The following is a 43,370-nucleotide window of genomic DNA, read 5'->3' as shown; positions in this document are numbered from 1 at the left end:
GGTGGGGAAGGGGTGGACGTGGTGGTGAGGGCGGCTGGGTGTGGTGATGGGGCGGCTGGGTGTGGTGATGGGGCGGCTGCCGGGGCGAAGGACGATCCGACAGCCGCGGCGAATTTGTTCGACGATTGGACGAAATGCGGAATCTCATCGATGAGATTACAAAAATGGCGGAAACACGCCGAAACACACCGTTGACGGAATGCACTCGGCGTGTATAGTAGAGCTTGGCTCAGCGAAGAGATCTTCAACGAACCGAAGATAACTGAACGCCGCGGTTTGGGACTTGGCCGATGTGGGAAGTCGCGAACCAACGCACAGTGACAAACCCAACATCCCTTTACAACGGATCGTGAGACACGTACCTGTCTCTGAAAGGATAAACATCATGGCAGAAGTCGTTTTCGACCATGTTACTCGTATCTACCCGGGCAACGACAAGCCCTCCGTGGATGATCTGAATCTGGATATCAAGGACGGCGAGTTCCTGGTGCTGGTTGGCCCGTCTGGCTGCGGCAAGTCCACCACCCTGCGCATGCTCGCTGGCCTGGAAGAGGTCAACAAGGGCCGCATCCTCATCGGTGGCAAGGACGTCACCACGATGCAGCCGAAGGACCGCGACATCGCTATGGTGTTCCAGAACTACGCTCTGTACCCGCACATGACCGTGGCCGACAACATGGGCTTCGCCCTGAAGATCGCCGGCACTCCGAAGGACGAGATCCGCAAGCGCGTCGAGAAGGCCGCCGAGATCCTCGACCTGACCGAGTACCTCGACCGCAAGCCGAAGGCTCTGTCTGGTGGCCAGCGTCAGCGTGTCGCCATGGGCCGTGCAATCGTCCGTGAGCCGAAGGTCTTCCTCATGGATGAGCCGCTGTCCAACCTCGACGCGAAGCTCCGTGTCCAGACCCGTACCCAGATTGCTGCTCTGCAGCGTCAGCTGGGCGTCACCACCCTGTACGTGACCCACGATCAGACCGAGGCTCTGACGATGGGCGACCGCATCGCCGTCATCAAGCTCGGCATCCTGCAGCAGGTCGGCGCCCCGACCGAGCTGTACGATCGCCCGGCCAACGTCTTCGTCGCCGGCTTCATCGGCTCCCCGTCGATGAACCTGAACACCCACCCGGTGGTCAACGGCAAGGCGAAGATCGGCGAGGACACCGTGGATCTGCCGGCCGAGGCCGTCAACAAGCTGACCGCTGAGGACGGCGGCAAGATCGTCGTCGGCTTCCGTCCGGAGGATGCCTCCCTGGCCACCCCGGATGACCCGAACGCCTTCTCCCTGAAGGTTGTCAACGTCGAGGATCTTGGTTCTGACGGCTACATCTACGGCAACATCATCACCGATGGTTCCGCCGCGGAGGCCTCTCAGGTCATGTCCGACCAGAACAAGCTCACCACGATTCGTGTGAACCCGCGTGCGCTGCCGAAGGTCGGCGAGACCGTCAAGATCAAGATCGACCCGTCCAAGATGCACCTGTTCGCTCCGTCGACCGAGCTGCGTCTGAACTAGTAGATACTTGGTACGGAGAGATAACCGTACCAACCATTAAACGAGGCATTCTCTTCCTCTCTTAGGCCTCGTTGGAAAGGCCCCGCGTAGTAGCGGGGCCTTTCTTGTACCTGGGCCGCCCGCAAGCCGTTCCGCCTGTACAAGTACGATGGAGTGCTATGGAAGTTAACGATTTGTCCCAACTGGACCCGCGCGCCCTCAAGGCCACATCCGTCAAAGCCGAGGATGCGTCCGCCGAAACGCCCGAGCCGCAGGCGCTGAAGATCACCGCCGCCAGCTCGAACCCGAAGATGTTCACCCTGCCGTGGGAGAAACCGCTCGCCACCTGGCCGGCCGAACTGCTCGCCAACCTGCCGCGAGGCATCTCCCGCCACGTCGTGCGTTTCGTGCACGTGGGCGACGAGGTGTACGCGATGAAGGAGATCACCCGTCAGGTGGCCGAGCGCGAGTACGAGCTGCTGCGCCGCCTGCAGAAGCTTGACCTGCCCACCGTCCAGCCGATCGCGGTGGTCACCGGCCGCCACACGCACGACGGCGAGCCGCTCGAGGCGATCCTCGTCACCAAGCATCTCAAGTTCTCGCTGCCGTACCGCGCGCTGTTCGCCCGCAACCTGCGCCCCGACACCGCCGAGCGTCTGATCGACGCGCTGGCCGTGCTCATGGTCCGCCTGCACCTTGCCGGCTTCTACTGGGGCGACGTCTCGCTGTCGAACGTCCTGTTCCTGCGCGATGCCGACGCGTTCTCCGCGTTCCTGGTCGACGCCGAAACCGGCGACCTGCACGTCAACCTGACCGAAGGCCAGCGCGAGTACGATATCGACCTCGCCCGCACGAATATTATCGGCGAACTCATGGATCTGTCGTCCGGCCGGCTGCTGCCGAGCGACGTCGACGAGATCGAGGTTGGCAACCGGCTCGCGGACCGCTACCACTCGCTGTGGAGCGCGCTCACGGACACCGACAAGTTCAACCCGGACGAGATGTGGAAGATCGAGAAGCGCGTCAACAAGCTCAACGAGCTCGGCTTCGACGTGGACGAGCTGGAGATGAAGACCGCGGAGGACGGCAAGCGCGTGCTCGTGCGGCCGCGCGTGGTCGACGCCGGCTATGCGTCGCGCAAGCTGCTGCGTCTGACCGGCCTCGACGTGCAGGAGAACCAGGCTCGCCGCCTGCTCAACGATCTGGATGCGTACCGCGCGTCGACGTGGCGTGAGGGTGAGGAGCTGGAGATCGTGGCGACGGATTGGATGCGTGAGGTGTACGAGCCGACCGTGCGCATGATCCCGCGCGAGTACCGTTCGCAGATCGAACCGGCGCAGTTCTTCCACGAGGTGCTCGACCACCGCTGGTTCCTGGCGGAGAAGGCCGGCCACGACGTGCCGATGGCCGAGGCCGTGAAGAGCTACATCGAGAACGTGCTGCCGCAGTACAAGCTCGACAAGAAGGACGTGGACGCGCTGAACGCGGAGGCCGATTCCGGCGTGGTGGACGACGAATACACGTACAACGAGAACCGCGGCGGCTACGACGACGACGGCTACAACCCGGACGACGACCCGGACGCGGCGGTGTGGGCTCACTGAGTTGTTGGACGCGAAGACCAGTGGACTTCGCGTAGGCGAGCCCTGAGGGAAGTTCGGTGAGCCTCACGCAAGCGGACCTGAGTCCGTGAATGCGTGTCATTTCGACCGATCGAAGCGAGCGGAGAAATCTTCCGATCCTTGGTGATGTGGAAGGTCTCTCCGCTCGTTTGCGTTTGACCAGATGCGCGAATGGGCGCGAGGACGCGTGAAGGAGCGCGGTGAGACGCGACACGCGGTCGTGTCGCGATGCGTGTCGCGGGGATGCGTTACGCGATGCCTACGTTCGCAATGGTTGGAGCGCTATTATGCAATTGCAGCAAGTACTGCAAATGACAACATTTGCAGATCGGCGGAGAAGAGGGGTATACTTCGCCGTAAGGCCATAGGTGGGCCTTGGAGACGCTAGAGCAGGCACAATGCTCAACGGAGAAGGTGCTGTAGGGAGCAGATATGACGAAGTGGAAAGCTCACAGGATGTGGCGATCAATTCTGCAAACGATTGCAAAAAGCTGGCGTAACTTCGATGGGAAGCCAGTGCAATCATTGGCAGTACCTGTGTCATCACCCCATGCCGCAACGTACTTTGCGTCCACCGTTGCGGATCCCGTATCAACAGGCGATCCTGCCCGCCGCGCTGCGGCATCCTCCCTATCGTCAACGATCCCGTCCGTCGCCACATCCCGTAACGGCTTCTCCCGCACCCGCACCCGCACCACAGCCACCCTGCGCACCGCGGCCATCCGCGCCGTCGCGCTCCTCGTCGCCCTCGCCACCCTCCTCGCCGGTGCCATCGTCACCACCGACACCGCCTACGCCGCCAACACCTACGACCTGAGCGGCGACCAGCAAAACTGGGTCGACAAAAACTCCACCTCCCTCATGATCGGCGGCAAGCCTTACACCACCGGCATGAAGGTCAACTACGGCGACACCGTCAAGTTCGAGCTGCACTGGAGCGTGCCGAACAACTCCGAAGGCGTCAGCGGCGGCATCAAGCAAGGCGACACGTTCACCTACGACCTGCCCAAGGGCATCACCTTCAAAAGCGGCGAAACCTACCCGATCTACGACGAAAGCGGCGTGCAAAAGGGCACGTTCACCATCAACGGCAGCAAGATCGTCGCCACCTACACCAGCTCCGACACCACCACCGGCAACGTCAAGGCCTACGTCACCGCGGAAGGCACCATCCGCCAGTCAACCGACACCGACACCGAAGGCGGCAAAACCTCATTCGAATTCCCCGGCTTCGGCACGGTCGACGTCGACGTCAACCCGGTCCATTCGGTCAAAGCCATCAAAAACGGCGCCGTCTCGACCGACGACCCGACCGTCTTCTACTACGTGGTCGACGTGACCTCCACCGGCACCAACACCAACGTCAACCTCAAAGACACGATGGGCAACCTGCTCACCCTGCTCAACGACGCCGACCATCCGATCGAGATCTACAAGAACGCCCAGCTCACCGAAAAATACGACGGCGGCTGGAAGGCGTCCGATATCGGCGCCCACGGGTTCACCGTGAACATCGACCAGATGGCCGACGGCGAGACGGTGCGGCTCAAGTACTACGTGAAGATCGACCGCCCATCAGTGATCGACGCGACCAAGAAAGGCGAAGCCGAACTCATCAACAACAGGGTCGTCTATCACAGCGACGAGGACCTGACCGACAAGGAAACCAACAAGAAGCTCGAGATCAGCACCAACTGGTACGTGAACAAGGGCGGCACCACGAAAGTGGATCCGACCACCGGCAAGTCCGTGATCGAATGGAAGGTCATCATCGGCGGCGGCGGGGACACCGCCGGCAAGGTGACGGTCAAGGACATTCTCGGTGACGGACTCAAGAAGCCGGACCCGAACAGCACCGTCACGATCCAAGGCATTGAAAACGACTGGAACAATCCGGCGACCACCAAGACCGTGACGTGGCAGGAGCTCGAAAACGGCACCGCCGTGCTGCCGACGTATCCCGGCGGCAAGGCGTACCCGGTCTACCAGATCGTCTACCAGACCGAACTGGCGACTGAACCCGGCGTCGGCAAAAGCGAAAAGTACGGCAACAGCTTCGAAGTGACGCCTGAGGAAGGCAAACCGAGCAGCGGCGGCGGCACCGTAACCGTGACCCGCAACAGCGTCGATCTGGCGAAGCAGTACGTCGACACCGCCGCTGACGGCAAAACCATGAGCTGGCTGACCACGTTCACCGCGCTCGAAAAGCTGCCGGCCAACCAAGTGCTCACCGACACCCTCGACAAGCAGCAGGACGGCACCATCGCCGGCGACTTCCAGAAGATCAAGCTCGGCTCGATCAAGCTGTACACCGATGCGGAACAAAAGCAGCCGTACGCGTCCTCGAACTACAAGATCGTCCTCGCCAAGGACCGCAAGTCGTTCACGATCACGTTCAAGAACGCACTGGACAAGGGCACGAAGATCTACATCGCGTACCAATCCGTGATGAACGCCGGCGTCAGCGCCAGCGAAACGTTCTACAACACCGCCAACTTCGCGGGCAAGGACGTGACCGCCAGCCACACCAACCAAGTCGACAACCTCACCAAGAGCAACAACTACCAGTATTACGACCCGACCGCCGGCACCGACAACCAGCCCGGCGGCAACAGCGGCAGATTCCGCTGGCTGCTCACCGTGCACGACATCGCATCCGGCACGAAGTCGGTGAGCATCACCGATACGCTGCCTACGAACAATCCCGGCAACGATTCCGGCAAGAAGACCGTCAGGCACATCTACATCTCCGGTTCGGCGCGCGCGGTCGACCCGTCCGGCGTGCAGGTCGACGGCATGACGGCGACCGACAACGGCGACGGTACGGTCACGTTCACGATCACGCCGGGCACGCCCGCGTTCAAGGCCGCGCAGACGACCACCGGACTGCGCATCATCTACGACACGACGTTCGACGGCCTGATCGGCGTGCCGGAATGGGACCGCTACACCAACAGCGCGAAGATCACCATCGACGGCAAGGAACAGCGGCCGGACACCGCGACCGAATACGGCACCCCGCCGAAGATCCTGGTCAAGAACGGCACGTATTCGGCAGCGACCGCGCCGTACATCAACTATTCGATCAGCGTGAACCCGACCGCGGCCCAGCTGAACAAGGGCGAGACGCTCACTCTGACCGACACGCTGGGCGAGGCGCTCGCGTTGCGCATGGACAGCATGCGCATCGTCGACACGAAGACCAAGGCCGACGTGGCCGGCGCGTCGTATGCGTACGATCCGACGACTCGCACGACGACGTTCAAGATACCGGACGGCCGCGCGATCACGATCGAATACAAGGCGAGTGTGCTGCTCAAACCGGGGGAGTCGTTCACCGGCGACCTCGGCGCCAACAAGGTGGTGCTCAAGGGCAGCGGCGTGGGCGAGACGACGTCCACGCACACGCAGACTGGCGTGGTGCAGAAGGCGCTCGGCGGCATCTCGTCCGAGAACAACGCGCTGCAGATCTACAAGTACGCGGACGGCGACACCGGCAAGCCGCTGAACGGCGCGGTGTTCAAAGTGGAACAGCTGTCGATCAACGCCGATTCGCAGGCGAGCGGCAAGACGTGGACGTACGACGCGTCCAAGTCCACGACGGTCACCTCGAACCTGACCTCCGCCGCGAACGGCTACACCCCGACGGTGGCGCTCAACCCGGACATCGTGTATCGCGTTACCGAAACGAGAGAGCCGGAGGGCGGCTACCAGGAGATCGACACGAACAATCCGCCGGCGTGGTACGTCGTGTTCCCCGGCAACGATCACATCAAGGACGGTACGTACGACGGGTTCTACGACGGTGTGACGATCGACGGTCACTCGCTGATCAAGTCGATGACGACGATCGCGTCGACCGACAAGGACGGCAACGTCACGAGCAAGCCGATCGTGCTGCAGACGTACATGCTGCCGGTCAGCAACCAGGGCCAGGTCAAGAGGAACTTCACGCTGTTCAAAACCGACGAGGGCGGCACGCCGCTCGCCGGCGCCGAGTTCGAGCTGACGAAGGACGGCGACGCGAGCTTTAAGACGCAAGAGTGGAAGGCCGACGGCAAGACGTCGCACACGTTCGAGAACCTCACGCCCGGCACGTACACGCTCACCGAAACGAAGGCCCCGGACGGCTACGAGACGGCCAAGCCGGTCACGATCGTCGTGACCGACGCCGGCAAGGTGATCGTCGACGGCAAGGACGCGGCGACCGGCGAACCGGATGCGGACGGCAACAAGCAGAACGTCGTGATTGTGGCCGATGCCAGCAAGACCACGAAGATCCGCGCCACGAAGATCTGGGACGACGGCGACGGCCGTGATGGTGGCCGCGGAACCGTCACGTTCCAGCTGTGGAAGAAGATCGGCGACGGCGAGGCGACGCATATGACCACGCGGGACGAGGTGATCCGCCCGAGCGCGGTCGGCGACGACCTGACCGTCGAGTGGGGCAACCTGCCCGTGATGGAGCAGGGCAAGGCCGTGACCTACGAGGTGCGCGAGCAGTACCAGAAGGCCGAAGGCGACGCCGACAAGACCGAGTACGAGCTTGGCACGCCGGCCGACTGCACCGACACCGACGCAGACAATGTCACGCACTACTGCGTCACCAACAAGCACACGCCCGCCGTCACGCAGATCACGGTCGGCAAGTTCTGGGACGACGTTAACGATGCCGACAAGCTCCGCCCCGGCGACGTGAAGGTCCAGCTGTACGCCAACGGCAAGGCCACCGGCAAGACGGTCACGCTCAACAAGCAGAACGGCTGGAAGGCCACGTTCGAGAACCTCCTCAAGTACGAGAACGGCAATCCGATCTCCTACACGGTGAAGGAAGACGACGTGCCGAGAGGCTACACCGTGGCCGTCACCGGCAGCGCGAGCACAGGCTTCGTCGTGACCAACACGCACCACCCCGAATCCAAGGAGATCTACATCTCCAAGCGTGACTTCGGCGGCGCGGAGATCGCCGGTGCGTCGATGCGCATCACCGGCACGCTCGCCGACGGCACGACCGCGGGGCCGATCATCTGGACGACCGAAGCCGGCAAGTCGCAGCCGGCCGAACTCAAGCCCGGCAAATACACGCTGGAGGAAGTCACGGCTCCGAACGGCTACCGCATGGCCGATCCGATCAAGTTCACCGTCACGCAAGACGAGGCGACCGGCAAGCTCACCGTCACCCGCGACGACGGCAAACCGCTCGACGGCAACACGATCGTCATGACCGACGAATACCAGACCCGCCGCGTCACCGTCTCCAAGCACAGCCTGACCGACGGCGTCGGCGAAATCGTGGGCGCGAAGCTCACGATCACCGGCACCACGCTCGCCGGCGAGGACTATTCCTTCTCGTGGACGACCGACGGCACGAACAAGCTCATCACGCTCAACCCCGGCACGTACACGCTGCACGAAAGCGAAGCCCCGGCCGGCTACCGTCCCGCGAGCGACATCGTGTTCAACGTCAACCTCGACGGCACGGTCACGATCAACGGCGAGAAACAGGACAACAACACGGTCGTCATGATCGACGAGCCGGATGAGACGAACGTGACCGTCTCCAAGGTCGCCGTCTCCGGCACCGCCGAACTGCCGGGCGCCGAATTCAAGCTCACCGGCACCACGTTCGAAAACGACGGCGTCGAAGAGACGTGGACGTCGAGCGCGGACGGCCCGAAGTCGTTCCAGCTGCCGAACGGCACGTACAAGCTGGAGGAGACGAAGGCCCCGGCCGGCTACGATCTGATCGCCGAGCCGATCGAATTCACCGTGCACAACGGCAAGGTGATCATCGACGGCGTGGCCCAGTCCGGCAACGTGATCCGCGTCGAGGATGCGGTCAAGCAGTACGTGAGCATGTCCGTGCGCAAGCGCTGGGAGGACCGTCACGATCAGGATGGCAAGCGCGGATGGCTGACCGTGTACGCGCTGCTGTACCGCAACGGCAAGAAGATGGCCGATATCGATACGACGAACGCCGACCAGTACCGGGTTAAGTTGAATGACGGCAACCACTGGGCGCACGACTGGACCGATCTGCCCGCGAAGGACGATCAGGACAACCGGTACGTCTACACCGTGGACGAGGAGCTCGTGCCCAACGATGATGCGCACAAGGGCGACGTCGACGAGTACCACAACTCGATCAGCAAGAAGCCCGGTCTGAACGGGTACGAGTTCACGATGACCAACATCCACCAGCCTGACTCGACCAGCATCGAGATCGCCAAGCACTGGGACGACGGCGACGATCAGGACGGCCTGCGGCCGGACGGCATCGGCATCATCGTGTACGGCGACGCAACCTGCAAGGTGCCGGACGAGAACAACACCGAGAAGGAGCAGACCTGCTCCGACCAGCTCATCACCACCACGCTCAAGCCGAACGGCAACGGCGAATGGAAGTGGACGCTGGAGAACCTGCCGAAGAACAACGCGGACGGGCATCCGTACACGTATCGCGTGGTCGAGGACCCGATCAAGGGATACAACGGCTACGACGAGAACGGCGAATGCACGGCGGCCGAGACGGACGGTACGACTGACGCCGACGGCAAGAAGGTCTGCGCTCCGGTGATCGAGGCCATTGCGGCTGGTGGGAAAGGCAACGAGAGCGGCAAGTTCGAGCTGTTCACGATCACCAACAAGCACACGACCGCAACCGTGGCCGTCACGGTGAACAAGCGCTGGGAAGACCAGCAGGACTTCAACGGCCAGCGGCCGGATTCGGTGACGCTGTGGCTGCTGTCGAGCGTCTGGACCGGTTCCAACGGCTGGCCCGTGCCGCAGTATAACGCGAGCGAGAACGACACGTGCGCGTCGACCAACAAGGATATCTGGGGACGCAGCTGCATCGTGCTGACCAAGGACGACGCGAAGAAGATCGCGGCGTCTGATGGCTCGGCTGGTACTGCCGCGGATTCCGACACGACGGATGGTTCCGGTTCGTCCCAGACGACAACCGACCCGGACGTGTGGACGTACACGTTCAAGAACCTGCCGAAGTTCTACAAGGGCCAGCTGATCCGCTACAGCGTGACCGAGCAGCGCGTGCCCAACTACCAGGCCACAATCACCGACACCACCGGCCAGGCATTGGCGGAGGAACAGGCTCAAATCGCAGATTCCGCATCGTCTCAGTCGAGCGATTCTTCCACCTCGTCGTCCCAGTCGAGCGATTCCTCCACCCTGTCTCGGTCGAGCGGCTCTCCCATTTTGTCATCTCGACCGAGCGAAGCGAGCGGAGAGATCTCTACCGAAGATTTCTCGACTCCGCTGCGCTCCGCTCGAAATGACATGGAAGAAGCTGCGTCTGTCCAAAATGACATGGAAGAGGATGCGTCCGTCTCGAATGGTACGGAGGCAAACGCTACCGATACCGGTACTGCCGAGACGTCAACGCCCACGACCCCGACCGTCAATGCGTACGATCTGACGGTCACGAACACGAACCAGCCGGACACGACCAGCATCAACGTGCAAAAGGCGTGGAACGACTACGGCAATGCGGAAAGCAAGCGGCCGACCGACGACAACAACCAGCCGGTCATTTACGTGCAGCTGTACCAGTGCCAATTCGGCGCCGCGGACACGGTCGCCGGCGACTCGACGACCGACTGCAAGACCGGCAGTCCAACGACCAGAACCGGGCTGTCGACCGACAACATGATCGCGCTCGGCGCCCCGGTCGCGCTGAACGAAACCAACGCATGGTCGCACACGTTCAACGACTACACGGACAAGAACGGCGTGACGCATAAGCTGAGCGCACGCAAGACCTACGTCGTGCGCGAGGTCACGAAGAACTCGGACAAATCGTTCAGCCTCGTCTCCTCGCTGCCCGGCTACCAATCGCCGATCATCACCGGCGATCAGGACACCGGCTACACGATCACCAACACGATCATCCCGACCCTGCCGAACACCGGCGGCAACGGCATCGTCCACACCATGCTGATCGGCTTCGCGATGATCGTCCTCAGCGGCGCGTTCTTCGCCCGCCAGTACGTCAGCGGCACCAAGCACTCCAAGAAGGGAGGCTCCCGATGATTCGGAACGCTCACAAGATTTCTGGTCCTCGGCCCTCTCGGCTGAGGGGGCTGGCAGCGAAGCTGACTGGGGGAGCGTCAAAGCTACTCGCCCTATTGCTAGGAACGGCAATGGCGCTCAGCACCGCTGTAGCTGCGCCCTCCACCGCGCTCGCGGACGACTCCGCATCCACCTCCACCACCCAGTCCACCGCCAAAGACCCGACCAAAGCCCAGTCCGACGTGACCGTCATCGCGTTCCAGCAGTCCTGGAACACGATCGCCGCCGAATGCAAGGCCACCTACGGTCCCGAAGGCGTCGGCTACATCCAGATCTCCCCGCCGGAGGAATCCGTGCAGGGCACCCAGTGGTGGACGGTCTACCAGCCGATCAGCTATTCGCTCAACTCGCGCTTCGGCACCGAAGACGAGCTGAAAAACATGATCCAGACCTGTAATGCGCAGGGCGTGCAGATCATCGCCGACGTGGTCCTCAACCACACGTCCGGTCACGATGTCGCATGGGTCGACGACCAGTACGGCGTGGCCGGCAGCGCGTACAACGGCACGTACGGCCGCTATCCGAACATCGGCGACGGCGTCTACCAGTACGAGGAAAGCGGCAACAACCACCAGTACGGCCTCGCGTCCGGCGACTTCCACTCGTGCCGCACGAACATCGCCGACTACACGAACGTGACCGAAGTGCAGGAATGCCGACTGTCGACCATGTGGGATCTCAACACCGGTTCCATCCACGTGCAGAACGTGCAGTCCGACTACCTCGCCAAACTGTGGAACCTCGGCGTGCGCGGCTTCCGCATCGACTCCGCGAAGCACATGAACGTCAACGATTTGAAGGCGCTCAAGGCGCGTCTCGCGGCGAAGATCAACGTCAAGGCGTCCGACATCCCGTTCCAGCAGGAGGTCATCTACCACGACGGCGAAGCCAAGGAGCTTGCGCCGACCAACTACACGGTCAACGGCGACGTGACCGAGTTCTCGTACGCGTACCAGCTGCGGCAGGATTTCAACAGTGACCTGACCAAGCTGCAGTACATCAGCAACGGTCTGCTGCCGAGCGACAAGGCCACCGTGTTCGTGGCGAACTGGGATAGCGCCCGCGGTTCGGAGACGCTCAACTACGCGTCCGGTTCCAAGTACGAGCTTGCGAACGCTTTCATGCTTGCATACGATTACGGCAAGCCGAAGATCCTCTCGGACTACTACTTCACGTCCGACAACAGCGACGCCGGTCCGAACGGCACCACCGACACGCGCGTGCCGGACGTCGACTTCGACACCGCATGCACGGCGGCGGGCAACGGGACCTCTGTGGCCGCGTCGTCCCTGGCCGGCCGTCAGCAGGGTGACTGGCTGTGCCAGCAGCGTTGGACGTCGATCCGCGGCATGATCGGCTTCCACAACGCGGTCGCCGGCACGTCCGTCGCGAACTGGCAGAACCCCGGCACGAACAACATCGGCTTCTCGCGCTACGACGCGGAAGCCAAGCGCGACAAGGGTTTCCTCGCGATCAACAACACGCTGCAGGAGCATGAGGAAACGTACCGGACGAGCCTGCCCGACGGCACGTACTGCAACGTGTACACGTCGAACGCCACGTGCGACAAGATCGAAGTCAAGGACGGCCAATTCACCACGACGATCGGCAAGCGGTCAGCCGTGGCGATCTACGACGGCATGACCGCCGACAAGTGGGTCGGCTACGGCGACAAGGGCGCGGTCGACTCCGGCTACGACGATCAGCCGAGCACCGGCCGCATCGGCGACACGTCGCTGACGATCTACTACAAGCCGAGCACCGACTGGGGTGACAACGTATACATCCAGTACGCCGCCGGCAACGCGCTGCTCAACGATGAACCGGTTCAGATGACCAAGTCGTCGCAAACGTTGTCCGGCGAGTCCGGCGACTGCTCGGGCGCGGACGGCTGGTACCAGATCACCATCCCGAACATCAACACGCAGCGCGTGCGCTACCGGTTCACCAACAGCAAGACCGGCGGCAACGATGCGGCGTGGGACTACCAGGACGGCATCAGCAAACTGTACGAAACGGCCGTGGGCACCGCGATCATCGCGGTGAACAACCACGACGCGACGATCGGCATGCCGTTCGCCTGCGTGGCGCCGAGCAAGACCACGTTCACCGTGCACTTCGCGCCGAACAGCGACGCGCAGAAGAACGCGACCGGCGTGGTCGTGTGGGGCAAGGACGTGTCCGGCAAAGAACTCGCCGAAAAGTTCTATCCGTTCGGCGCGACCGATGACGACGACGGCAAGCGCATGGAAGTCACGCTCAACGGCGACTACACGACGCTGAACTACCGCATCGTCGGCTCCGCGAACGATATCAAGACGCCGGTCGACGGCACGAACGCGACGTATACGGCGAGCGTGCTCGGCAGCAGCGACGGCAACGACATCGACGGCAACGCCATCGTCAAGGTGCGCGGCTCGATCGAATCGTGGGTCGAGGGCGCGGACGGCGTGAACGGCAGCGCATACGACTCGTCGTACGAGTCCCGTCATCCGACATCCAACCCGCAGCCGAACGACGTGAAGAATCCGAAGCGGCTCGCCATCACCGTGCACTACATGCGCGCGGACGGCAACTACCAGCAGTTCGACCTCGATTCGGACACATGGCAGGGCTGGGATCTGTGGACGTGGTCGCAGGAGTCGGCCTCCGGTGCGGCGCGCAGCTTCACCTCGCACGACGACTACGGCATGGTCGCGAAGTACACGCTTGACGCGACCACGACGGGCAACCGTTCGCCGAAGTTCATCCTGCGGCAGGGCGGCGACTCGTGGTCCGGCAAGGACCCGGGCTTCGGCGACCCCGACCGGTACCGGGACAAGGATCGACTCATCCCCGAATCGGCCATCCATGTTCCGGCCGGCAACAACGAAACCGGCACCGCGGAAATCTGGCTCGTCAGCGGCGACCCGACCGTGTACACGCAGCGGCCGGGCGTGGTCGGCGTGACGTTCGAGACCGGATTCAACTGGGTCGTCAGCCCGCAAGCCGTGCGGATCGGCGGCAAGGTGACGCCGGTCGCCGAGAACCAGACCCCGAAGCGCGACGGCTACTTCTTCCGCGAATGGACGACCGACGCGGCCGGTCAGCATCCGTACGACTTCAGCACGCCGGTCACCGGCCGACTCAAGCTGTGGGCGCAGTACGACAAGGGCAACCTCGTCACGTTCGACACGGGCATCAACTGGAACGTGTCGTCGCAGACCGTCAGGAGCGGCGAGACCGTGTCTGCTATTGCCGAGATCCAGGTGCCTCGCCGGGACGGGTATCGTCTGGTCGGCTGGAGCACCAGCTCCGATCGCAAGGTCGCCGACTTCACGATCGGTACGACTCCGGTGAACCGCGATCTCACGCTGTACGCGGTGTGGGAGAAGCTCTCGTACACCGTGACGTTCGATACGGGCGACGGCGGACCTGCGGTGGACTCTCAGTCCGTTGCGTACGGCGACAAGGTCGCGGAACCTGATCCGGCTCCGACGATGAACGGCAAGCAGTTCCTCGGCTGGACGACGAGCGCGGACGGCAGCACGCCGTACAACTTCGCCGCTCCGGTGACCGGGCCGCTCACGCTGTACGCGAAGTGGGGCGAGGCCGGTGTGACGTATCATCTGGTCACGTTCCGCATGAACGTGGGCGAAGATGAGTCCGCTTCGGTCAAGTCGGACATCCTGCAGTGGGTCGCGGAAGACGATGCGATTGCTGCGCCTGATCCTGCGCCGACGCGCGAGGGGTACCGTCTTGACGGGTGGACGAAGGATGCGATGGGCAAGCAGCCGTTCGACTTCACGAATGCGGTGATGGGTAAGGACGACCTCACGCTGTACGCCAAGTGGGTGCAGGTGTGGACGGTGTCGTTCGACCTCGCCTACGAGTGCACGGCTGCGGGCGACGGCTGCGAGGCTCCGGCTCCGCTGACCGTAGACAACGGGTCTGCGGTGGCGAAGTCGGCCAAGCCGGCCGATCCGGTGCGCGACGGTTACACCTTCGAAGGCTGGTACACCGATGCCGATCTGACCGAGCCGTTCGTGTTCAAGGGCGAGTCCGGATCGGATGGCTCCGACAAGCCGACGGTGGTGGAGGGCGACCTCACGCTGTACGCCAAGTGGGAGAAGGCCGGCAAGGTGTGGACGATCAAGTTCGACTTGAACGGCGGCAAGGCTCCTACGGTGGGCGACGGCGTGACGGCCGAGGACATCGCCACGTTGAAGCCGCAGCAGGTGTACGACGGCGAGAAGCTCGTCAAGCCGACGGTCAACCCGGTGCGTGACAACTGCACCTTCCAAGGCTGGACCACCGTGCGCGACGACGCCCTCGCCTCGGTCAAGGACGAAGCCTTTACCGGCGGCAGCGCCTTCGGCTTCCAGTGGAACGAGGAGACCAAGCGGTTCGAGAGCATCATCCCGATCGACCGCAACGGCACCCTCTACGCCCTCTGGTCCGAGAACTCGGCCACTAAGTAGCGGAGTCTGCCCCATCCCGATAGGCAGCGGCATACCTCTGGGCGATACCCCTTCTCCGGGTGTTCCTTTCCCGGCGCGCCTGCTCCCGGGCTTACGCCCGTTTCCCGTCCTCCATTCGGCCGTATGCCCGGGAGGTGAGCCCTTCCTCCCGGGCATATGGCCGGTAAAGGCCGCAAAACCGGCCGTATGCCCGGGGGGTATGCCGGATTCCCGGGCATACGGTCGGCAATGACTGTAAAACCGGCTGTATGCCCGGGAAGCGCGTCTGCGGGCGCCCGCTGCTCCTTCGAAGCGTGCGTTTCTCCCGGGCTTGCTGCCGGTTTGAGGGTTGAAAACGGCTGTATGCCCGGGGAAGAGGTGGTTATGTTTCCGCTCGCGGCGTGTGTTCCGTTCCTTCCCGGGCATACGGCCAGTAACAGCCACACAACCGGCTGTAAGCCCGGGAGCTGGTGCGTTTCTCCCGGACATATGGCTGGTAAAGGCCGCGAAACCGGCCGTATGCCCGGGAGGGTGTGCCGGGTTCCCGGGCTTACGGCCGGTTTCGACTCCTAAAACGGCCGTATGCCCGGGGAGTGCGTCTGAGGGTGCCCATGTTTCCCTCGAAGCGTGCGTTTCTCCCGGGCTTGCTGCCGGTTTGAGGGTTGAAAACGGCCGTATGCCCGGGGATGGGTGGTTGTGTTCCCCGTGGTGGGTGTCCCGTTCCTTTCCCCCGGGCATACGGCCAGTACGGACCGTAAAACCGGGCGTATGCCCTGGAGTCGGGATTATCTTCCCGGGCATATGGCCGGTAAAGGCTGCAAAACCGGCCGTATGCCCGGGAGGGTGTGCCGGGTTCCCGGGCTTACTGCCGGTTTCGACTCCTAAAACGGCAGTAAGCCCGGGGCGGGGAGAAGCCCCGGTTTCTGGGCATACGGCCGGTCTGAAGATGCAAAAAACGGCCGTGACCCGACATCAGGTGCCGGGTCACGACCGTTTTGTATGTTGCCTTAAACCAGGGTCACGCCTGTGCGGCGGCGGCCTCTCGGCGGGCGCGGGCGACCGCGTACAGGCTGATGCCTGCGGCGACCGATGCGTTGAGCGACTCGACCATGTTCGAGATCGGGATGCCGGCGATCGAATCGCACGCCTCGCGCACGAGACGGCTCAGGCCGCTGCCTTCCGAGCCGAGCACCACCACGAGCGGATCGGTTTCGAAACCGGTTTCGCCCACCATCGCGTCACCGCCGCCGTCAAGGCCGACCACGTAGTAGCCGCGTTCCTTGAGGCCGTCGATCGCCTTGTTCAGGTTCACCACGCGCGCCACCGGCATGTGCGCGGCCGCGCCGGCCGACACCTTCCACGCCGCCGCCGTCACCGAAGCGGAACGACGTTCCGGCAGAATCACGCCGTTCGCGCCGAACGCGGCGGCCGAACGGATCACCGCGCCGAGGTTCTGCGGGTCGGTCACGCCGTCCAGCGCGATGAACAGCGGACGCGCGTTGATGCGCGCGGTGGCTGAATTCGCGGCCTCCATCGCGCGCGACTTGCGTTCCGCCTGCTCGACCAGATCGGCCAGCGCGGAATACTGGTACGGCTGCACCTTGAGCACCACGCCCTGATGGTTCGAGGAGTGCGCGATGCGGTCCATCTCGAGGCGGTCGGCCTCCAGCAGATGCAGGCCGTTCGCACCGGCCAGCTTCACGATCTCGCGCGTGCGGTCGTCATGCTCGATGCGCGCGGCGATGTACAGCTGCGAGCTCGGCACGCCCACGCGCAGCGCCTCGAGCACCGCGTTGCGGCCGATGACCAGATCGTCGGAATCCGACGTGAACTTGGCCGCGCGACGGCGTGCAGCCAGTCGCGGATCGGCCATCTGACGGCGCTGCGCGATCTTCTTCTCGCGATACGCCTTGTGATACACGCGGTCCTCGGCCTTGGGAGTCGGCCCGTGACCGCGCAATGCATTGCGATGCTTTCCACCCGACCCCTTGGTCGGTCCTTTCTTAATAACCATAGGTGTCATTCTCCCAGCACCCCGCGCCAAACGCGGTGTGCCGGCATATGCGGGCGTAATAGGATGTTTCCCGTGAAACAATCGATGACGCGACGCAATATCTTCGGACTGCCCCTGCTGTTCTGGGGCCTGTGGCTGGCTCTGCTGATCCTGTGGATGGGGCGCTTCGTCATCTCGTTCATGTCGATGTATCTCGTCAAAGACCTGCACGTCGACGCCGGCGTCGCCGGCACGATCGTCTCCATGTACGGATTCGGCGGCATCTTCGGCTGCCTGTTCGGCGGTTCGCTGTCCGACCGGTTCGGCCGTCAGTCGATGATCATCAGCGGCGAGATCGGCGCGGCGATCATGCTGATCATTCTGTCGTTCATCGACGATCCGTTCGTGATGGGCGCGATGCTGCTCGTCTACGGCGCGATCTCGTCCATCCCGACCCCGGCCATCGCCGCGTACATCGCCGACGTCGTGCCGATGCGTGCGCAGAAACGTGCGTACACGCTGCAAACGTGGGCGGTCAATTTCGGATTCGCGATCGGCCCGATCATCGCGAACCAGCTCGTCAAGATCTCATATACGCTGATGTTCTACGCGGAGGCCGTCATCCTCGTCGTTGCGACGGCCATGCTCATCGTCTTCTTCCACGAAGCCCGCAAACTCGCCGGTCACGACGCGGCTGCCGCCGTCATTCCAAGCACAGGCGAAACGGCGTCTCCTGTCATTTCGAGCGAAGGCGAAGCCGAAGTCGAGAAATCTTCTCCAAGTCCGGCCGCGTCAGCCTCGGAAGATCTCTCCGCTCCGCTTCGCTCCGGTCGAGATGACAGGGGAGAGGGGCGATCCGATCAATCCGCAGAGCAGCCCGTCTCGATGCTCGACAACTATCGTCGTGCGCTCACCGACTGGCCGTTCATGTCGATGGTCGTGTTCATGTTCTGCTATACGATCGCGTACTTCCAGCTCACCAGCGGCCTGCCGATCGCGCTCACGCAGCTCGGCATGGGCACGGACCAGTATTCTGTGCTGCTCACGATCAACGGCGGCATGCTGTGCCTGCTGCAGATCCCGTCGCTCGCCGTGTTCAACCGCATGAGCAACACGCGCGTGCTCGTCCTCGGCATGCTCATGACCGCGGTCGGTTACGCGTTCCAGATCGGCGCGACCACATGGCACGGCTTCGCGATCGCCGCCGTGCTGTGGACGCTCGGCGAGCTCGGCACATTCCCGATCGCCGCGACCACCGTCGCGAACCTCGCCCCGGCGAACGCGCGCGGCACGTATCAGGGCCTGTACAACCTCGTCTGGTCACTGTCGAACGGCGCCGCGCCGCTGGTCGGCGGCTGGATGATCTCCCGCTTCGGCAGCCGCACGCTGTGGATCTGCTGCACGGTCATGTTCCTGCTCGTCGCCGCCGGGTTCGCCGCGACCAAGGGCGCTCGCGAACGCGCCGTGGCCCGCAACCTGCGCGAAGCCGACCTCATCGGGTGAGTGGCTCGTTCTGTTCCGCGGTTGCTTCCATCCGATGTCGTAGCCGCGCGCGTCTAGTAGTGGTCTTTCGCGGACAGAATACACAGTCGGTCGCCGTCGACCGTGTAGATCAGCCGGTTTGCCGCGTCGATGCGACGTGACCAGGCGTTGTCGAATATCCACTTAAGCGGTTCCGGCTTGCCGATGCCTGCGAACGGGTCGCGCTGCATGTCTCTGATGAGTGTGTTGATGCGTTTAAGCGTTCGTTTGTCCTGTGACTGCCAGTACAGGTAGTCGTTCCACGCGTCGTCCGTCCAGCACGGCAGCATCATTCATCCTCCGGTTCAATGAGGTCGTGCTGCGCGCCGCCGCCCTGCGCGAGTTGCGCGATGCCGCGCGCGACCTTGCTGCGCAGATACGGGTTTTGCGCCACTCGCGCCGATTCCATAAGCGAATCGTAGTCGTTGACGCTCATGACGATCACGTTGTCTTCGGGGTTGACGTTGGTGACCAGCAGCATGTCGGCGTCTTCGTTGACCTTGCGCATGTATGACTTGAGATTGTTGCGGAACGCGCTGTACGACACTGCCTGCACCATGTTGATCTCCATTCGCGGCGGCGATAGTGATTGTACAGGATATTGTACTATGTAATGTGGTGCGGGGTTGGGCGGCGCGATGCTGCGGGGCGCGTGAATCGGTACGGTTGTGGCGGTCATGGTCGTCGCTCCTTCGTCGATACGGCTGCGGGCCGGTTTCGGCCGCGCGATGTCCGATGACCATATCCGATGCCGACTTCCCCTCGCAAGCCAAACCGGGGTATGTGGTCGAAAGGTATCGGGTTATCCACACCCGGCGTGTCTGTCCACATTTGTTGTGGATAACCGACTGTTCGGCCTCGCTCAATTTGTGGATAAGTCCGGCGGATTGTGTCGGAGTCTATGCCAACGCTCGATCGATGAGTTCGTTGATGGCTTCCTCTCGCGTGAGGTGATGCGTCTGCGCGTAAACGAGGAGCTTCTGTTCACGGGTGAGTCCAGATTGCGCGAGGCTTTGGCCGAGTGCCTGCCGCGTGTATTCGCTCGGTGTGATGTGCTTGATGTTGGCGGCGGCTTCCACAAGCGTCCACAGCTCGTCCGGAACGCGGATGGTGTGGGCCTTCATATCGACGCGACTTGGCGGGAACGGATCCGATTCGCGGGTGAGCGTGCAATCCGGGAACCCGTCCTCGGCCTCCTGTGCCCAGCGTTCGACCATTTCGTCGGTGATGGGTGTGCCGTCTTCGGCCAGATACTGCTTCATGCTTGGCTCCATTCCTTGAAGAATCCTTTGGTCAGATAGTTGGCGTGAATGATGAGCGGCGCCTTGTCCGCGGTCTTGACATACACGAGTTCGATCGCGCGGCGCTGCTGGTCGAATCCGACGGCCGCCCAGCGCGGCGGATCGGCGTCGTGATCCCGTGCGCGGATGCGGGCCGGACCGATGCGCGTGACGAATGCCGACTCGATCTGCGCGCTCGTCAACCCGTGTGCGGTCAACGCGTGCGGGTGGATGTCGATATCGGGTTCCTGATGATCATCGTACCATGCCGTATGACGATTGTCATACATTGGGAATGGGCTGTCGGTCATTGATCGTCCTTTCGCGTCGGTGCGGAATGGACGATGACTGTACGTATCGACTGGTTCGCGCGCAAGCCAAACCGGGGTATGTGGTCGAAAGGTCTGGGGTTATCCACACCCGGCGTGTCTGTCCACATGTGTTGTGGATAACCGGGTGGCGTCTTTTGTGGCGATTGTGGATAAGTCTGATGATCGCACCGGCGATGCTGCGATGCCGCCGTACTGCCATGCGCGGCATCCGTGGAATGGGTGATCGTTAACGCGGGTGTGCGGGCGGCGGGGTAAGGTGGCGCGATATGAGTGAAGATACTGCTGTGAACGGCGTCAATAACGACGCCGCGACGAATACCGATAATGTCGTCAGCGGCACCGCGGTGAATATCAATGATGCCGCCGCCGTCAACGACGCGATCGCCGCGTTTCCCAAACTGCGTGCCCGCACGCTGCGTTTCGGCTGCGGCGCGCCGCGTTCCGCACAGGTGATCGGCGACGGTACCCGCGCCCTGTTCCTGCGTTCGGACGGTCCCGAAGACCTCGTGACCGCGCTGTGGCTGAGCGTGATCGACCCCGACGGCACGCACCACGAGATCAAGCTCGCCGACCCGCGCGACCTGCTCGCCGATGCGGATGCCGAAGATGTGCCGGCCGAGGAGAAGGCCCGCCGCGAGCGCGCCCGCGAAGGCGGCATGGGCATCGTGAGTTACTCGGTCGATGCTGCCGGCCGCCGCGTGGTCTTCACGATCAACGGCCGCCTGTTCCTCACCGAAATCCTCGACGGCAACGCGCCCGCCGACACTTCCGATAGCGCCCCGACCGCCCGCACACGCCAGCTCGCCGCACCCCAGCTCGACACCGACGACCAGTGGATCTACGGCCCGGTCCTCAACCCGCGCATCAGCCCGGACGGCAAGCACGTGCTGTACACGACTGGCGAGCATCTCATCCTCATCGACATCGCCGACTGGGACGACGCGCAGGCCGTCGCCGATCAGCCGGCCGGCGAACTCAACGACGGCGTGTTCGTCGCCGCGGACGATGCGGAAGCCGCGCTGCTGGAAGGTACGATCGCCGCGGACGATGATGAACTGGCGACCGGTGACCGGATCGGCTCGATCTGGAGTGTGTGCGACAACGATCGCAGCGATGACAACGATGGCGGCCACGTCGCCGAAAACACGTGGAAGATCGGCCTCGCCGAGTTCGTCGCCGGCGAGGAAATGGACCGCTACGACGGCTTCTGGTGGGGGCCGGACTCGCGTCACATCCTCTTCGAGTCGTTCGACATGTCGCCCGAACCGATGTGGTACATCAGCGACCCGGCCAACCCCGACCATCCCGCGGACGGCCGTCACTACCCGCGCGCCCTCACGCGCAACGCCGACACGCATCTGACCGTCGCCGAGCTGTCCTTCGATGACAACGGTCGCTACTGCGGCATCACCGGCGCATCCGTCAAATGGGATCGCAAGACGTACGAATACATCGCTGCCGTCAACTGGAGCAAGGGCCATGATCTGATCGTGCTCGTGCAGGATCGCTGCCAGCGCAACGATCAGGTGCTCGCGGTCACGGTCGATGGCGCGCAGTCCGGTGCGACGCGCGTGCTCGAAACGCACCACAACGACCAGTGGATCGACCTCGTGCACGGTACGCCAACGTTCGCGCCGGACGGTCGACTGATCTGCCCGCTCAACGATATGGACACGGACACGAACCGGCTGACGGTCGACGGCCGCCCGTTCACGCCGGCCGGCTGGAACGTGCGCGATCTGCTCGACGCGACCGATACGGACGTACTCGTACGCGTGCAGCGCGAGCCTGATCTCGCGCCCGACGTGCCGGCCGCATGGGCCGGCGGCGACGCGACCGAGACTGCCGACGAACGGCTGGTCGGCGGTCACGATGCCCGCAGTTTCGACGTGGTGAGCATTGCATACGATGGCACGATCACGCCGGTCACCACCGCCCCCGGCGCATGGACGGCCTCGCGCGGACCGCGCGGCATCGTCGTGTCCGGTCACGACATGACCCATCTCAAATCGCAGATGTGGCACGAGACGATCGACCCGCAAACCGGCGACCAGCAGCCCGCCGGCCCGAGCGCAACCCGACCGCGCCGCTTCGAGATCGCGAACCATGCCGCCGAACCGGGCTTCACCGCGAACGTCACGTTCACGCGGCTCGGCGAACACCGCCTGTACACGGCCATCATCGCGCCGAGCGCCAGCAGCCCGTACGCGCACGCCGAGCAGCTGCCGGTGCTCATGAAACCGTACGGCGGACCGGGATTCCAGCAGGTCATCGCGAACCAGTATATGTACTGGGAAGCGCAGTGGTGGGCCGATCAGGGATTCCTCGTGGTGACGGCGGACGGCCGCGGTACGACCGGTCGCGGGCCGAAGTGGGACCGCGAGATCTTCGAGAACATGAAGGACGTGACGCTGGCCGATCAGGTCGAGGCCGTGCACGCGCTGCCTGACGCGATCGCCGCGCTCAACGCCGACGAATCGCTGCGCGCCGGCAACGACACCGGCGACAGCGCCGCCCGCCCGGCCACCCCCGCGCCCGACCTTGACAAGGTATGCATGATCGGCTGGTCGTACGGCGGCTTCCTCTCCGCGCTCGCCGTGCTCGATGCGCCCGACGTGTTCAAGGCCGGTTGCGCCGGCGCCCCGCCGACCGACTGGACGCTGTACGACACGCATTACACCGAGCGCTATCTCGGCCTCAACCCCGAGGTGTACGCGCGCAACGGCATCGTGCAGGATGCGCCGAAACTGCATCGCGCGCTCATGCTCATCCACGGGTTCGCCGATGACAACGTCACCATCGCGCACAGCCTGCGACTGAGCCAGGCGCTCATGGCGGCCGGCCGGCCGCACACGTACCTGCCGCTCACGGGCATCACGCACATGACCAACGACGAGACGGTGGCCGAGAACCTGCTCACCCTCCAGCGCGACTTCCTGCGCGACGCCCTCGACCTGCGCTAAGCCGTGAGCCTTCTAGCGGAAAACGGACGCTGGGCCGCCCCCTAGCGACCGTTTTCCGCGAGAAAAGGGCCGCTCCTAGCGGGAAACGCCCTCTGCGGGGCGATTATGCGGTCGTTTTCCGCCAGAAACCTCCAGATCCTGGCGGAAAACGACCTCGCACCGTGCAAAGAGAGAGCGTGGCACCCGCGGAACTGCACCCGGGGCATGGTGCGCCGTCCCGCACCCGCCACTATGTGAGAGACCCGCGGCCGCATAGCGGTCGATGTGTGTTCGCCGAACGGATATCTGGACAGCGGCGCGTTTTATAGTGGGGCTGATGCCAGCGGCCGTGGTGTGAAAAGAGGATGTACGTGCACACGATTTTGAGGATCTTCACCCGCGACTTCCTGCGGATCGTCCGCAACCCCGTCGCCCTCGTGGTCACGCTCGGTGTGGCCATCATCCCGTCGCTGTACGCATGGTTCAACATCCTCGCCAACTGGGACCCGTACTCGTCCACCGGCAACCTGCAGGTCGCCGTCGCCAACGACGATACCGGCGCGACCAACGACCTCGTCGGCAGTCTCAACGCCGGCAAGCAGGTCGTCGCGCAGCTCAAGAAGAACAGCAGCCTCGGCTGGCGGTTCGTCAGCGAGGAACAGGCCATCCAAGGCGTGCAGTCCGGCGAATACTACGCGGCGATCGTCCTGCCGAAAGACTTCAGCGAGAACCTTGTCGGTTCGGTCACCGGTTCGAAGAACAAGCCGCAGATCAAGTACTACGTCAACGAAAAGAAGAACGCGATCGCGCCGAAGATCACCGACACCGGCGCGACCACGATCGACTCGCAGATCAACGCGACGTTCGTTTCGACCGTGGCCGAAACGCTCGCGGAGACGATCACGAAAGCCGGCAACACGATCGGCGACGCGGCGAACGACACGCAGAACGACACGATCGGCGACCTCAACACCGTGCTCGCCGACCTCGACGACGTGCAGCGGTCGTTGACCGACCTGCAGTCGACCATCGACCAGTCGGCCGGCACGATCGACAGCGCGAAACAGAACGTCGCCGATCTCAAATCGACGATCGCCGCGGCCAAGCTCGCGTCCGGCAACGCGGGCGGCCTGCTCGCGCAGGCACAGTCCGGCACGCAGGACTTCTCCACGCAGCTCGTCGGCAAACTCGACGACGGCTCCGCGCAACTGTCCGCGCTCGCCGTCGCCGCGAACCAGTCGGCCGGCACGATCACCGGCACGTTCAACCAGGCGCAGGATTCGGTCGACACCGTCACCGACGCGATCAACAAGCCGCTCGACAGCGTCGCCGCAACGATCGACCGGATCGAAACCGCGCTCAACGATGCCGGACTGCCGCAAGACACCACCGATAAGGTCGGCCAGCGCATCTGGAAACAGGTCGACTCGATCGACCAGACCATAACCCAGCAGCAACAGCAGGTCGCCACGTTCCACCAGGACACCACGCAGTTCATCACGAGCGGCAAGGACGCGACCGGTAACCTCTCCGGCGCACTCACCGACACCGCGAGCGGCGGCATCGCCACGCTGGGCACCGCGCGAAGCAGCCTCACCGGCACGATCCTGCCGAACATCACCGCCTCGCTGAACAGTTTCTCCGCGCTCAACGGCACCCTGAACGGCACGCTCACCTCGCTCGACTCGACGCTCGACCAGACCGGCGGGCTGCTCGACCAGCTCGCCACCACGCTCGCGCAGACCAAGACCACGCTCGGCACCACGAAAGACTCGCTCGCACAGGTCTCCGCCGACATCACCACCGTGCGCACCGACATCGCCGCGCTCGACAGTTCGGCCGCCTACCAGAAGATTCGCGACGCGCTCAACCTCGACAGCAAGGGGTTCGGCGAGTTCATGGGCACGCCGGTCACGCTGCACACGAACGTCGTGTATCCGGTCGACAACTACGGATCGTCGGTCACGCCGTTCTACACGAACCTCGCGCTGTGGGTGGGCGGCTTCGTGCTCATCGCGATCTACAAGCTCGAGGTCGACCGCGAATCGCTCAAGCACGTGACCGCCACGCAGGCGTATCTCGGCCGTTGGCTGCTGCTCGTGACGGTCGGCTTCATGCAGTCGGTCATCGCGTGCGTCGGCGACCTCGTGCTCGGCATCCAGTGCGATCATCCGCTGCTGTTCATTCTCGCGGGCGTGTTCTGCTCGTTCGTGTACATCAACATCATCTACGCGCTGGCCGTCGCGTTCCGGCATATCGGCAAGGCGGTCGCGGTCATCCTCGTCATCATGCAGATCCCGGGCGCGTCCGGCCTGTACCCGATCGAGCTTATGCCCGACTTCTTCCGCGAGCTGCACCCGTGGTTGCCGTTCACGTACGGCATCAACGCGATGCGCGGGCCGATCGCGGGCCTGTACGGCGGGCAGTACTGGTCGGACATGCTGCATCTGGCGTACTATCTGCCGGCCGCGCTGTTCGTCGGCCTCGTCGTGCGGCGGTACGCGATGAACCTGAACGCGCTGTTCGACCGGCGGCTGGGCGACACGGACCTGATGATCACCGAGCACAATTCGATGGTCAACGAGCGCGTGAGCCTGACCCGCGTGTTCCGCGCGGTGTCCGACAGCGCGGACATGCGTGCGGTCATCAAGCGGCGCGCGCACCGGTTCTTCGCGATGTATCCGCGCATGATCGTCGCCGGCCTCGCGTTGCTGACCGTGCTGCCGGTCGTGTTCCTCGTGCTGCTGTTCGTGCTGCCCGCGAAGATACAGATGCTGACCGCGTGGATCGCATCGATCATCGTGATCGACGCGTACCTGATCGTGGTGGAATACACGCGCGAAAGCTACGCGCGCCAGCTTGGCGTGAGCGCGATGAGCGCGGACGAGTTCCGCGACGTGATGCTCAACGGGTACGTGTGGCGGCGCACGCACGGGCGGCATGAGGCGCGGCGCGCGGGCGGCTTGGCTGCTGCGGCTGCCGTTCCGGGATTGCTCGGCGGATTGGCGGCCGGCGCCGCGCGTGACGATCACACGGACGCCGCGGACGATCTGGAATACGGTTCCAGCCCGGACATCAACGAGATCACGCAGGAGCTGCCGATTCTCGGCGGCCGCCATCGGCGTAGGCATGCTGCCGATCCGACTCCGACCGACTCGGCCACTCCTGTCATTTCGACCGAGCGTAGCGAGCGGAGAAATCTTTCCGGTGAATCGGCGACGGAAGATTTCTCGACTCCGCTGCGCTCCGCTCGAAATGACAATGGTGTGGATCGCTCCGCTCGAAATGACAATGGTGGGGGAACCGGTTCTGCCGGCAACGGCAATCACACGACGGAAGGAGACGCGCGATGAGGAACATCTGGCGAATCTTCGTGCGCGACGTACGCCAGTCCACGCGCAACGTGATCGCGGTCATCGTCGCGATGGGCCTGGTCATCATGCCGTCGCTGTACGCGTGGTACAACATCGCCGCCAGCTGGGATCCGTACGGCAACACGAAGGCGCTGAAAGTCGCCGTTGCGAACGTCGACAAAGGCTACAAGTCCGAGCTCATGCCGGTCACCATCAACGTGGGTGAAACCGTGACGAACGCGTTGCGCGCCAACCACCAGCTCGACTGGCAGTTCGTCGACAAGGACAAGGCCATCGACGGCGTGCACTCCGGCGAATACTACGCCGCACTCGTCATCCCGAAGAGCTTCAGCGCCGACATGATGACGCTGTTCTCCGACAAGGTCAAGCACGCGAAGCTCGAATATTATCTCAACGAGAAAATCAACCCGATCGCGCCGCACATCACCGATCAGGGCGCATCCACGGTCGCCACGACCATCGACCAGACCTTCGTGAAAACGCTCGGCGAGGTCGCGCTCAACCTCGCATCCAGCGTCGCGGACTATGCGCAAAGCCCGGAAATGTCGCAGTATGTGACGAACGCGACCGAACACCTCTCATCGATGTCGTCCAAGCTCACGAGCACGGCCGCGCAGATCGACGCGTACTCGTCGCTGCTTGGGGCTGCGAACGATATCATCACGTCCACCGACAAACTGCTCGGATCGGCCGGATCGGGCGCCGCCGATACCAAAAAGGCCATCGCGCAGGCGAGCGACGGCGTGAGCGGGCTCGACAGCGCGCTCACCGGCGCGACGAGCGGTGTGAAAACCGCGCTCGGCCAGGCCGATTCGTCGTACGATTCGATCAGCAAGCAGATCGACGCCGCGTTCGACGACGTGAACTCGCAATCCTCGCAGGTCTCCGGCAAACTCACTGACCTGCAAGCCAAGATCCAGGAACAGGCCGACGGATTCGGCTCGTACGCGTCCGCGCTGGACTCGCTCTCGCAGTCGCTGGCCGACCAGACCGGTACGACGATCGGAGAACAGGCCGTCTCGGACGTGAAGGCGGCGCTCGACGCGGCTTCCGCCAAGGCCCGCGACGCGCAGACCAAGCTTTCCGACGCGGCCGCCGCGCTCGGCGACGCGGCGAAACAGCTCAACACGGGCACCGCCGACGCTGACGCCGCGCGCCAGCAGCTCAAGGACAAGATCACCGCCGCGCGGCAATCCGTCAGCAGCCTCAACGACTCCTACAACGCCACGCTCAAGCCGCAGCTCGACGCGCTCGCATCATCCATGAACGACGTGGCCACGCAGACCGGCACCGTGGTCGACGGGCTGAGCGCCACCATCAGCAGCGTCTCCGGACTGTCGGGCAGCATGTCGGGCAGCATCTCCGACATGCGCACGTCGCTCGCCGACGCGTCGTCCGCACTCACCAAGTCGGCCGCGAAACTCGATGATCTCTCATCGACCATCACATCCACGCTGTCGGGCGGCGTGCCGGACGTGTCGTCGCTCACCAGCGACCCGGATACGCTCGCGACCGTGCTGAGCGCGCCGGTCTCCGTTAACCGCATCGCCGTGTATCCGATCGCGAACTACGGCTCCGCGATGACGCCGTTCTACACGGTGCTGTCGATCTGGGTCGGCGCGATCATCCTCGTCGCCATGCTCAAGGTGTCGATCTCCGACCACGAGAAGGCGAAGATCCTCGGGCTCGGCAACGAACTGCCGCTCGGCGAGACGATGGGGCTGCGCGAGGCGATGATCGCGGGACGTGCCGCGGGACCGGCCGCCGCGCTCGACGTGCTCATGAAGCCGCGGCCCGAATCGCCGGGCAACGCGAGCCGGTTCGGACTGAAACTGCATCAGGAATACTTCGGACGGTACATGATCTTCGGGGCGCTCGCGCTCATGCAGGGCACGCTCGTGTGCCTCGGCGACCTGCTGTATCTGGGCGTGCAATGCGAGCATCCGTTGCAGTTCCTGCTCACCGGATGGCTGGCCGCGCTCGTGTTCTCGTCGCTCATGTACACGCTCACCGTCTCGTTCGGCGACATCGGCAAGGCCATCGCGGTGGTGCTGCTCGTCGTGCAGGTGGCCGGCACGGGCGGCACGTTCCCGATCGAGACGTTGCCGACGTTCTTCCAGATCCTGTCGCGGTGGCTGCTGTTCCCGTACGCGGTGGACGCGATGCACGCGGCGATGGCCGGCTCGTACGGCATGGAATATTGGGTGTCGATGGGCAAGCTGGCGCTGTTCCTCGTGCCGGTGCTGCTGCTCGGCCTGGTGCTGCGCAAGCCGGTGATCCGCCTGAACGATTGGATCATCCGCAACCTTGAAAGCACGAAGGTGATGTGACGGGAGCGGCGCGTGTTGTGCGGGCGGGCACGGTGTTTTGCCCGGTTTCTCGCGTCGGCGGATTGGGTAGCATGGTGGCATGGACCTGAGGATGCTTGATGAAACCCGGTACGCCGACGAGATGCGCGGGAAGGTGTTGCCGGCATTGACGCGATGCCGCGCCGAAGGATGGATGGAACCGGCCGAAGTGGATGGGCTGCCGGTGTTGCCCGGAACCGCCGTCCGTGACGCTGACGGCGGCGGTGACGCGGCGGACGCGTCCCACGCCGGCAAGCTGCACTACGTCTGCTACGACGCGGCCAAATTCGACGCGTTGCGCGAGGACGATGCGACCGGCATCTTCCGCGGCGCGATCGTCATCTCGCACGGCTTCACCGAGTTCTCCAAAAAGTATTCCGAACTCATCTGGTATTTCCTCCTCGCCGGCTATTCCGTCTGCCTCATGGAGCATCGCGGCCACGGCCATTCCGCCCGCGACGTGAGCGACGACTGGCTCGTGTGGATCGACGACTGGCACCGCTATGTGGCCGATCTCGCCAAATTCGCCGACACGATCGGCAAGCGGTACGCCGACGGCCAGCCGCTCAACCTATTCTGCCATTCGATGGGCGGCGGCATCGGCGCGGCCGTGCTCGAACAGCATCCGACCCTCTTCGACAAGGCCGTGCTCTCCGCCCCCATGATCGCCCCCGCAACCGGCGTCCCGAACTGGCTGGCCCGCGCGCTCGCCGAAGTGATGTGCGGCATCGGCCTTGGCAAGCATCCGGTGTTCGGCCAGGGGCCGTTCGTGCCGGAGTACAAGCCGGAGGAACATGTGGGCGCGTCCGCGGCGCGCACGCGCTGGTATCACGAGTGCCGCTGCGAGGACGAGCGTTGCCAGACCAATGCGGCCGCCTTCGCGTGGGTGCGCGAGGCGCTGCGCCTCTCGCATGCGGTACTCAAGCCGGACGCGTGCGAGAACATCGAGACGCCGGTGCTGCTGTTCCAGGCCGGCCGCGACATCTGGGTGCTCAACGAACCGCAGAACCGGTTCGTCGCCCGCGTGAAGAACGGCGGCGGCGACATTCGGCTGGTGCGTTACCCCGAGTCGGTGCATGAGATCTTCAGCATGCCGAACGACACGTTCCGCCCGTACCTCAAGCAGATCCTCGACTTCTACGAGTCGAACGAGATCCAGACGCTGTGACGGCTTTCGCCACACGGAGAGCTATTCGGCGCCGGCTCGCACCTGCTTGAGGTAGCGGTAGACGGACGGCTGGGATACGCCGAGCCGTTCCGCGACCGTGTCGACCGCGCCCTTGAGTGTGAACACACCCGCGTCCTCCAGCTCGCGGATGAGGGCGAGCCGTTCGTCGCGGCTCATGCGCTCCGGTTCGACCCCCGCGTTCGCGCAGAACGCCGTGATGCGGCTGATGGTCAGATCCTCGGCGTTCACGGAGAAGTTCTCGATCGGCGCGGACAGGCGCGCATGCGACGCGGCAGCGCCGGCCGGGCCGGCCGCGGAACCGGCTCCTGGATCGCACGCGCAGCACCGGCATCCCGGCTCATGGCCGTCGTGGCCTGCCGCGCGGTCGGTCTGCCCGACGGTCCCGGCATCGCCGGATCCGCCGCCTTCGCCGTGCGCGCCGGTCTCCGTGCCGTTCGCGTCCGCCGTGCCGTCGGCGGTCTTCGCGTCGGCTGCCGCGTCGGCCGCCCCGTCGGCCTCCGCGCCCGCGGCATCCCCGGCCAGCGTGCTTCGCCGCACGGCCGCGCCGAACCCCTTCGGCATCGCCGGCGCCAGATAGTCGAACAACTGGGCCACCGCATGCACCGCACCCACCAGCGTCGACGCGTCGTGGTTGATGCACAGCGTCCCGATGGCATCCCCGTCCTCGTCGCGGATGAAGAACGTGGACGACACCAGCTCGCGCCCGTCCGCCGTGGTGCCCGTGTAGCGCGTGATGTAGTCGCGCCGCTCATATTCGCGGTTGCGCCACACCCGCAGGATCAGGTCGGTGGCCGGCCCGCCGAGCGAGCGTCCGCTGACGTGCCCGTTGGCGATGGCCACGATGGAATGTTCGAAGTCGCGGCAGTCCTGCAGCACGACCTCGGTGTTGCGTCCGAGCGCCACGCCGAGGAAGTCGACCAGCGCCGCGTAGGGCTTGAGTTCGGGGGAGATGTTCGGTGATGCTGGCATGTGCTCTCTTCTCGGGTGATTCGTCTGGTTCGGTCGGTTCGGGCTGTGCGGGCCGACCGGTCGGACTGCTCGGTCTGTAACGGTCCACGCCGGTTCGGACTGTTCCGGTCGGTTCGGACGGACTGGGCAGGCCGTCCGGCAGGACTACAGGCGGTTCGATCGGACCGTGGGTTCGTGCCGATCCGCAGCGCCCGCCGCCGCGCGGTGTGCCATCATCCTAGACGCACCCGCGCGATCGCGCCCGCCCGCGTCCGTTCGACGAAAATCCGCAAAGTGATAATAATTTATCTTTCTGCAAAATAATTATCATTCCCGTAACACAACGCGACCAGACCCGCAACGTGCCCGGCCCATACTGTCATGCAAACGCCGCGGATATTCGATCCGCGACGGCACGGTGTAAGGAGGTGGCCACGATGGAGACTTCACAGGCCGACTATGAACAGGACGATCTTCAGCGCGGGCTCAAGCCACGGCATATGCAGATGATCGCGATCGGCGGCGCGATCGGCGTCGGATTGTTCTACGGATCGTCCGGCGCGATCCAGTACGCCGGGCCGGCCGTGCTGCTGGCCTACGCGATCGCCGGACTCGCGATCTTCTTCGTGTGCCGCGCGGTCGGCGAGATCGCGGTCGAGGAACCGGTCGCCGGCGCGACCGTCGCCTACGCGAGCCGCTACATCCACCCGTTCGCCGGATTCGCGCTCGGCTGGACCGGCCTGCTCGGCTGCATCGGCGGCATCGGCGCCGAGTTCAGCGCCCTCGGCGCGTACGTGCAGTACTGGTTCCCGCAGGTGCCGACGTGGGTGTCCGGAGCCGTCGCGCTGGCCGTGATCGCCGCCGTGAACCTCGTGTCCGTATCGTCGTTCGGCGAGATGGAATTCTGGCTGTCCGCGATCAAGGTCGTCACGATCCTCGCGATGATCGCCTGCGGCAGCTGCATCATCGTGACCGGACTCGGCGACGGCGGCCACGCCGCGCTGCTGCACAACCTGACCGCCAGCGGCGGGTTCCTGCCCAACGGCCTGACCGGCCTGATGTTCTCGCTCGTGCTCGTCGCGTTCGCGTTCGGCGGCACCGACTCCGTCGCCTGCGCCTCGGGCGAGGCGGCCAACGTGAAGAAGACCCTGCCGAAGGCCGTCAACGGCGTGTTCTGGCGCATCATGATCTTCTACGTCGGCGCCACGCTCGTCATGCTGTGCATGTGGCCGTGGAACAAGCTCGCCGGCGTCGGCAGCCCGTTCGTGCAGGTCTTCTCGCAGATCGGTATCCCGGCCGCCGCCTCGATCATCAACTTCGTCGTGATCACCGCGTCGCTCAGCTCGCTCAACAGCGGCATGTACCTCTACAGTCGCCAGATCTACAACCTCGCGTTGCAGGGCCGCGCCCCGAAGGCGCTCGCCAAGGTCTCCAAGCACAAGGTGCCGTACGCGTCCGTGCTCACGATCTCCGCAGGCCAGATCCTCGGCGTGCTGCTCATGATGGTGCTGCCCGAGCGCGCGTTCGAACTGTGCTCCGCGATCGTCGTGTTCATGCTCGTGTTCGGCTGGGTGTGCGAGCTGCTCAGCGAGCTGCACTTCCGCACGATCAAGCGCCGCGAAGGCAAGGAAGACGAGCTGACGTTCAAGATGCCGTGGTGGCCGTACTCGAACATCTTCGCGCTCGCGTTCATGGCGCTGATCCTCGTGATGATGGCGATCATGCCGGCCTACCGGATCACGTACCTGGTGACGGTGCCGTGGATGCTGATGCTGTTCGTCGTCTACCGCGTGCAGGAGCGCTCGCGGGCCAAGCGTGAGCTGGCCGTGGACGTGAGCCGCGGCGTGGCAGTCACGGATGGCGCGGTTCCGGCTGCGGTGGTGGCCGCCGAAGTCGCGGACGCCGAACCGGCGGCGGTTTCGGCCGCGGTTGCTGTGGCAAGCATCTGAAGCGATTAAGCTAAATACAGTTTGGCCGCAGGCCCGCGGTGGCAGCCCGGGCCGGGGCCGCAAACGGAGTGCCGGTTCGACATGTGCCGGCACTCCACGTATGTCAGAAAGGAAACACGTCAATGACCTACGATTTCACGTCCATCATGGATCGCCACGGCAAGGATTCCATCGCGGTTGATGGCCCGGGCACCATGCCGGGATTCGCTCCCGATCCGCCGAAGGAAGGCTTCGACGTGATTCCGATGTGGGTCGCCGACATGAATTTCCCCACCGTCCCGACCATCACCGAAGCGATCATCGAACGTGCCAAGCATCCGGCGTTCGGCTACTTCCAGCCCACCGACGAATACTTCGACTCGATCATCAAGTGGCAGTCCGTGCGCAACGGCGTGACCGGCCTGACCAAGGAGGCCATCGGCTATGAGAACGGCGTGCTCGGCGGCGTGATCTCCACGCTGACCGCGTTCGCGGCCCCCGGCGACTCGGTGCTGCTGCACAGCCCGACCTACATCGGCTTCACGATGAGCATCGAGAACAACGGCTACCACATCGTCCACAGCCCGCTCAAGCGCGACGAGAACGGCATCTGGCGCATGGACTTCGAGGACATGGACCGCAAGATCAAGGAGAACAACATCCACGTCGCCGTGTTCTGCAGCCCGCACAACCCGTGCGGCCGCGTGTGGGAGCGCTGGGAGATCGAAAAGGCGATGGAGGTCTACAAGGCGAACGACGTCGTCGTTATCTCCGACGAGATCTGGTCCGACATCATCCTCTCCGGCCACAAGCACATCCCGACCCAGTCGGTCAGCGAGGACGCCCGCAACCGCACCGCCGCGTTCTACGCGCCGAGTAAGACGTTCAACCTCGCCGGCCTGGTCGGCAGCTACCACATCATCTACAACAAGTACCTGCGCGACCGCATCATCGCCAAGGGCTCCAAGTCGCACTACAACGAGATGAACGTGCTCTCGATGCACGCGCTCATCGGCGCGTACAAGCCGGAAGGCTACGAGTGGTGCGACGAGCTGCGCGCCGTGCTCACCGAGAACGTGGACTACGCGGTCGACTACATCACCGAGCACTTCAAGGGCGTCTCGGTCGCCAAACCGCAGGGCACGTACATGCTGTTCCTCGACTGCAGCGAATGGTGCAAGGAGCATGGCGTCGAACTGCCCGAGCTGGAGAAGCGCGGCTGGGACGTGGGCGTGGCCTGGCAGGACGGGCGCATGTTCAAGGCCCCGTGCGCGATCCGCATGAACCTCGCGCTGCCGCTGAGCCGCGTCAAGGAGGCGATGGACCGCCTCGACAAGTACGTGTTCAACGCGTAAGCCGTCGCCGGCTGGCCGGTTCGACTGATGTCCGCCGGCTGGCCGGTTTCCGTCCGACCGTTCCGGTCGTTGCGGCCGTAACCGAGTCCGCGTCGCAGTACGTTGGCTTGGTTGCGGCCGTTTCCGTGTGCCGCCCGATCCTGCGCGATACAATGCGTGGGTTTGTGATTCACGCAGAGGAAAGATCGGGCGGTGCAGTGATGGCGGAGCGCAGCGGACGGAGTCGTCGTCGGGAGCCCTCGTTCGAACGCACCCCGCGCGACATCCTGATCGGCGCGGCGCTCGTGCTCGCCGGCGGCGTCATGTGGGGCACGAACGCCACCGTCTCGAAACTGCTCATGGGCACGTATCACGCCGATCCGCTGTGGATCGCGTGCGTGCGCGAACTGTTCGCCGGCATCATGTTCCTCGCCGTCGCGGCCGTGCGCCAGCGTCGTCTGCTGATCGGCGCGCTCGCCGACCGCAAGGGGTATCCGTCGCTCATCGGCAGCGCGTTGGTGTGCGTGCTGCTCGTTCAGGTCGCCTACCTGTGTTCGATCAACGCGACGAACGCGGGCACGGCGACCGTATTGCAGTCGCTGAACCTGCTGTTCGTGCTTGCGTACGTATGCATCCGTAGGCGACGGTGGCCGAACCTGCGTGAAAGCGTGGGCGTAGCGCTCGCGTTCGCCGGCGTGGTGCTGTTGGCGACGGGCGGCGACCTGACGACGATCATGCTGCCGGCGATCGGTCTGATGTGGGGCCTGATCAACGCGGCCGCGACTGCCGCGATGTCGGTGCTGCCGATCCGGCTGATCGCGCGGTGGGGCAACATGACGGTGAACGGGATCATGTTCGTGATCTCGGGACTGGTGCTGCTGCCGGTGGTGCGGCCGTGGGCGAGCGCGCCGGTGCTGGACTGGTTCGGTGCCCTGCTGATGGTGTACACGGTGGTGTTCGGCACGTTTGGAGCGTTCGGATTGTTCTTGGCCGGGATGATGCGCGTCGGTTCGATGCGGGCGACGATGCTCGGCACGAGCGAGCCGGTCGCCGCGACGATCACGTCGGTGGCGTGGGCGGGCGCGGTGTTCTCGTCGGCCGATTTCGCAGGGTTCGCGATGATCCTCGCGATGGTGTTCCTGGTGCGCTGATCCGGAGCCGGGCGCGCGGGCAGGTAGTGCGCGCGTGCGGCGACGTTGCCGGCGCCGAAACGTAATGTACTGTTCACCATGCGTTCAGGTGTTGCTGGTTGCCGGGATGCCGCCGTATTCGACAATGGTGATATGAGTGGAACAAGCAAGGGTTCTCGCAACAACGTAGTGTGTGAAACGCTTCGTGAAACGGGCCGTGACGCGGCGGCCGGGTTCCGTGCGGCCATTGTTGGCATGCGATCCGCGGCCCGACGCACGGTGACGGCCGCCGTCGCGATCGTCGCCTCGCTGACGATGCTCGCCGCATGCTCGATGCCGGGCAAGACCAGCGGCGGCACGGCGGATCCGGGCAAGACCCAGACGTTCACGCCGGCCAAGGGCAAGGCCGAGGCGACGCTCAACATCGCGTCCGGTTCGGAGAACAAGGAGGTCGCCGACGCGATCCAACAAGCGGTGGACGATTCCGGCGTGGCCGTCACCATGAACTACATGGGATCGCTCGACATCATGACCGCGCTCGAGAACGGCGGCGGCAGCTACGACGCGGTCTGGCCGGCATCTTCGATGTGGATCTCGATGGGCGACACCAAGCACATCGTCAAGGATGCGGCCAGCACGTCGACCACGCCGATCGTGTTCGGCATCGCCAAGTCCAAGGCCGAACAACTCGGCTGGGCGGACTCGTCCGGCGAAACGCAACCGGTGAAGACGGCGGATATCCTCGCCGCGGTATCGTCCGGCAAACTCAAGTTCTCGATGACTTCGGCCACGCAGTCGAACTCCGGCGCGTCCGCGTACCTCGCGTTCATGACCGCGCTCACCGGCCGCGACGAGCCGCTCAATGCCAACGATCTGGGCGATGCGAAGCTTACCAATCAGGTGACCGCGCTGCTTAAGGGCGTCGACCGGTCGTCCGGTTCGTCCGACTGGCTCAAGGACATGGTCGTCGCGAACCCCGACCGGTTCGACTCGATGGTCAACTACGAATCGCTGGTCATTCAGGCCGACAAACAGCTCACGCAGAACGGTCATGATCCGCTGCTGACGATCTACCCGGCCGACGGCATCGCGGTGTCCGACTCGCCACTCGGCTACGTCGACCGCGGGCAGAATCTCGACTCGTCGTTCACCAAATTTCAAAAAGCGCTGAGTTCCAAGGATTCCAAGCTGCTGTTCGAACGTGCCGGCCGGCGCACCGGACTCGGCGGCACGCTCGCGTTCGGCAGCGACAACGATGTCAAGCAATCGTTCCGCGCCGAATGGGGCGTGAACACGAGCGCCGACGCGCTGAAAACGATCGCCCTGCCGTCCGCCGACGTGATCAGCCAAGCGCTTACCGTCTACCAGACCAAGCTGCGCAAGCCCAGCTACACGATCTGGGTCGTCGACTATTCCGGCTCGATGAGCGGCGACGGCAAGGACGGCGTGGTCGGCGGACTCAAGGCCGCGCTCGACCCGAACGAGGCGAAGCAGTCGCACATCGAACCGTCGGACGGCGACGTGAACATCCTCATCCCGTTCTCGTCCACCGCCGAAAACGCGACGCGCGTCAACGGCACGAACACCGGCGAACTGCTCTCGCGCGCCGAAAGCACCGAGGCGACCGGCGGCACGAACATCTACGACGGCCTGAACTCCGCGCTCGGCATGCTGCCGGAGAACCCCGGCAACTACACGACCGCGATCGTGCTCATGACCGACGGCCAGTCCGACACCGGCGACAAGAACTACTTCACCGATCAGTACCGTTCGCGCGGGCAGGACGTGCCAATCTTCTCGATCATGTTCGGCGATGCCGACCCCGACCAGCTCAACGAGCTCGCGAGCCTGAGCAATGCGAAGGTGTTCGACGGCCGCAACGGCGACCTCGCCGCCGTCTTCCGCCAAGTCAAGGGCTTCAACTGATGATCGGGACATGCTGGCTGTTATGCTCGGCTCCCTCTGATGAGGGGGCTGTCAGTCGAAGACTGACTGGGGGAGAGCCCGAGGTTCATGTCGTTGATGGTCGATCGCGCCGTCAAAGGAGCATCCAATGATCGGCGTGATTGCTGGATTCGTGATCGGATTGGGACTGGCCGGCCTCGCGTTCTGGCTGGCCGGCGGCGGCCTGCTCGGCATGGCGCTCGGCGTGGTGTGCGCGGTGGGCGGCTACATCGCCGGTTCGACGCTGTTGCAGCCGGAACGCCGGCTCGGCAAGATCGTCGTGTCCGCGTTGCCGAACGGGCAGAAGGCCGCCGCCGCTATCGACGATGCGAACGCGATGCTGAACCGCATCAGCATGCTCGCCGGGCAGATCGGAGACCCGCAGGTGCGGCGCGAGGCCGACGACTTCATCGCCGCGACCCGCGACCTGACACGCTACGTGACCACCGACACAAGCGCATACGCGACGCTGCGTCACTATACGAACGTGTACGGCGGGCAGACGGCGAAACTGCTCAAGTCGTACGTCGATGTGGAACGCTCCGGCGCGCACGACCAGCTGCCGGTCGCCCAACGCGAGACGGTCGAGGCGCTGCAGGTGCTCGAACGTACGGCGGCGGGGGAGCTGTCGCGCGCGGTATCGGCCAAGACGCTCGGCATCGCGGCCGATTCCGAAGCGATCCAGCGCCTCGCCAGCATGGACGGCTATTCGGTGGAGGATGCGGGCGAATCAGGCCATGACGGCGGCGAAACGGGGGAGAAGACGCAATGAAACTCACGAAATCAAAGGTCATCGGACTCGTATCGCTGGTCGTGGTCGTCATAGTGATCCTCGGCACGATCGTCTGGCGGCAGGCCCAACCCAAGCCGGTCGAAATCCAAGAAGTCAACGGCTATCTCGGCGGCGAGAAAATCGGCCTGTTCGACGACGATCAGTTCGCCACACTCGCCGAACAATCCGGCCTCAAGGTCAACTACCGCAAGGCCGGATCGCTCGCCATGATGGACGCCGACCGCTCCGGCATGGACTACCTGTTCCCGTCGTCGCGTGCGGCCGTCGAATACGGCAAGGCCAAGGGCGTGGACACATCGAACGCCGACATCGTGTTCAATTCGCCGATCGTGATCTACACGCACAAGGCCGTCGCGGACGCGCTCGTCGGCAGCGGCATCATGAGCAAGGACTCGGCCGGCGCGTACCACATGGACATGGCCAAGGCCGTCGACGCGATGGTGGGCAACAAGACATGGGCCGACGTCGGCTATCGGAACGGCTACGGTCAGTTCCGCATCGACTCGACCGATCCGGTCAAATCGAACTCCGGCAACGAATACGCGGCGCTCGTCGCAACCGTGCTCAACGGCGGTCAGCCGGCCACCACCGATTCGGTCGCGCGCGACTCGGCCAAGATCAAGGCGATCTTCGCGAAATCAGGCTGGATGGAAACCAGCTCGGAAGACAGCTTCAACCAGTTTCTGACGCTCGGCGTCGGCTCGAAACCGATGATGATCGGCTACGAATCGCAGCTGCTCGACCTCGCCGTCAACCAGCCGGACGCGTTCAAGCAAGTCAAAGACGACGTCGTGATCGTCTACCCCACACCGACCGTGTGGAGCACGCACACGCTCATCGCGCTCGACGACAAGGGCTCGCAACTGCTGAAACTGCTCAAATCCGAAGCCGTGCAGAAGCTCGCATGGGAACGCCACGGGTTCCGTGCGGCCAACTTCGCCGGCACGGACTCCATCAAGCGGTTCAACGTGCCCGGCACGCTCGAACAGGTCACCGCCGTCACCGAACTGCCCAACAACGCCGCCATGCAGGCCATCATCAAAGCCTTGAGCTGAAACCAGCACCAACATCCGAAAGGGGAACCATCATGACCAAGCAACTCACCCTCGCCGACCTCGCCGGCGGCAACAACGCCGTCGTCTCGCCGAGCCTCGCCACACCCGCCGATCCGGCCGCCGGAACGGTCGTCCCCACCGCCGACCAGGCCAAGGCCGAAGCCGCGCTCACGCCGGACGAGCAGATCGCCAAGCTGCCCGCCGCCGACCAGCAGCAGATCGCCCAGCTCGCCGGCAACATCGACCTGACGCGCGACGGCATCGAATCGTCGTACGGCAAGGACGTGCAGCGCGCCACCTCCACGTTCGCCGACGAAATCCTCTCCGAAACCCGGTCCAAAGACACCGGCGAGGCCGGCGACCTGCTCGCCACCATGCTCACCACCATCGACGAGGCCGAACTCGGCGGCTTCCGCAAGCTCCCGATCATCGGCCAGGTCGCCGTCTCCATCGACAAACTGCGCCGCCGCTACCAGAAGGTCGACGCGCAGATCGACGAGATCATCACCAAGCTCGAACAGGCGCAGGCCAAGCTCGTCGCCGACATCTCCATGTACAACACCATGTACGAGCAGAACGCGCAGCAGTACCGCTCGCTCAAGCTCACCGTGCTCGCCGGCAAGAAGGCGCTCGCCGACTTCAACGCGAACCAGCTGCCCGCGCTCGAGGCCGAGGCGGCGAACAGCGGCGACGCGATGCAGGCGCAGGTGCTCAAGGACTTCAAGTCCAAGCTCGACCGGTTCGCCAAGCGGCTCGACGACCTCGACCGCGTGAGCGTCGTCACGCTGCAGACCGCGCCGCAGATCAAGATCATCCAGAACGCCGACCAGACCATCGTCGACAAGATCGACACGACCATCTCCACCACGATCCCGGTGTGGAAGTCGCAGATGGTGATCGCGCTGGGCCTGTCGAACCAGCGGCAGGCGCTCGACCTGCAGAACAAGGCCGACGACGTGACCAACAAGCTGCTCTCGCGCAACGCCGAGGCGCTGCACAAGGGCGCAGTGGACGCGGAGAAGGCGAACCAGCGGTCGGTGATCGAGATCGACACGTTGGAGAAGATCAACTCCGAGCTGATCGCCACGCTGCGCGAAACCGTGCAGATCCAGAAGGAAGGCAAGGCGAACCGCGAGGCCGCTCAGGTGAAGATGCGCCAGATCGAGTCCGATCTCAAGGCCGCGCTCATCGACAACGCGCAGCGGCTGTAGGAGCCGCCGGGCGGCGTAGCGGTCGTTTCCTGCTATGATCGGAGCCCTTCTGGAGGAAAACGACCTCTGCGGGCGCCTGTAGAGGTCGTTTCCCGCCAGAATCGATATCTTCTGGAGGAAAACGGACATTTTTGGCTCCCGTAGCGTCCGTTTCCCGCCAGAAAGCTCTGATCCTGGCAGGAAACGGACGCCATCCAGCCGTCTCCGCGGCCCCGCACTCCGCCCGCCTGGCCGTCGCCCCCGAATCAGGGACGAATCAGTGGTTTCCCTGAGCCTTTGCGCGCCGCGCACATGCCATGATGGACTCATGAGACTGTTAGGCAATATTCTGTGGCTGATCCTCGGCGGCCTGTTCCTGTCGCTCGGCTGGGCGATCGTCGGCCTCGTGCTGTGCGTGACGATCATCGGCATTCCGCTGGGACTCCAGGCGTTCAAAATGGCGGCGCTTACGCTGACGCCGTTCGGGCAGACGGTGGTGTACCGCGGCGGTGTCGGATCCACGCTGGCGAACATCCTGTGGGTGGTGTTCGTCGGCTGGTGGATGGCGATCGGGTATGTCGGCGCCGGATTGGCGAACTGCATCACGATCATCGGCATCCCGTTCGGCATCCAGTCGTTCAAGATGGCCAAACTGGCGCTGTGGCCGTTCGGCGCGGACATCGTCAGCGTGCGATAGCCGGGCGTGGCTCCGGCTCCGGTTATCTGCGAGATCTGCGAGCTGGGGGTAACGACCATCACTCAATCAGCATGACGTGGAACGGACCCATTACGCGTTCTTCGCGTCGTTCGTGATATGGGATGATCCGCGATGCGGACGTACAATGAGACCGTTGGGAGCGGTCGGTCTGATCCGGCCACACGATTCGAGCAAAGGGGATCGACCATGATTCTGGTCACCACCACGCCGTCGGTCGACGGCTACACGGTCACGAACTATCAGGGCATCGTGTTCGGCGAGGTCGTCGCCGGTGTGAACATGTTCAAGGACATCGGCGCGAGCTTTCGCAACATGTTCGGCGGCCGCAGCCAAGGTTACGAGGAGGAGCTGTTGAACGCCCGCAACGAGGCGATCGCCGAGATGCAGCAGCGCGCAGAAGCCCTCGGCGCGCATGCCGTGATCGGTGTCGACATCGACTACGAGGTGCTCGGCACCGACGGTTCGATGCTCATGGTCACCGCCTCCGGCACCGCCGTGCAGCTCGCCCGCAAGGCGTGACGGCAAGACGGCAAACCCGCGGGCAGTCGGCCGGCCTACACTGGTGACCCATGAGCAAGCATCATCACCGCGACCGCAGCTGGGCGCCCGCGCCGCCCGCATTGCCGGCCGACGCGCAGGTCATCGACAACCATACGCACGTCGCCTCCGTCGTGCCGTTCGCCCGTGCCATGAGCCACGAAGCGGTCGAAAAAGGCCAGCCGGAAGTCCCCGTATACGGCGTGGACGAATTGCTCGCCCAAGCCGCGGCGGTCGGCGTGACCGGCATCATCGACTGCGGCTGCGAACTGCCGAACCTGCAGGTCGCGATCGACATGGCCCGCGAACATCCGGGCCAGGTGCACGCGGCCATCGCCATCCACCCGAACGAGGCGGTACGTCACGGCCACCGCGCAGCTCCCGGCCCGGACGGACTCGCCGTCAAATACCAGCCGTACCACGACGTCGGCTTCGACGACGCGATGGCCGAGGTCGCGCGGCTCGCCAAAGCGTACCCCAAGCAGGTCGTCGCGATCGGCGAAACCGGCATGGATTTGTTCCGCACCGGCGAATCCGCCGCGCACCTGCAACGAGAGGCGTTCCGCGCGCACATCGCGCTCGCCAAGGAACTGAACCTGCCGATGCAGATCCACGACCGCGACTCGCATAAGGAAGTCATCGAGACGCTGCTCGCCGACGGCGCCCCCGAACGCACCGTGTTCCACAGCTATTCGGGCGACGCGGCGATGGCCGAGGTCGCGCGCGAGCACGGCTGGTACCTGAGCATGTCGGGAACGTGCAGCTACAAGGGCAACGACGGCATCCGCGAGTCGGCCAGGATCGTCGGACTGGACCACGTGATGGTCGAGACCGACGCGCCGTATCTGACGCCGATGCCGTACCGCGGTCGGACGAACGCGCCGTACATGATCCCGTACACGTTGGCGGCGCTCGCGGATGTGTTCGATATGCCGATCGCCGACGTGGCGCGCGGGACGCGGCAGACGACGCGGACGGTGTACGGGATCTGATACACAGAGCCGGGAAACGCCCCGTTTTCGGGCGTATCGGACTGTGCCGATCTGCACCGTGTTTGGTTGTTTGATGGGTTGAGTGGCGACGCTGACGCTCGCACCATGCGTGGTGTTGTTTGAAAACCTACGCGTGGGAGCGGACGTGGCGTGTTAGCGCGTGCCTCGTCGGATGGCTCGT

General features: G+C 64.2%; 24 protein-coding genes and 1 pseudogene. 19 read left to right on the top strand and 6 right to left on the bottom strand.

Annotated features, from left to right (window positions below; translation table 11 throughout):
* Positions 1-385 precede the first annotated feature (385 nt).
* From KIH76_RS10950 to KIH76_RS10935, 4 genes are all read left to right on the top strand, one after another.
* Entirely contained in the window at positions 386-1,513 is a 1,128-nt protein-coding gene (locus KIH76_RS10950; RefSeq protein WP_214374783.1) for an ABC transporter ATP-binding protein, read from the top strand.
* A 158-nt stretch (positions 1,514-1,671) separates the two neighbouring features.
* The gene (locus tag KIH76_RS10945; protein WP_219070698.1) at positions 1,672-3,096 is read left to right on the top strand and encodes a DUF4032 domain-containing protein; all 1,425 of its coding nucleotides are present in this window, start codon (positions 1,672-1,674) and stop codon (positions 3,094-3,096) included.
* Between the two features lie 555 nt (positions 3,097-3,651).
* Positions 3,652-11,163, top strand: a complete 7,512-nt coding sequence (locus KIH76_RS10940) for a Cna B-type domain-containing protein (RefSeq protein ID WP_219070696.1) — start codon at positions 3,652-3,654, stop codon at positions 11,161-11,163.
* A 110-nt stretch (positions 11,164-11,273) separates the two neighbouring features.
* Complete coding sequence (locus KIH76_RS10935; RefSeq protein WP_219070694.1) at positions 11,274-15,662, top strand: InlB B-repeat-containing protein; 4,389 nt, start codon at positions 11,274-11,276, stop codon at positions 15,660-15,662.
* 997 nt (positions 15,663-16,659) lie between these two features.
* On the opposite strand, the gene rlmB is transcribed toward KIH76_RS10935, so the two are convergent.
* Complete coding sequence (gene rlmB, locus KIH76_RS10930) at positions 16,660-17,655, bottom strand: 23S rRNA (guanosine(2251)-2'-O)-methyltransferase RlmB (RefSeq protein WP_219070692.1); 996 nt, start codon at positions 17,653-17,655, stop codon at positions 16,660-16,662.
* Between the two features lie 84 nt (positions 17,656-17,739).
* Between rlmB and KIH76_RS10925 the strand changes: the two genes are divergently transcribed.
* Complete coding sequence (locus KIH76_RS10925; protein WP_219070704.1) at positions 17,740-19,137, top strand: MDR family MFS transporter; 1,398 nt, start codon at positions 17,740-17,742, stop codon at positions 19,135-19,137.
* 53 nt (positions 19,138-19,190) lie between these two features.
* Here the strand turns inward: KIH76_RS10925 and KIH76_RS10920 are convergent, their stop codons facing one another.
* From KIH76_RS10920 to KIH76_RS10905, 4 genes are all read right to left on the bottom strand, one after another.
* Positions 19,191-19,445 carry a Txe/YoeB family addiction module toxin gene (locus KIH76_RS10920; protein ID WP_219070702.1) on the bottom strand — a complete coding sequence of 85 codons (255 nt, stop codon included), beginning with the start codon at positions 19,443-19,445 and terminating at the stop codon, positions 19,191-19,193.
* On the bottom strand, positions 19,445-19,714 hold the full coding sequence (locus KIH76_RS10915) for a type II toxin-antitoxin system Phd/YefM family antitoxin (protein ID WP_219070690.1): 270 nt from the start codon (positions 19,712-19,714) through the stop codon (positions 19,445-19,447). Before KIH76_RS10915 ends, KIH76_RS10920 begins: the two co-directional genes overlap by 1 nt.
* Positions 19,715-20,054: 340 nt before the next feature.
* Complete coding sequence (locus KIH76_RS10910; RefSeq protein WP_214374789.1) at positions 20,055-20,417, bottom strand: hypothetical protein; 363 nt, start codon at positions 20,415-20,417, stop codon at positions 20,055-20,057.
* Positions 20,414-20,746 (bottom strand): hypothetical protein, encoded by a 333-nt coding sequence (locus KIH76_RS10905; protein ID WP_214374790.1) that lies wholly within the window; start codon positions 20,744-20,746, stop codon positions 20,414-20,416. Before KIH76_RS10905 ends, KIH76_RS10910 begins: the two co-directional genes overlap by 4 nt.
* Positions 20,747-21,117: 371 nt before the next feature.
* On the opposite strand from KIH76_RS10905, the gene KIH76_RS10900 reads away from it, so the two are divergent.
* From KIH76_RS10900 to KIH76_RS10885, 4 genes and pseudogenes are all read left to right on the top strand, one after another.
* Positions 21,118-23,730, top strand: a complete 2,613-nt coding sequence (locus KIH76_RS10900; protein WP_338023674.1) for a prolyl oligopeptidase family serine peptidase — start codon at positions 21,118-21,120, stop codon at positions 23,728-23,730.
* Positions 23,731-24,080: 350 nt separating this feature from the next.
* Positions 24,081-26,657: pseudogene (locus KIH76_RS10895) on the top strand (YhgE/Pip family protein); the annotation flags it as partial.
* A 401-nt stretch (positions 26,658-27,058) separates the two neighbouring features.
* Positions 27,059-29,413, top strand: a complete 2,355-nt coding sequence (locus KIH76_RS10890; RefSeq protein WP_219070685.1) for a YhgE/Pip domain-containing protein — start codon at positions 27,059-27,061, stop codon at positions 29,411-29,413.
* Positions 29,414-29,492: 79 nt separating this feature from the next.
* Positions 29,493-30,599, top strand: a complete 1,107-nt coding sequence (locus tag KIH76_RS10885) for an alpha/beta fold hydrolase (protein WP_219070684.1) — start codon at positions 29,493-29,495, stop codon at positions 30,597-30,599.
* Between the two features lie 21 nt (positions 30,600-30,620).
* On the opposite strand, the gene KIH76_RS10880 is transcribed toward KIH76_RS10885, so the two are convergent.
* On the bottom strand, positions 30,621-31,589 hold the full coding sequence (locus KIH76_RS10880; RefSeq protein WP_214374795.1) for a helix-turn-helix transcriptional regulator: 969 nt from the start codon (positions 31,587-31,589) through the stop codon (positions 30,621-30,623).
* Between the two features lie 416 nt (positions 31,590-32,005).
* Here KIH76_RS10880 and KIH76_RS10875 point away from each other — a divergent pair, with 416 nt between their 5' ends.
* From KIH76_RS10875 to KIH76_RS10825, 10 genes are all read left to right on the top strand, one after another.
* Positions 32,006-33,517 carry an amino acid permease gene (locus tag KIH76_RS10875; protein ID WP_214374796.1) on the top strand — a complete coding sequence of 504 codons (1,512 nt, stop codon included), beginning with the start codon at positions 32,006-32,008 and terminating at the stop codon, positions 33,515-33,517.
* Positions 33,518-33,639: 122 nt separating this feature from the next.
* Positions 33,640-34,851: a MalY/PatB family protein gene (locus tag KIH76_RS10870; RefSeq protein ID WP_219070683.1), complete on the top strand. Its 1,212-nt coding sequence runs from the start codon at positions 33,640-33,642 to the stop codon at positions 34,849-34,851.
* A gap of 200 nt (positions 34,852-35,051) precedes the next feature.
* Entirely contained in the window at positions 35,052-35,981 is a 930-nt protein-coding gene (locus KIH76_RS10865) for a DMT family transporter (protein WP_236037001.1), read from the top strand.
* Between the two features lie 234 nt (positions 35,982-36,215).
* Positions 36,216-37,886 (top strand): VWA domain-containing protein, encoded by a 1,671-nt coding sequence (locus KIH76_RS10860; protein ID WP_236037000.1) that lies wholly within the window; start codon positions 36,216-36,218, stop codon positions 37,884-37,886.
* A 127-nt stretch (positions 37,887-38,013) separates the two neighbouring features.
* On the top strand, positions 38,014-38,676 hold the full coding sequence (locus tag KIH76_RS10855) for a hypothetical protein (protein WP_236036999.1): 663 nt from the start codon (positions 38,014-38,016) through the stop codon (positions 38,674-38,676).
* Positions 38,673-39,752 (top strand): substrate-binding domain-containing protein, encoded by a 1,080-nt coding sequence (locus tag KIH76_RS11650; protein WP_236036998.1) that lies wholly within the window; start codon positions 38,673-38,675, stop codon positions 39,750-39,752. The genes KIH76_RS10855 and KIH76_RS11650 overlap by 4 nt, the downstream gene beginning before the upstream one ends.
* A 32-nt stretch (positions 39,753-39,784) precedes the next feature.
* Positions 39,785-40,963 (top strand): toxic anion resistance protein, encoded by a 1,179-nt coding sequence (locus KIH76_RS10840; RefSeq protein WP_236036997.1) that lies wholly within the window; start codon positions 39,785-39,787, stop codon positions 40,961-40,963.
* A gap of 307 nt (positions 40,964-41,270) precedes the next feature.
* Positions 41,271-41,639: a YccF domain-containing protein gene (locus KIH76_RS10835; protein WP_214374800.1), complete on the top strand. Its 369-nt coding sequence runs from the start codon at positions 41,271-41,273 to the stop codon at positions 41,637-41,639.
* Positions 41,640-41,846: 207 nt separating this feature from the next.
* Complete coding sequence (locus KIH76_RS10830; RefSeq protein WP_214374801.1) at positions 41,847-42,179, top strand: putative heavy metal-binding protein; 333 nt, start codon at positions 41,847-41,849, stop codon at positions 42,177-42,179.
* Between the two features lie 50 nt (positions 42,180-42,229).
* Positions 42,230-43,189, top strand: coding sequence for a TatD family hydrolase (locus KIH76_RS10825; RefSeq protein ID WP_219070681.1), 960 nt, complete (start codon positions 42,230-42,232; stop codon positions 43,187-43,189).
* Positions 43,190-43,370 lie beyond the last annotated feature (181 nt).

Source organism: Bifidobacterium simiiventris, assembly GCF_019331715.1.
In the GTDB taxonomy this organism is placed as follows: Bacteria; Actinomycetota; Actinomycetes; order Actinomycetales; family Bifidobacteriaceae; genus Bifidobacterium; species Bifidobacterium simiiventris.
This window is presented reverse-complemented; position numbering and strand designations above follow the sequence as displayed.

Bases quoted from the DNA above. Each gene is read 5' to 3' on its own strand.
- KIH76_RS10950 (WP_214374783.1), top strand. From the start codon at position 386: ATGGCAGAAGTCGTTTTCGACCATGTTACTCGTATCTACCCGGGCAAC.
- KIH76_RS10945 (WP_219070698.1), top strand. From the start codon at position 1,672: ATGGAAGTTAACGATTTGTCCCAACTGGACCCGCGCGCCCTCAAGGCC.
- KIH76_RS10935 (WP_219070694.1), top strand. From the start codon at position 11,274: ATGGCGCTCAGCACCGCTGTAGCTGCGCCCTCCACCGCGCTCGCGGAC.
- rlmB (WP_219070692.1), bottom strand. From the start codon at position 17,655: ATGGTTATTAAGAAAGGACCGACCAAGGGGTCGGGTGGAAAGCATCGC.
- KIH76_RS10925 (WP_219070704.1), top strand. From the start codon at position 17,740: ATGACGCGACGCAATATCTTCGGACTGCCCCTGCTGTTCTGGGGCCTG.
- KIH76_RS10920 (WP_219070702.1), bottom strand. From the start codon at position 19,445: ATGCTGCCGTGCTGGACGGACGACGCGTGGAACGACTACCTGTACTGG.
- KIH76_RS10915 (WP_219070690.1), bottom strand. From the start codon at position 19,714: ATGGTGCAGGCAGTGTCGTACAGCGCGTTCCGCAACAATCTCAAGTCA.
- KIH76_RS10910 (WP_214374789.1), bottom strand. From the start codon at position 20,417: ATGAAGCAGTATCTGGCCGAAGACGGCACACCCATCACCGACGAAATG.
- KIH76_RS10905 (WP_214374790.1), bottom strand. From the start codon at position 20,746: ATGACCGACAGCCCATTCCCAATGTATGACAATCGTCATACGGCATGG.
- KIH76_RS10890 (WP_219070685.1), top strand. From the start codon at position 27,059: ATGAGGAACATCTGGCGAATCTTCGTGCGCGACGTACGCCAGTCCACG.
- KIH76_RS10885 (WP_219070684.1), top strand. From the start codon at position 29,493: ATGGACCTGAGGATGCTTGATGAAACCCGGTACGCCGACGAGATGCGC.
- KIH76_RS10880 (WP_214374795.1), bottom strand. From the start codon at position 31,589: ATGCCAGCATCACCGAACATCTCCCCCGAACTCAAGCCCTACGCGGCG.
- KIH76_RS10875 (WP_214374796.1), top strand. From the start codon at position 32,006: ATGGAGACTTCACAGGCCGACTATGAACAGGACGATCTTCAGCGCGGG.
- KIH76_RS10870 (WP_219070683.1), top strand. From the start codon at position 33,640: ATGACCTACGATTTCACGTCCATCATGGATCGCCACGGCAAGGATTCC.
- KIH76_RS10865 (WP_236037001.1), top strand. From the start codon at position 35,052: ATGGCGGAGCGCAGCGGACGGAGTCGTCGTCGGGAGCCCTCGTTCGAA.
- KIH76_RS10860 (WP_236037000.1), top strand. From the start codon at position 36,216: ATGCGATCCGCGGCCCGACGCACGGTGACGGCCGCCGTCGCGATCGTC.
- KIH76_RS10855 (WP_236036999.1), top strand. From the start codon at position 38,014: ATGATCGGCGTGATTGCTGGATTCGTGATCGGATTGGGACTGGCCGGC.
- KIH76_RS11650 (WP_236036998.1), top strand. From the start codon at position 38,673: ATGAAACTCACGAAATCAAAGGTCATCGGACTCGTATCGCTGGTCGTG.
- KIH76_RS10840 (WP_236036997.1), top strand. From the start codon at position 39,785: ATGACCAAGCAACTCACCCTCGCCGACCTCGCCGGCGGCAACAACGCC.
- KIH76_RS10835 (WP_214374800.1), top strand. From the start codon at position 41,271: ATGAGACTGTTAGGCAATATTCTGTGGCTGATCCTCGGCGGCCTGTTC.
- KIH76_RS10830 (WP_214374801.1), top strand. From the start codon at position 41,847: ATGATTCTGGTCACCACCACGCCGTCGGTCGACGGCTACACGGTCACG.
- KIH76_RS10825 (WP_219070681.1), top strand. From the start codon at position 42,230: ATGAGCAAGCATCATCACCGCGACCGCAGCTGGGCGCCCGCGCCGCCC.